This is a genomic window from Pseudomonas machongensis (assembly GCF_034961125.1).
Classification (GTDB): domain Bacteria; phylum Pseudomonadota; class Gammaproteobacteria; order Pseudomonadales; family Pseudomonadaceae; genus Aquipseudomonas; species Aquipseudomonas machongensis.
The window spans coordinates 57,672-115,342 of record NZ_JAYFUI010000190.1; the positions used below are offsets into that span (position 1 = coordinate 57,672).

The 57,671-nt window shown below is 63.3% G+C and carries 45 protein-coding genes and 1 tRNA gene (2 of these 46 cut by a window edge); 22 read left to right on the forward strand and 24 right to left on the reverse strand.

The features are described from left to right. A protein-coding gene (locus VA602_RS22565) for an alpha-1,4-glucan--maltose-1-phosphate maltosyltransferase (protein WP_323454403.1) crosses the window boundary here: on the reverse strand, positions 1-310 show its 5' end (the start). Its footprint begins 1,724 nt before the window's first position; the window shows 310 of its 2,034 coding nt (coding positions 1-310); it begins with the start codon at positions 308-310; its stop codon lies beyond the left edge, outside the window. 139 nt (positions 311-449) lie between these two features. On the opposite strand from VA602_RS22565, the gene VA602_RS22570 reads away from it, so the two are divergent. From VA602_RS22570 to VA602_RS22580, 3 genes are all read left to right on the forward strand, one after another. Further along, positions 450-611: a hypothetical protein gene (locus tag VA602_RS22570; RefSeq protein ID WP_323454404.1), complete on the forward strand. Its 162-nt coding sequence runs from the start codon at positions 450-452 to the stop codon at positions 609-611. 328 nt (positions 612-939) lie between these two features. Further along, positions 940-9,627 carry a Tc toxin subunit A-related protein gene (locus tag VA602_RS22575; protein WP_323454405.1) on the forward strand — a complete coding sequence of 2,896 codons (8,688 nt, stop codon included), beginning with the start codon at positions 940-942 and terminating at the stop codon, positions 9,625-9,627. 180 nt (positions 9,628-9,807) lie between these two features. Beyond that, entirely contained in the window at positions 9,808-10,017 is a 210-nt protein-coding gene (locus tag VA602_RS22580) for a hypothetical protein (protein WP_323454406.1), read from the forward strand. 40 nt (positions 10,018-10,057) lie between these two features. Here VA602_RS22580 and VA602_RS22585 read toward each other — a convergent pair whose 3' ends face one another. Beyond that, complete coding sequence (locus VA602_RS22585) at positions 10,058-11,722, reverse strand: AMP-binding protein (RefSeq protein WP_323454407.1); 1,665 nt, start codon at positions 11,720-11,722, stop codon at positions 10,058-10,060. Positions 11,723-12,001: 279 nt separating this feature from the next. Here VA602_RS22585 and VA602_RS22590 point away from each other — a divergent pair, with 279 nt between their 5' ends. Genes VA602_RS22590 through VA602_RS22605 form a run of 4 tightly spaced genes read left to right on the forward strand, consistent with a single transcriptional unit; the run spans position 12,002 to position 17,560 of the window. Further along, the gene (locus VA602_RS22590) at positions 12,002-13,165 is read left to right on the forward strand and encodes an isovaleryl-CoA dehydrogenase (protein ID WP_323454408.1); all 1,164 of its coding nucleotides are present in this window, start codon (positions 12,002-12,004) and stop codon (positions 13,163-13,165) included. A gap of 19 nt (positions 13,166-13,184) precedes the next feature. Next, on the forward strand, positions 13,185-14,792 hold the full coding sequence (locus VA602_RS22595) for a carboxyl transferase domain-containing protein (protein ID WP_323454409.1): 1,608 nt from the start codon (positions 13,185-13,187) through the stop codon (positions 14,790-14,792). Positions 14,793-14,795: 3 nt separating this feature from the next. After that, the gene (locus VA602_RS22600; protein ID WP_323454410.1) at positions 14,796-15,608 is read left to right on the forward strand and encodes a gamma-carboxygeranoyl-CoA hydratase; all 813 of its coding nucleotides are present in this window, start codon (positions 14,796-14,798) and stop codon (positions 15,606-15,608) included. Further along, a complete protein-coding gene (locus VA602_RS22605; RefSeq protein ID WP_323454411.1) occupies positions 15,605-17,560 on the forward strand; it encodes an acetyl/propionyl/methylcrotonyl-CoA carboxylase subunit alpha in 1,956 nt (651 codons plus the stop codon). The genes VA602_RS22600 and VA602_RS22605 overlap by 4 nt, the downstream gene beginning before the upstream one ends. A 388-nt stretch (positions 17,561-17,948) precedes the next feature. On the opposite strand, the gene VA602_RS22610 is transcribed toward VA602_RS22605, so the two are convergent. Continuing rightward, positions 17,949-18,608, reverse strand: a complete 660-nt coding sequence (locus VA602_RS22610) for a S24 family peptidase (RefSeq protein ID WP_234465131.1) — start codon at positions 18,606-18,608, stop codon at positions 17,949-17,951. A 130-nt stretch (positions 18,609-18,738) separates the two neighbouring features. On the opposite strand from VA602_RS22610, the gene VA602_RS22615 reads away from it, so the two are divergent. The 3 genes from VA602_RS22615 (at position 18,739) to VA602_RS22625 (ending at position 21,258) form a co-directional block, all read left to right on the forward strand. Continuing rightward, positions 18,739-19,047, forward strand: a complete 309-nt coding sequence (locus VA602_RS22615) for a DUF6124 family protein (protein ID WP_323454412.1) — start codon at positions 18,739-18,741, stop codon at positions 19,045-19,047. Between the two features lie 440 nt (positions 19,048-19,487). Beyond that, positions 19,488-20,003 carry a DUF4880 domain-containing protein gene (locus tag VA602_RS22620; protein ID WP_200603253.1) on the forward strand — a complete coding sequence of 172 codons (516 nt, stop codon included), beginning with the start codon at positions 19,488-19,490 and terminating at the stop codon, positions 20,001-20,003. A gap of 106 nt (positions 20,004-20,109) precedes the next feature. Further along, positions 20,110-21,258: a M14 family metallopeptidase gene (locus VA602_RS22625; protein ID WP_323454413.1), complete on the forward strand. Its 1,149-nt coding sequence runs from the start codon at positions 20,110-20,112 to the stop codon at positions 21,256-21,258. A gap of 35 nt (positions 21,259-21,293) precedes the next feature. Here the strand turns inward: VA602_RS22625 and VA602_RS22630 are convergent, their stop codons facing one another. The 7 genes from VA602_RS22630 to VA602_RS22660 all read right to left on the reverse strand — a co-directional run bounded on the left by VA602_RS22630 (position 21,294) and on the right by VA602_RS22660 (position 27,650). Then, positions 21,294-22,265 carry a Csu type fimbrial protein gene (locus VA602_RS22630; protein ID WP_323454414.1) on the reverse strand — a complete coding sequence of 324 codons (972 nt, stop codon included), beginning with the start codon at positions 22,263-22,265 and terminating at the stop codon, positions 21,294-21,296. Next, entirely contained in the window at positions 22,262-24,559 is a 2,298-nt protein-coding gene (locus VA602_RS22635; protein WP_323454521.1) for a fimbria/pilus outer membrane usher protein, read from the reverse strand. Before VA602_RS22635 ends, VA602_RS22630 begins: the two co-directional genes overlap by 4 nt. A 107-nt stretch (positions 24,560-24,666) precedes the next feature. Further along, positions 24,667-25,446, reverse strand: coding sequence for a fimbrial biogenesis chaperone (locus VA602_RS22640; RefSeq protein ID WP_054894733.1), 780 nt, complete (start codon positions 25,444-25,446; stop codon positions 24,667-24,669). Positions 25,447-25,497: 51 nt separating this feature from the next. Then, positions 25,498-26,001: a Csu type fimbrial protein gene (locus VA602_RS22645; RefSeq protein WP_054894732.1), complete on the reverse strand. Its 504-nt coding sequence runs from the start codon at positions 25,999-26,001 to the stop codon at positions 25,498-25,500. Positions 26,002-26,004: 3 nt separating this feature from the next. Continuing rightward, a complete protein-coding gene (locus tag VA602_RS22650; protein WP_054894731.1) occupies positions 26,005-26,538 on the reverse strand; it encodes a Csu type fimbrial protein in 534 nt (177 codons plus the stop codon). A 17-nt stretch (positions 26,539-26,555) separates the two neighbouring features. Then, positions 26,556-27,089: a Csu type fimbrial protein gene (locus tag VA602_RS22655; protein ID WP_063544175.1), complete on the reverse strand. Its 534-nt coding sequence runs from the start codon at positions 27,087-27,089 to the stop codon at positions 26,556-26,558. Between the two features lie 33 nt (positions 27,090-27,122). After that, positions 27,123-27,650: a Csu type fimbrial protein gene (locus VA602_RS22660; RefSeq protein WP_323454415.1), complete on the reverse strand. Its 528-nt coding sequence runs from the start codon at positions 27,648-27,650 to the stop codon at positions 27,123-27,125. A 305-nt stretch (positions 27,651-27,955) separates the two neighbouring features. On the opposite strand from VA602_RS22660, the gene VA602_RS22665 reads away from it, so the two are divergent. The 3 genes from VA602_RS22665 to VA602_RS22675 are packed head-to-tail and all read left to right on the forward strand — an operon-like array spanning position 27,956 to position 33,083. Continuing rightward, the gene (locus VA602_RS22665) at positions 27,956-30,199 is read left to right on the forward strand and encodes an ATP-binding protein (protein ID WP_323454416.1); all 2,244 of its coding nucleotides are present in this window, start codon (positions 27,956-27,958) and stop codon (positions 30,197-30,199) included. A gap of 23 nt (positions 30,200-30,222) precedes the next feature. Further along, complete coding sequence (locus VA602_RS22670; RefSeq protein WP_054894727.1) at positions 30,223-30,684, forward strand: response regulator; 462 nt, start codon at positions 30,223-30,225, stop codon at positions 30,682-30,684. 11 nt (positions 30,685-30,695) lie between these two features. Further along, positions 30,696-33,083, forward strand: a complete 2,388-nt coding sequence (locus VA602_RS22675; RefSeq protein ID WP_125930317.1) for a response regulator — start codon at positions 30,696-30,698, stop codon at positions 33,081-33,083. 98 nt (positions 33,084-33,181) lie between these two features. Here the strand turns inward: VA602_RS22675 and VA602_RS22680 are convergent. After that, positions 33,182-33,256, reverse strand: a tRNA-Gln gene (locus VA602_RS22680). 291 nt (positions 33,257-33,547) lie between these two features. Between VA602_RS22680 and VA602_RS22685 the strand changes: the two genes are divergently transcribed. Both VA602_RS22685 and zapE read left to right on the forward strand, forming a co-directional pair. After that, positions 33,548-33,790 (forward strand): hypothetical protein, encoded by a 243-nt coding sequence (locus VA602_RS22685; protein WP_054894725.1) that lies wholly within the window; start codon positions 33,548-33,550, stop codon positions 33,788-33,790. A 107-nt stretch (positions 33,791-33,897) separates the two neighbouring features. After that, on the forward strand, positions 33,898-34,974 hold the full coding sequence (gene zapE, locus VA602_RS22690; RefSeq protein ID WP_323454417.1) for a cell division protein ZapE: 1,077 nt from the start codon (positions 33,898-33,900) through the stop codon (positions 34,972-34,974). A gap of 30 nt (positions 34,975-35,004) precedes the next feature. Here zapE and VA602_RS22695 read toward each other — a convergent pair whose 3' ends face one another. Continuing rightward, complete coding sequence (locus VA602_RS22695; RefSeq protein WP_323454418.1) at positions 35,005-36,894, reverse strand: propionyl-CoA synthetase; 1,890 nt, start codon at positions 36,892-36,894, stop codon at positions 35,005-35,007. Positions 36,895-37,054: 160 nt separating this feature from the next. On the opposite strand from VA602_RS22695, the gene VA602_RS22700 reads away from it, so the two are divergent. Both VA602_RS22700 and VA602_RS22705 read left to right on the forward strand, forming a co-directional pair. Continuing rightward, positions 37,055-38,347, forward strand: coding sequence for a leucine-rich repeat-containing protein kinase family protein (locus VA602_RS22700; protein ID WP_323454419.1), 1,293 nt, complete (start codon positions 37,055-37,057; stop codon positions 38,345-38,347). An 84-nt stretch (positions 38,348-38,431) separates the two neighbouring features. Continuing rightward, positions 38,432-39,298, forward strand: coding sequence for a LysR family transcriptional regulator (locus VA602_RS22705; protein ID WP_323454420.1), 867 nt, complete (start codon positions 38,432-38,434; stop codon positions 39,296-39,298). On the opposite strand, the gene VA602_RS22710 is transcribed toward VA602_RS22705, so the two are convergent. From VA602_RS22710 to VA602_RS22730, 5 genes are all read right to left on the reverse strand, one after another. Continuing rightward, a complete protein-coding gene (locus tag VA602_RS22710) occupies positions 39,272-40,429 on the reverse strand; it encodes an HPP family protein (protein ID WP_323454421.1) in 1,158 nt (385 codons plus the stop codon). The genes VA602_RS22705 and VA602_RS22710 overlap by 27 nt on opposite strands. A 240-nt stretch (positions 40,430-40,669) precedes the next feature. Continuing rightward, the gene (locus tag VA602_RS22715) at positions 40,670-41,989 is read right to left on the reverse strand and encodes a sensor histidine kinase (RefSeq protein ID WP_323454422.1); all 1,320 of its coding nucleotides are present in this window, start codon (positions 41,987-41,989) and stop codon (positions 40,670-40,672) included. Beyond that, positions 41,986-42,657 (reverse strand): response regulator transcription factor, encoded by a 672-nt coding sequence (locus VA602_RS22720; RefSeq protein WP_323454423.1) that lies wholly within the window; start codon positions 42,655-42,657, stop codon positions 41,986-41,988. The genes VA602_RS22715 and VA602_RS22720 overlap by 4 nt, the downstream gene beginning before the upstream one ends. Next, a complete protein-coding gene (locus tag VA602_RS22725) occupies positions 42,658-42,972 on the reverse strand; it encodes a PepSY domain-containing protein (protein WP_323454424.1) in 315 nt (104 codons plus the stop codon). Next, on the reverse strand, positions 42,972-43,280 hold the full coding sequence (locus VA602_RS22730) for a PepSY domain-containing protein (protein ID WP_054894716.1): 309 nt from the start codon (positions 43,278-43,280) through the stop codon (positions 42,972-42,974). The genes VA602_RS22725 and VA602_RS22730 overlap by 1 nt, the downstream gene beginning before the upstream one ends. Before the next feature lie 167 nt (positions 43,281-43,447). Here VA602_RS22730 and VA602_RS22735 point away from each other — a divergent pair, with 167 nt between their 5' ends. Beyond that, positions 43,448-44,527 (forward strand): patatin-like phospholipase domain-containing protein, encoded by a 1,080-nt coding sequence (locus VA602_RS22735; protein ID WP_323454425.1) that lies wholly within the window; start codon positions 43,448-43,450, stop codon positions 44,525-44,527. 53 nt (positions 44,528-44,580) lie between these two features. After that, entirely contained in the window at positions 44,581-44,937 is a 357-nt protein-coding gene (gene queD, locus VA602_RS22740) for a 6-carboxytetrahydropterin synthase QueD (protein WP_028634508.1), read from the forward strand. An 11-nt stretch (positions 44,938-44,948) separates the two neighbouring features. Here the strand turns inward: queD and VA602_RS22745 are convergent, their stop codons facing one another. Further along, on the reverse strand, positions 44,949-45,701 hold the full coding sequence (locus VA602_RS22745) for a hypothetical protein (RefSeq protein ID WP_323454426.1): 753 nt from the start codon (positions 45,699-45,701) through the stop codon (positions 44,949-44,951). A gap of 68 nt (positions 45,702-45,769) precedes the next feature. Continuing rightward, on the reverse strand, positions 45,770-46,237 hold the full coding sequence (locus VA602_RS22750; protein WP_125930324.1) for a DUF1289 domain-containing protein: 468 nt from the start codon (positions 46,235-46,237) through the stop codon (positions 45,770-45,772). 407 nt (positions 46,238-46,644) lie between these two features. Here VA602_RS22750 and acnB point away from each other — a divergent pair, with 407 nt between their 5' ends. After that, on the forward strand, positions 46,645-49,254 hold the full coding sequence (gene acnB / locus VA602_RS22755; RefSeq protein WP_323454522.1) for a bifunctional aconitate hydratase 2/2-methylisocitrate dehydratase: 2,610 nt from the start codon (positions 46,645-46,647) through the stop codon (positions 49,252-49,254). Positions 49,255-49,359: 105 nt separating this feature from the next. Here acnB and prpF read toward each other — a convergent pair whose 3' ends face one another. From prpF to VA602_RS22780, 5 genes are all read right to left on the reverse strand, one after another. After that, positions 49,360-50,553, reverse strand: coding sequence for a 2-methylaconitate cis-trans isomerase PrpF (prpF, locus tag VA602_RS22760; protein ID WP_323454427.1), 1,194 nt, complete (start codon positions 50,551-50,553; stop codon positions 49,360-49,362). Between the two features lie 145 nt (positions 50,554-50,698). Next, positions 50,699-53,287: a Fe/S-dependent 2-methylisocitrate dehydratase AcnD gene (gene acnD / locus VA602_RS22765; RefSeq protein WP_125931744.1), complete on the reverse strand. Its 2,589-nt coding sequence runs from the start codon at positions 53,285-53,287 to the stop codon at positions 50,699-50,701. A 161-nt stretch (positions 53,288-53,448) separates the two neighbouring features. Then, entirely contained in the window at positions 53,449-54,576 is a 1,128-nt protein-coding gene (gene prpC, locus VA602_RS22770) for a bifunctional 2-methylcitrate synthase/citrate synthase (protein WP_323454428.1), read from the reverse strand. A 158-nt stretch (positions 54,577-54,734) separates the two neighbouring features. Continuing rightward, positions 54,735-55,625 (reverse strand): methylisocitrate lyase, encoded by an 891-nt coding sequence (gene prpB / locus VA602_RS22775; RefSeq protein ID WP_054895453.1) that lies wholly within the window; start codon positions 55,623-55,625, stop codon positions 54,735-54,737. After that, complete coding sequence (locus VA602_RS22780) at positions 55,622-56,338, reverse strand: GntR family transcriptional regulator (protein WP_054895452.1); 717 nt, start codon at positions 56,336-56,338, stop codon at positions 55,622-55,624. The genes prpB and VA602_RS22780 overlap by 4 nt, the downstream gene beginning before the upstream one ends. A gap of 276 nt (positions 56,339-56,614) precedes the next feature. On the opposite strand from VA602_RS22780, the gene rloA reads away from it, so the two are divergent. Together rloA and rloB are read left to right on the forward strand one after the other, a co-directional pair. Continuing rightward, entirely contained in the window at positions 56,615-57,151 is a 537-nt protein-coding gene (rloA, locus tag VA602_RS22785) for a retropepsin-like aspartic peptidase RloA (RefSeq protein ID WP_054895451.1), read from the forward strand. A 5-nt stretch (positions 57,152-57,156) separates the two neighbouring features. Further along, positions 57,157-57,671 carry the 5' portion of an osmotic stress tolerance membrane protein RloB gene (gene rloB, locus VA602_RS22790; protein WP_054895450.1) on the forward strand. The gene runs 1,021 nt beyond the window's last position, so only the first 515 of its 1,536 coding nucleotides appear in the window; it begins with the start codon at positions 57,157-57,159; its stop codon lies beyond the right edge, outside the window.

Consider the following 57,671-nt stretch of genomic DNA (forward strand, 5'->3'; position numbering starts at 1 on the left):
CAACCCACAGGTCGTTGCCTGCCGAAGTCATCGGCACGCCATGCCAGTGCCGGCTATGGGCCTGGCGCCAGTGCAAGACCACCGACAGGCGGTCATGGCCGTCGCTGTAGACCTTGCTGGTGACCTGCACCGCCTGCCCGCTTACCGCCTTGACCGCGAAGGTGCCGCCGTCGAGCACCGGCGTGGTGTCCTCGATCACGATGCGTGGCGCCAGCAAGGCCTGGGACAGGCTGATGGCCTGGTCGGGATGATCGTTGGCCTTGGGCACTTGCTCGAAAGGCGCTTTTGCGACGGGCTCATTACCGGACATCGAACCTTGCTCCCCTAAGCTGGTGGCGGTAAGGGTTCAGAGCCGTGGGTGCGCGGCGGGTTCAAAAAAATTGAGCGAATGGCTGGCACGGCAGGTCAAAGCCTGCAGAACCTCTTCATCCACCGCGCGAGGTCAGGCCATGAACATTCCCATTCCACCGGAGACGCCCGATCCGAACATCGACGACCCGGCGCTGCCGCCGCCAGTGCCCGAGGAAGATCCGGACGAACGGCCGATCAAGCCGACCGTGCCGCCGACGGTGGGTGATCCGCCGAGCCAGGAGCCGCCGGTGAAGGCCTGAGCATAGACCAGGCCGGGTCACACAGGGGCCCAATGACTCCGCCATATCGCTGGCCTGCCCGGCAGGCGGGCACTGCTTTATTCGACCAACAGCCGGGGCCGTTCAGTGCCCCTTGGCGGTGCAAGCCGCTGTCACAACACAGTTCAGGCAAACCACGGCGGGGCCACTTTGAGCGCATGCCTGGCCCTGCATGAGCCTGCGAAAACTCGACCTACCTAGTATTTCTGTCAGGTGTGCCCTGCGGCGTGCGCGTGTAGTTTGCCGCAGTGGGCCTGGCGCAGATTTACAGCCGCGTCAGCGCAACAGCATCTGCCGAGGACTGTCCGCGATGAATGACGCCACCAACCCTGCCAACCGCCCAGACGCCGCCAACTACATGAAGCTGTTCCCGGAAGACCGCACACGCTGCGCGCCCGGGGCGTTGATGAGCAACGACAGCAGGCTGGCCTACCTGGTGCACCTCAAGGAACTGATTCAAGCGTTCGAAGTACGCGCGGATGTCAACGCACCGATCACCCTGCTGACACGGCGCCCTGACCTGCTGACGTTGAAGCTCGACGACAGAAACGCCCGGCGTACCCTGCCCAAGATCAGGATTACGCTTGAACTGCTGGAAAACCGTGCTCAGCAAGCCCTGGCAAAGAATCAGACGCTACAAGCAGCGGTTGCGCAAGGCTCCGGCCAAGCCAGTGTGCCCTTCCATCGTGCCTGGGAGTCGGTCAAAGCGGCGCTGGCGGCCAAACAGGTACAGCTGTGGGACCTGCTGAGTGCAACCAGCCTCTGTTATCCACTGTTCACATTCGCCCATCTGCCCTCGGCCGCCCAGCGGACTGCCACCACACTGGCCAGCGGTTTCTCGCCGCAACTGCGGACCCTGTTGCTCGACGCTACGCCCAGCGAGCTGATGCTCAGTGCAACCGCGTACGATACGACGCGAAAGCTGGCCAAGGCGCTGGCACTGAGCCGTCGTGAACTGCGCCAGTTGCTGGCTGTAGAGGCTGTCGGCAAGGGCGGTACGGCGGTGACCCGCAGCCCCCACGTGCCCACAGCCGCCAAGCCATCCAGCCAGGTATATGGCGCCGTGTTCATCAATAACGGTGCAACGCCGTTGTATCTGCTCGAATCGGCGCCCGCGCAGCCTGCGACAAAAAAAATCGTGCGCATCGAAGGCCTCACCGATGCCCACCTGGACCGCCTCCAACGCATACTGCGCCTGCAGCGGGCCCTGGGCCTGAGCGCGGCCCAGACTGACACGCTGGTCATGGCTGCGCTGCGTGCCGAAGGCCAGACCGGCAACTATCGATTGACGGACAAGACCCTGCGCGCGCTCGGACTGTTCCGTCATCTGCAACAAAAATACAACGTCAGTGCCGAGCAGTATGCTGCGTTGATCGACACACTCTCACCCCACGCCACCGGGCGGCAGGCATCGTTCTACGACCAGCTGTTCGCCGCCGGGCATGATGAAGACGGTCAACCTGCACAACCCTCCCTGAAGCTGGACGACAAGGCGTTCGATCCTGCGTCCACCACAGGCGCCGACGGCCTGACCGTCAAGCAGCTGGCCCTTGGCCTGAAGGTGGATGACACCTTGCTGCGGGGCATTCTGGGTAGGGTGGTCGAAGCACAGAAACTGCAAAAACCGACACGCTCGCTGGCCGTGGTCTCGGCCTGCTACCGGATCGTTGCCCTGGCCCGGGTGTTCGGCACTTCGACCCTGCAGGGCCTGTCCCTGATCGACGTACTGATGAATCAGGACCCTGTCTACTGCCAACAATTGGCAGGCCGGCCAAGCCTTGCGGGCGAGACCGGCAAAGCCGACATCGTCGATGTGATCGCCGGCATGCTGCAGGCTGTGGAGTGGCTGCAGCAACAGGGCATGGACGCCTTGCAACTGGCCTCCCTGCTCAATCCCCGCACGCCTAGCTTCAACACGACGTGGAAAAATGCGTTCAACCTTCAAGCCAGCCAAAACGCCGATGCGCTTCACCTGGCACTGAAAACGGCACTGGAGCTCGAATCACCAAACCTTGTTGCACCCCTGCTGCGCTGGGCCGGGGTCGACGCCGACCTGTTGAGTGCCCGCATAGCGGCCATCGCTCAGCAGTGTACTGAACAGTCAACGACGCCAGAGAAGTGCTTTACCGAAAGTGACTTCACCCAGTGGTCAACCCTGCAACGCCACAGCGACGTGACAAAACTGTTCAAACTCAGCGCACACCTGCTGGATCAGCTGACGCGTACCCCAGACAGGTTCGACCTCAAGGACCAGCAATCGGACAAGTGCCGCCCACTGGACCTCAGCACCGTCTATCAACTTGGCCGTTACAAGGCAGTGCTGGCCAGGCTGGCCTTGGGCATGGGCGAACAGAACCTGCTGGATTATCTGGTCAGGTTCGAGACCGACAAAGATGAGTCCTCTGCAAATAGCAAGGCAAAGGAACCAAAAGAACATTGGGCCGCACTGGAACAGCTGCTGGGGTGCACCAGCGGCTCTTTATGTGCTTTAGCCGATATTGAGCCACCCGAGACTTTGGCGGGTATCGATCGCCTGCTTCGCACACAGGAGCTGGCAGACAAGCACGGTCTGGCGGTGGACACCTTGCTGCAACTGGGCAAACTGCCCAAGGCCGAAAGCTACGCGCCCTTCCAGCAGGCCGCCGTGGCCCTGCGCAAAGGCTGCAGCAACGAGCAGCGCCAGGTGGCCGATGACCAGCAAAACGTTGCCTGGCGTGATGCCCTGATGCAGTGGATGATCGCCAACTGGGCGCCGACCGACGATGCACACAGTTGGATCACCAGTACGCAGCACCTGGCCGACTACCTGCTGATCGACCTGCAAGTGTCCCACGAGCCCCTGACCACACGCACGCTTTCGGCCACCGCCAGCCTGCAACGCTACCTGCACCAGATCCACTCACACCTGGAAAACGGCTACCGCAGTACCGAGATCAGCAACGCCGAGCGCGAAGAGTGGGAAAACTTCAGCAGCAGTTACGAACGCTGGAGGCTGCGCCAGGATGCGTACAACGAGCCCCAGAACTTCATCGACCCCACCCGCCGCCAGCGCAAGACCCGCGCCTTCAAGGACCTGGAGACCCAGCTGGCGCAGGGCAAATGCCAGCCCGATGACATCCATGTGGCTATGCTTGGCTACCTTAGTACCTTCGAAACCCTGAGCAATATCCAACCAATCTCGGTCTATGCCGACGGCACCTCGCCGCTGACCGACACCTACCATTTCATCGGCAAGACCAACGTCGAGCCAACCGAGTTCTACTGGCGCACCCTGGACATGTCGCAGCGTGATCAGGAGGGCGTGCCGAGCATGTTGGCGTGGGGCGAGTGGGAGAAGATCACCCTGACGGTCAGCGCAACGATGGCCTTGACCTCACTGCCGGCAAAAGATCACGACACGCGTACCCATATCGAGCTGATCCGCCCGGTGATCGTTGCCGGTCGTCGTTATGTGGTGTGGGTAGAACGCGATACCACCGGCATTCCCATGGGGCCGGACAGCAAGCCCAGCGAGTACTTTGCGTTGCGGGTGTTCTTCGCCTTTCAGCAGACCGATGGCAACTGGAGCCCACCCAATGAGTTCATGACACTGGATGGGCATGACGAGAAGGGCGAGTTCGAGAGCAGTGAAGTACTGCAGCCGAACTCAGAACGGACCGCTGCAGGCTCCAACGTCTATTTGAAGACCCGGAAGTTCATGCCAGGGTTGATGGTCATGGTCAACATCCACGGGGATCGGTTGCATGACCCCTGGTTGACCACCGTGGTGTTCGATAGCTCACTGCCAGCGGAGGAAGGAAAAAAGCCGAAACGCAACGTTGATTATTTCATCAGCACCAAGGACTTGTTATTGCTCGAGGACAAAGCGCTCGATCTCGGTAACGTGACGGACCGCCCCATCGAGACAAACATGGTGGAGCGGTGGTTGAGCTTCTTCCGAGACCCGCGGACCGTACAACATCCCTATGTGGGTGCAGTTACTCGACTGAAGGAAGTCGCTGAAGATTCTAAGGCGTTCAACTGGAGCGATCTGGCCTCTACCGACCAAGTAAAAGACCGTTACGAAATCGCTACTCTCGGGCAGGCATTAATTAAAGAAACATTATCTTACGCTTCGAATCGAATTTCAGTCGATGTTACGCTAGATAGTCTATGGACCTTGAAAAAAGATTGCGTAAGCATCACCTTTGATCAAGACTTTGGATACTATATAAGAACAGTATCAATAAACATATATTCACTACCTTTCGCTTCGCACCACAAAGAAAAAATCTTAAGCAGCTCCAACCTTATCGCCCTAGCCAACTCACCCTTACTCGACGAGCAAGAACAAGAACACATATCCTCCCTGCTCAATAAGCTCGATACGTTAGCAGAAAAAATCAAAAATTTGGAGGCGCAAGCCGATAAAAAACATGACGAAGAAATAGTGAAGCTACAAAACGAAAAAGAGAAAAACACAAAATACCTAATCCAGCACCTCGATGAAAACTATAAACTTTTCACCCTCACAAGCAAAATAACAGAGCCCCTAGATGGCTTCAGTTTTTCACAACACAACTCAATAACCTTCAATGCATCCTTTACTAATAGCGATGGCGACGAAACCATAACTAAGCTACATTCAAACGTCAGCCCTTTGCTCGCGCCAAAACAAATATCCCTTTCAATCTTGAACACTGAAGCCCGCATAACCCTATACCGTAGCTCGTCCTTTGAAGAAGTGACCGAAGATTACCTAAGTGCATTACCGAAGGGAGAAACAAAACCCAACCCAAAGTCTGAATTCTCCGAACTCACTATAAAACTGACTAGCAAACCCAAAGAAAACTCAAACCCCAGCTGGACACTATCTGCGTTTGAACAGGCTTGCCTTGATGAACAACACCTGCAGGCATTCAAAACGTTACCCACTGATAACGCCGACGCCTTCAAGACACTCAAGAATTTCCTGCTCAAGGTACGCTACCTGCCCGCAGATCAGTATTCCAAAATGATCAGCGACACGGACATCAAGCAACCGCAGGAGCCCACCGCACTGCACACCGCCATCGACACTGCAAAAGCGCGGGGCAAGGCGGACGTGATCAACACGCTCATCGCACTTGAGCTCAAAGCACTGAAAGCAATCACGTCCCACCTGCCTGACGAATCGCTGCAGGCGATATTACGCCTTCGCTACTTGCACCCGAACACCTGCCGCAGAATCCTTTTTTACCTTGATTCCACACACGAAATGGTGTTTGAGGACACGCTGATCGCCAACGGTAAAGGCGCTGTCAATTTCACCCTCCCTATCAACAAGGACATTCGTGACTACACCGTCTCCCTGGACGTTTACGACGGAGAGATCAGTACAACCGACCCCATCGCAACGGCGACCTGCGCCTACACCCTGGAAGAGAAAGACGACGACGCGATCCCCAGTGTGCAGATCTGCCGCAATGAAACACAGGCTCTGTACCTGGATTTCAAGGAGGTCAATAACAAAGCCGAAGACCAGACCAGTGCCCCCCCTTTCCGTACCCTGCGGCTGAACACCCTGTTTGGCAAGCAACTGGTGGCACTGGCTACTCAATCGGTCGAACAATCGCTGTCATGGAAGGCCCAACACTTGCCGGAACCGCCCCTGGAACCTGCAAGTTCAGGCACCATCGTCGACCTGCGCAGCGCCAACGGTCTGTACTTCTGGGAATTGTTCTTCCACGTGCCGTTCCTGGTCACCTGGCTGCAACGCCAGAACCGCGAATACAGCCAAGCCTGGCGCTGGTGCACACGGTTCCTGTTCGACCCCTACCGCACCTGGGTGCCCGAGGGGAACCACCCGCCGCTGTTCTGGCTGACAAGACCTCTGCTGGCCCGTGCAGCCTTCACCGCCAGCGCCCAGACCAACGACCCGGACCTGCTGGCCTACGCCGAACCCGAGCGCTACCGCAAGGCGCTGCACCTGTTCGTGGTGGAAAATTGGCAACGCCAGGGTGATGACCAATACCGCATGCTGACGCTGGATTCGCTGGTCGAGGCCGCGTTGTGCTATGACAAGGCCCTGCGCCTGATCGGCGTGCTCCCCGAGGACCTCTCCAGCGCACCGGCCCAGCCACCGACGCTAGCCGAGGCCAGTTCCACGGCCTTTACCCCGCCGCTGAACAACAAGCTCGTCACACTGCGCAACCTGCTGCGTAACCGTCTGTTCAACCTGCGCCACGGCCTGACCCTCGATGGCAAGCCCGCTGCGATCATGCTCGACCCCGACACACTCGACCAGATCGCACTGGGCAACAGTGTTGCCGCCCAGGACCGGGGTGAGGCCGCGCCGGTTGCGCCCATCGTGCCCCCCTGCCGCTACGAGGAGGCACGCAAATGTGCTGCCGAGGCCGTGCAGCAACTGATCGCCTTGGGGCAAACCTTGCTGGGCTTCTACAACACCGAAGCCGCCCAGCAACTGGAGCTGCTCGGTAAACGCAACCTGATCAGGCTGCTGGACTTCCCCTGCCAGCTACAGGAGCAAGCGCTGGAACTGGCCAGGCGCGAGCGTGAGACCGTGGTGCGCTCCAGAGCCATGATTGAGCAACGTCAGGAGCATTATCAGCAGCTGCTGGTGGATGAAGATATCAGCAAGTACGAAAAGAGCATGCTAGAACTGGCAAAAGCTTCGGTTAGCACCCGCGGGGTATCAATACCTACTTACGCTCTGGCAGCGGGAGCCGCGGCCATACCGACCATTTTCGGTATGGCCGTGGGTGGGGCCAACCCTCAAGAAGCGTTCGAGTCGGCGGCCAATGCCACAGAGGCTTTGGCCGAGACGCTCGAAACCTTGAGCAATACGATCGACAAGCGGGCAGAGTACATCCTGCGTCGCCAGCAATGGCAGCATGAAGCCGACCAGGCCGCACATGAGCTCGGCATCATCGACGCTCAACTGCGCGAGCGGGACGTACAGATCAAGGCTGCCGGCATCGCTGTGAGCGAGGCCCGTGCAACCCGCCAGGCGCACCAGGCCGAATACGAGGTCATGCAATCGGTGTTCGCCAGCCACACCACTTATCTGTGGCTGATCGGTCGGCTGTCGGAGATCTACAGCACCGCTTACGACGCCACCCTGTCTTTATGCCTGATGGCCGAAAACTGCCTGCAATACGAACTCGGCGATTTTGCCAGTCGCTGGATCAGGACCGACGGCTGGCTCGACAACTGGCGTGGGATGCTTGCAGGCGAAGCGCTGGAGCGCGACCTGATGCAAATGGACGTGGCGGCGATCCGCGACAACCACAGGCCGCTGGATATCCGCAAGGATTTCTCCCTGCTGGAACTCACCGGCTGGAAGGTCACTCAATTGCACGAGCAACTGAAGAAGGATGAAATCCTGTTCGAGCTTTCGGCACGACTGTTCGACAGCGATTTCCCAGGCCACTACCTGCGCCGCCTGGAACGCATCACCCTAGCCTTCGAAATCCCGGGTTCGGGTTCTTCGAAAGCGATCTCGGCCATGCTCTACCAGACCTCGAACAAGCTGCTCCTGGAAGCGGATATCGAAGGCGCCCGCCACCTGTATTCGGCCAGTAAAGGCAGCCCCAGGCACGTGCTTCGCGACCTTCGGCCCAACCAGAGCATTGCCCTGTGGTCGGTCAAGGAAGTCTCGCGTAACTTCGATTTGCAGCCGTCGGTACCCGACAAAGCCCGCTATCAACCCTTCGAAGGCACCGGGCTGATCTCGAGCTGGCGGCTCGCGTTCCCAGGCGGCGCCAGGAACAACCCTGAGTTTTACAGGGACAATGAGTGCAGGCTCAAAGACATCACCATCACCGTCAGCTACAGCGCGGTTGATGGTCCTACGGCATTTCGCGACGAAGTCAAGCAGCTGCTGCAGGCCGAAAGTACAACCGGCTCTGCTGCTGGGGGCGACAGCGCAGCAGGCGAATCACCAAGCGGCAACGGCAGCAGTCAGCCAGCAAGTTCAGGTAACGCTGACAATGCCATCGTCACTGCACGAGAAGCGGAACAGGCCGCCAATGCGGCACTGGCAACCGCCCAGGCGCAGGCTGACAATCCGGCGCTGAAGGCGCCCGAGGCGGCCAAGCAGCTCAAGCAAGTGACTGAAGCGATCGCCAAAGCCGAGAAAGCTGCCGAAGCGGCCAGCACCGCCCGCAAGAACACCGAAGCCGCTGCAAAGAAAGGCCAGGTGGACAGCGCGCAAGCCAGCGCAGATGAGGCGCAGAAAAACGCCAAGTCGGCCCGGGAGGCCGCCGAGTCGGCTCAGAATGCCTGCAAGGATGCACAGGACGCGGCCAAGGCTCGCGAGGCGGCTGCGCGTGAAGCTGCTGAAAAGGCTGCTCAAGAAGCCGCCGAAAAGGCTGCTCAAGAAGCCGCCGAAAAGGCTGCTCAAGAAGCCGCTGAAAAGGCTGCTCAAGAAGCCGCTGAAAAGGCTGCTCAAGAAGCCGCTGAAAAGGCTGCTCAAGAAGCCGCCGACAAGCTCAAGGCTGAGATCGCCACAGCGGTTGCCTCTGCCAAGGCCGCAGCCGAGGCCGCCGAGGCCTCACAGAAGTCGGCGCAAGCCGACTATCAAGCCACGTCCATGAACATCCCCGAGGCAAGCGCAGAAAAAAAAGAGGCGACGGGTGCAATGGGCAAACTGCAAGCAGCCGTGGACGAGGCAAAAAAGGCGTATCAGGACGCCGAGGCAGCGGCCAGCGAAGGCGAGCTTGCAACCGCACAAGCCAAAGCCCGTTCAGCTCAGGAGGCTGCAAAACGCGCAGACTCCCATGCCAAAACCATTGCTGCCATACGCAAGAAGACCGACACCTTCCAAACGCTCGCTCAACTGCAAGCAGCGGCCAAAGACCTCGTGGGCAAGCAGGTCCAGTACGCCTACAAAACAGGAGAAACGTACACCGCGAAAGTGGTGTCTTGGGCGGAAGACCACGTCAAGTTCGAAGGTTGGGGAGGTGGGCCCGCGACAAAAATGATGTTCTCGTCCATTGCTTATCTGAAAGCCAATTGAGGCCATATGAACGTTCTGGGACGAAGCTCAGCCAGGGGACATTTCAGCGCACTTTGCCGAGCTATCAAGGGTTTTCGCGACCGTTATCACTACATGACACAGGAGTGCGCCCATGCCTGACCTATGAACCCTGAACCTCAATACACACTGACGCATGACTCAACCCAAGGATAAATGAACATGGCTACCGAACAGGAACTGAAAAAACTGCTTGCCGAAAAATTCGACAAGAAAGAGGCCGATATCAACGGCGCAACAAAAGTTTCCGACATCGTCAGCAGTACCTCAAAACTGGTTCGATACCTTAATGACGATTTAGGAATCGACCTGGCAGAAAGCGATATCCAAGACGCCGAAACCTTCGACGATTTGTTCAAGGCTGTTAAGTGACATGTCCTATCCGCCTGGCCTTCTCAGGCCAGGCGGCGCTTCAGTGCGGCGCAAGTTCCGCGATGCTGATCTCGCGCATCCGGAATTTCTGCACCTTGCCGGTCACCGTCATCGGATACTCGTCGACGAAGCGGAAATGCCGCGGCACCTTGAAATGCGCAATGTGCGCCTTGCACCAGGCCTGCAAGTCCTCGACCGTGGCGCTGTGCCCGGGGTGCAGCTTGATCCAGGCAACGATTTCCTCGCCGTAGCGGCTGCACGGAATACCGATCACCTGAGCATCGGCCACCGCCGGGTGGGTGTAGAAGAACTCCTCGAGCTCGCGCGGATAGATGTTTTCGCCCCCGCGAATGATCATGTCCTTGTTGCGCCCGACGATACGCACATAGCCCTGCTCGTCCATCACCGCCAAGTCGCCCGTGCGCATCCAGCGCGCCGGATCGATCGCCTGATGAGTGGCTTCAGGGTTATTCCAGTAGCCGAGCATCACGCTGTAGCCGCGGGTGCACAACTCGCCGATCTCGCCACGCGGGACGATCACGCCGTGCGCATCCACCAGCTTGGTCTCCAACTGTGGCTGGGTGCGCCCAACCGTCGTCACGCGCAGCTCCAGCTCGTCGCCAGGGCCGGTCTGCAGCGACACCGGGCTGGTCTCGGTCATGCCGTAGGCGATCTGCACTTCACCCATGTGCATCTGCTCGATCACCCGGCGCATCACCTCGATCGGGCAGGTAGCGCCGGCCATGATGCCGCTGCGCAGGGTCGAGAGGTCCAGGATACTGCGCGACGGGTGGTCGAGCATGGCGATGAACATGGTCGGCACGCCATAGAGGATGCTGGCACGCTCTTCGGCCACAGCCTGGAGCGTCAACTCGGGGTCGAAGGCATCGTTGGGGTAGATCATGGTGCTGCCGTGGGTGATGCAGCCCAGGTTGGCCATGACCATGCCAAAGCAGTGGTACAGCGGCACCGGGATCACCATGCGGTCTCGGTCGCTCAGGCCCAGGCTTTCACCGACCATGAAGCCGTTGTTGAGGATGTTGTAATGGCTGAGCGTGGCGCCTTTCGGCGCGCCGGTGGTGCCGGAGGTGTACTGGATGTTCACCGCCTGGTCGAACTGCAAGCCCTGCTGCCTAGCCTGCAGCGTCTGGGCATCGACCTGCCCTGCCCGTTCGGCCAGCGCATCCCAGGGCAGGAAACCGCTGGGCGGGGTGGACGACAGGCTGATGACGCCACGCAGGTCCGGCAGGCGCTCACTCGCCAGCGGTTGCGCACCCAGCTCGGGCACCAGCTCCTGGACCATCGCGTGATAGTCGGACGACTTGAAGGCATCGGCGCACACCAGCCAGCTGCAGCCGGATTGGCGCAGCACGTACTCCAGCTCACCCACCCGGTACGCCGGGTTGATGTTGACCAGGATCGCGCCCACCTTCGCCGTGGCGATCTGCAGGATGCACCATTGCGCGCAGTTCGGCGCCCAGATACCGACTCGATCGCCACTGGCCACGCCCAGGGCAATCAGCGCCCGGGCGTGCACCTCGACCTGCTCGGCCAGCGCCCGCCAGCTGTAGCGCAGGCCTTGGTGCCGCACCACCAGGGCCTCGTGCTCGGGCCAGCGGGTGACGGTGGCATCGAACGCCTGGCCGATGGTCTGGGTCAGCAGAGGCCGGTCCTGGCAGCCGCGGGTGTAGCTTGGTTGACTCATGAGTGTCCCTTCTTGTGGTTGTTCTGGGCATGACTGAAGCAAGCGAAGGGTACTGTGGCGCACATTTACGTTTACGTAAAGGTGATGATCCAATTGACAGCCCGAAAAGGCAGGTTTACGTTAACGTCAACCACGAGCACCGACCCTGTGGGAGCGGGCTTGCCCGCGATGAGGCCGGACCAGACAACATCGCTGGCCGTTCTGACGGGCATCGCGGGCAAGCCCGCTCCCACAGGGTCGGTGCAGTACCTCGAATTTCAAGAACAACAAGGTGCCCCCATGCATTACCCCAGCCTGAACTTCGCCCTGGGCGAGACCATCGACATGCTCCGCGACCAGGTGCGCACCTTCGCTGCCGCCGAACTCGCCCCGCGCGCGGCGCAGATCGACCACGACAACCTGTTCCCCGCCGACATGTGGCGCAAGTTCGGCGACATGGGCCTGCTGGGCATCACTGTTTCCGAGGAGTACGGCGGCGCGGGCCTGGGCTACCTGGCCCATGTGGTGTCGATGGAAGAGATCAGCCGAGCCTCGGCCTCGGTGGCACTCTCCTACGGCGCCCATTCCAACCTCTGCGTCAACCAGATCAACCGCAACGGCACCCATGAGCAGAAGCTCAAGTACCTGCCCAAGCTGATCAGCGGCGAGCACATCGGCGCCCTGGCCATGAGCGAGCCCAATGCCGGCTCCGACGTGGTGTCGATGAAACTGCGTGCCGAGAAACGCGGCGACCACTATGTACTCAACGGCAGCAAGACCTGGATCACCAACGGCCCCGACGCCAACACCTACGTGATCTACGCCAAGACCGACCTGGACAAGGGCCCGCACGGCATCAGCGCATTCATCGTCGAACGTGACTGGAAGGGCTTCTCGCGCAGCAACAAGTTCGACAAGCTGGGCATGCGTGGCTCCAACACTTGCGAGCTGTTCTTCGATGGCGTCGAAGTGCCGGAAGAAAACATCCTCGGCCAGCTCAACGGCGGTGTGCGCGTACTGATGAGCGGCCTGGACTACGAGCGCGTGGTGCTCTCGGGCGGACCGACCGGCATCATGCAGAGCTGCATGGACCTCGTGGTGCCCTACATCCACGATCGCAAGCAGTTCGGCCAGAGCATCGGCGAGTTCCAGCTGATCCAGGGCAAGATCGCCGACATGTACACCCAGCTCAACGCCAGCCGCGCCTACCTCTATGCCGTAGCCCAGGCCTGCGACCGTGGCGAGACCACACGCAAGGACGCCGCCGGGGTGATCCTCTACACCGCCGAGCGCGCCACGCAGATGGCCCTGGAAGCGATCCAGATCCTCGGCGGCAACGGCTACATCAATGAGTTCCCGGCCGGGCGCCTGCTGCGCGATGCCAAGCTCTACGAGATCGGCGCCGGCACCAGCGAAATCCGCCGGATGCTGATCGGCCGCGAATTGTTCAACGAAACCCGCTGAGCACAAGGAACTGGCGTCCATGGCTACCTTGCACACCCAGATCAACCCGCGCTCGGCGGAGTTCGCCAGCAACAGCGCGGCCATGCTCGAACAGGTCGATGCCCTGCGCACCCTGCTGGCCCAGGTCAGCCAGGGCGGCGGGCCCAAGGCCCAGCAGCGCCACACTTCGCGTGGCAAGTTGCTGCCGCGCGAGCGCATCGACCGCCTGCTCGACCCGGGCTCGGCGTTTCTCGAGATCGGCCAGCTCGCCGCCCATGAAGTGTATGGCGAAGACGTACCGGCAGCAGGCGTGATCGCGGGCATCGGCCGCGTCGAAGGGGTCGAGTGCATGATCGTGGCCAACGACGCCACGGTCAAAGGCGGCTCCTACTACCCGCTGACCGTGAAGAAACACCTGCGCGCGCAGACCATCGCCCTGCAGAACCGCCTGCCGTGCATCTACCTGGTCGACTCCGGCGGCGCCAACCTGCCGCGCCAGGACGAGGTGTTCCCCGACCGCGAGCACTTCGGGCGGATCTTCTTCAACCAGGCCAACATGAGCGCCCTGGGGATCCCGCAGATCGCCGGGGTGATGGGCTCGTGCACCGCAGGTGGCGCCTATGTGCCGGCCATGGCCGACGAGGCGATCATGGTGCGCCAGCAGGCGACTATCTTCCTCGCCGGCCCGCCGCTGGTGAAGGCCGCCACCGGCGAGGTGGTGAGCGCCGAAGAGCTGGGCGGCGCCGAGGTGCATTGCCGCACCAGCGGTGTGGCCGACCACTATGCCGACAACGATGAACACGCCCTGGCCATCGCCCGGCGCAGCGTCGCCAACCTCAACTGGCACAAGCAGGGCAAGCTGCAATGCCAGGCGCCGGTTGCTCCGTTGTATGGCGCGCAAGAGCTGTATGGCGTGGTCCCGGCTGACGCCAAGCATCCGTTCGACGTGCGCGAGGTGATCGCGCGGCTGGTCGACGGTTCGGTGTTCGATGAATTCAAGGCCCTGTTCGGCACCACCCTGGTGTGCGGTTTCGCTCACCTGCACGGCTATCCGGTGGCGATCCTGGCCAACAACGGCATCCTCTTCGCCGAAGCCGCGCAAAAAGGCGCGCACTTCATCGAACTGGCCTGCCAGCGCGGCATCCCGCTGCTGTTCCTGCAGAACATCACAGGGTTCATGGTCGGCAAGAAATACGAGGAAGGCGGCATCGCCAAGCACGGCGCCAAGCTGGTGACCGCAGTGGCCTGCGCCCAGGTGCCGAAGTTCACGGTGATCATCGGCGGCAGCTTCGGTGCTGGCAACTACGGCATGTGCGGGCGCGCCTACGATCCGCGCTTCTTGTGGATGTGGCCCAACGCGCGGATCGGCGTGATGGGCGCCGAACAGGCCGCCGGCGTGCTGGCCCAGGTCAAGCGCGAGCAGAGTGAACGCAGTGGCGAAGTGTTCAGCGCCGATGACGAGAAGAAGCTCAAGCAGCCGATCCTCGACCAGTACGAGCGCCAGGGCCACCCCTACTACTCCAGCGCCCGGCTGTGGGATGACGGCGTCATCGACCCGGCGCAAACCCGTGAAGTGCTGGGCCTTGCCTTGTCCGCCGCGCTGAACGCCCCGATCGAACAGAGCCGCTTCGGCATTTTCCGGATGTGACCCATGAGCGATTTTGCCACCCTCGAAGTGATAAAGGATCCTCGCGGCTTCGCCACCCTGTGGCTGAGCCGGGAAGACAAGAACAACGCCTTCAACGCCCAGATGATTCGCGAGCTGATCGTTGCCATCGACCGACTGGGTGAGGACCCCAGCCTGCGCGTCGTGCTGCTGCGTGGCCGTGGCCGGCACTTCAGCGCCGGAGCAGACCTGGCCTGGATGCGGCAGTCGGCGCAGCTGGATTTCAATACCAACCTGGACGACGCCCATGAACTGGGCGAGTTGATGTATGCGTTGCATCGCCTGAAGACGCCGACCCTGGCAGTGGTCCAGGGCGCCGCATTCGGTGGAGCGCTGGGCCTGATCAGTTGCTGCGACATGGCCATCGGCACCGAGGACGCACAGCTGTGTCTTTCGGAGGTACGCATCGGCCTGGCACCGGCGGTGATCAGTCCGTTCGTGGTCAAGGCCATCGGTGAACGCGCCGCACGCCGCTATGCCCTGACCGCCGAGCGCTTCAGCGGTGCGCGCGCCCGCGAACTGGGCCTGCTGGCCGAGGTGTACCCCGCCAGCGAACTGGACAGCCAGGTCCAGGCCTGGATCGACAACCTGCTGCTCAACAGCCCGCAGGCCCTGCGTGCCACCAAGGACCTGCTGCGCGAGGTGGACGACGGCGAGCTGAGCCCTGCCCTGCGTCGTTACACCGAGAACGCCATCGCCCGCATTCGCGTCAGCCCCGAAGGCCAGGAGGGCCTGAGCGCCTTCCTGGAAAAACGCCGCCCCGCCTGGCAGCCTGTCGACAAGGAACCTCGCCCATGAGCCACCCCACGCTGACCACCCTGCTGGTCGCCAACCGCGGCGAGATCGCCTGCCGGGTGATGCGCACCGCCAAGGCCATGGGCCTGACCACCGTCGCGGTGCACAGCGCCACCGACCGTGACGCCCGGCACAGCCGCGAGGCCGATATCCGCGTCGACCTGGGCGGCACCAAGGCCGCCGACAGCTACCTGGTGATCGACAAGCTCATCGCTGCAGCCAAGGCCAGTGGTGCACAGGCGATTCATCCCGGCTACGGTTTTCTTTCCGAGAACGCAGGCTTTGCCCGCGCCATCGAGCAGGCCGGGCTGATCTTCCTCGGCCCACCGGCCAGCGCCATCGATGCCATGGGCAGCAAGTCGGCGGCCAAGGCCCTGATGGAAGCTGCCGGGGTGCCGCTGGTGCCCGGCTACCATGGTGATGCCCAGGACCTGGAGACCTTCCGCGCCGCTGCCGAGCGCATTGGTTATCCGGTGCTGCTCAAGGCCAGTGCCGGCGGGGGTGGCAAGGGCATGAAGGTGGTCGAGCAAGAGAGCGAGCTGGCCGACGCTCTGGCCTCGGCACAGCGCGAGGCGCAGTCGTCGTTCGGCGATGCACGGATGTTGGTGGAAAAGTACGTGCTCAAGCCTCGGCACGTGGAAATCCAGGTGTTCGCCGACCAACATGGCCACTGCCTGTATCTCAACGAGCGCGACTGCTCGATCCAGCGTCGCCACCAGAAGGTTGTCGAAGAGGCACCGGCTCCAGGCTTGTCGGCGCAACTGCGCCAAGCCATGGGCGAGGCTGCGGTGCGCGCAGCCCAGGCGATCGGTTATGTCGGTGCAGGCACGGTAGAGTTCCTGCTCGATGCCCGCGGCGAGTTCTTCTTCATGGAAATGAACACCCGCCTGCAGGTCGAACACCCGGTCACCGAGGCGATCACCGGGCTGGACCTGGTGGCCTGGCAGATCCGTGTGGCTTGCGGCGAGGCATTGCCGATCACCCAGGAGCAGGTGCCGCTGGTCGGCCATGCCATCGAGGTGCGGCTGTATGCGGAAGATCCGGCCAATGACTTCCTGCCGGCCACCGGCACCCTGGCGCTGTACCGCGAATCGGCGCCAGGCGAAGGGCGTCGGGTCGACAGCGGGGTCAGCGAGGGCGATGTGATCTCGCCGTTCTACGACCCGATGCTGGGCAAGCTGATCGCCTGGGGGCAGGATCGCGAACAGGCGCGTTTGCGCCTGCTGGCCATGCTCGACGAGTTCGCCATCGGCGGCTTGAAAACCAATATTGCCTTCCTGCGGCGCATCCTCGCCCATCCGGCCTTCGCCGCCGCCGAACTGGACACCGGCTTCATTGGTCGTCATCACGAGGTGCTGCTGCCCGCCACGGGCGAGCGCCCGGCGATGTTCTGGCAAGCCGCTGCCGAAGCCTGGCTGCAGAGCGGCTCACCACGGCGGCGCGCAGACGACGGTGACTCGCCCTGGGCCCACAACAATGGCTTGCGCCTGGGCCTGCCGGCTCGCAGCAGCCTGCATCTTTCATGCGACGGTCAGGACCAGGCCGTGGCGCTGCAGAACAGCGCGCCCTCGGCATTCCAACTGCTCGGCGAGCACTTGGTGCAGGATCAGGATGGCCTGCGTCGGCGCTACCTGGCCATTCGTCGCGAAGGGGTGCTGTACCTGCAATGGGCGGGCGAACTGCACGCGGTCACGGCGTTCGACCCGATTGCCGCCGCCGAGGCCAGCCATAGCCATCAGGGCGGTCTGGGCGCGCCCATGAACGGCAGCATCGTGCGCGTGCTGGTCGAAGCGGGCCAGACGGTGGAAGCCGGAACAGCGCTGGTAGTGCTGGAGGCCATGAAGATGGAGCACAGTATTCGTGCGCCGCAGGCGGGGACAGTGAAGGCGCTGTTCTGCCAGGAGGGCGATATGGTCAGCGAAGGGAGGGTGCTGGTGGAACTGGAGGAGCGCTGAGGGCCCTGCGGGAGTAACTGTCTTGTTCAAAATCCAAAGGCCAGCCTAATCCCTTGTGAAAGCGGCGGTTCGCCGCGGCGACTTGTCCCTCGAAGCAGACGCCACGCTGCATGGCACCGGCTACGCCGGTGATCGCGGGACAAGCCCGCTCCCACAGGCAACACCGCAGTATTCAGAAGTTGCGGAGCTCTTGCAGGGGCGACTGTCTTATTCAAAATCCAAAGGTCAGCCCAATCCACTGTGGGAGCGGGTTTACCCGCGAACACGGGCGTAGCCCGTGCCAGGCAGCGCGGTGTCTTTTTCGCGGGTAAACCCGTTCCCACAGGAGACTGGCCGATTTTGAACCTTTGTAGGCCGTGTGCCGCCCCTGCAGGAACACCGGGCGGGATCAATGCCGCCCGTGCGACCTCACCACCACGCCCAGCACTTCGAAATCCTCGCCGCACAGCAGCTTCGGGTAGGTCGGGTTCAAAGGCTTGAGGTACCGCTGCCCGCCATCCTCGACCAGTTGCCGGAACATCGCCGAGGTGCCCTTCTGCCGGGCGATCACCAGCTTGCCTGGCGCCGCCGGCACGCCCGGATCCACCAGCACCAGCATCTGCTCGGGCACGCTGGGGCCAGTGGCTGCGCTCATCAGGTCGCCTTCGACCGGCAACCAGAAGGCCTTGCCCAGCGCCGCATAGTCGGTCTGCTCATAGACGATGCAACCCTCGGGCCACGGCCCGTCCAGCTCGGTCCAGGCCAGCACGGGGTAGCGGAAGCACATGATGTACTGCTGCAGGTCGTCGTCATCCCCGCCTGCCTCGGCCGCATAGGTGCCATTGCGTTCGGCCAGTTGGTCAATGCGTACCATGCGCAGCGAAACATGCAGGTGCGCCATGCCCAGGGCCTGCAGGACCTGGTTCATCATGCCCACCTTCGGCTGGCGAGTGCCGCGCAGCCAATGGCCAACACCGCCCTGGGTCACCCCAACGCGTTCGGCGAGTTGCTCCTGCGAAAGCCCCAGCTCTCGCATCCTTTGCTTGACCAGCGCGATCCATTTTTCCATCGCCCGCACGATACGGACTGCCCATCAGCGCTCAATACACATATTGTATTATTAATCTGATAGTCATGAGTACTTTTCGTATTAGTATTCGAGTGTACTGATTTCCCTATCACGCTCAACAGGTAACAGGATGAAACCGATGACACATCCAGAAAAGGATTTGGACGGCGAAGCCGCGCGTCGCGCGCTCGACTACTACCTCAACCCAACACCACCGCACACCAGCATCGACAGCATGCCCTGGCGGCTGCGCGACGAGGTCTCCCCCGAGCAGGCCAACGCGCACGCTTTGGCCTTGTTGCGCTGCGCAGCCGCCACGGCACAGCAAACCGGCAGCCACCAACAGGGCACGACCCGAGAGGTGCTGTTCGCACTGATGCATATGGTGAACATGGCCCGCGCGATGCTGGAGCAACGGCAAGCGCCACAGGGGCTATGAGAGACGGGAGTACGTGATGGCCGGGTAGTGAACATTGCCCGGTTGCCGGACAGAGGAAGCGCACAGGAAATTATTTTTCTGGAAGACAGAAAAATCATTTGACTTGCAAATGATAACGATTATTATTGCACTCAGCAGGTCGCGAGACCCGCTGGATAACCTGGAGCCCTCAGGTCGGGCGCTCAGATTATCTCCTCATCAGGCTAATCACGGTTTTTGACCCGGCTTTTTGCCGGGTCATTTTTTTTGGCTCTTCAGGCTAATGAAGAAGGGTTACCGCATTGAATGGCCGCGATGATAGCAAAGGTGTGTCAATTCGTGAATGCGTGTTACAGCGTTTTGCGCAAACAGCACTTGAGAATCAATCTCGTTAAGATTAAGCTGCCTGCGCATCAGGGAGGATGCCCCCTCTCCCCCTCTTCTCGCGCAAGGAGCCGTCCATGACCCGTCTGCTGCTGCCCCTCGAGCATGGCCCGCAAGTCGTCCATACGCCTACCGAAGACGCGCTGCTGCATGGCCTGAAGCGCTTGCCGCGCCGGGTTCAGCAGGTGTTTCTGCTCAGCCGCCTCGACCAGCTCGGCATCGCTGACATTGCTGCCCGTCTCGACCTGCCCCTGCTGACCGTCGAGCGCCATCTCTTCCAGGCCCTGCAAAGCGCATTACCGCGTGGCGAACCGCTGGCCAGCATTGCCGGGCAATGGTACGTACGCCTGCAAAGCCCGGAAGCGACCACTTGCGAACGCATCGACTTCCGTCGCTGGCTGGACGCCGCGCCAGAGCATCTGCAGGCCTTCGAGCAGACCGAATTGCGCTGGCGCAGCCTGCTGGCTCCAGCCCGCCAGTTGGGCCAGGATGGCGGATATCGCAATGGCCGCGCAGCACTCTCGATGGGTGGGTGTTCGATCGCCGTCGGCCTGGGCGTTGTCGCATTGATCGCCTTCGGCCTGCTCGGCTGATACGCCAGCGCTGCGCGCGAGGGTTTGTTGCGTGAGGGGCCAGCACAGACACCCCACCTGTCGTTGAGCTACAGTAGCGTCACAACAAAGCCACAGGAGTCTGGCAATGACCGTGACGCTGTCCCCACTGCAGATCGACTGCGATTTCGATTCCGGCAATATCCAGGTACTGGATGCCAATGACCCGCGCCTGGTGCGCCTGGCCATCCGTCCCGACACCAATAGCGGCCACTTCCAGTGGTTCCATTTCAAGGTGAGCGGCCTGACGCTGGGGCAGACCCACCGCTTCAGCCTCGACAACGCCCATGAGTCCTCCTACAAGAACGCTTGGGACGGCTACCACGCCGTGGCGTCGTACGACCAGCAGAACTGGTTCCGCGTCCCCAGCAGCTTCGACGGCAAAGCCCTGGCGTTCGATTTCACGGCCGAGCAGCCAGAGGCCTGGTTCGCCTACTTCGAGCCCTATCCGCGCGCACGCCACAATCAGTTGATCGAGCGCGCGCTGAAGATTCCCGGCGTCGAGTTGCTGGCCAGTGGACGTAGCGTCCAGGGCCGCGACATTCCTCTGCTGCGCGCCAGCAAAGGCGCGGGCGCAAAGCGCAAGCTGTGGCTGATCGCCCAGCAGCACCCCGGCGAGCACATGGCCGAGTGGTTCATGGAAGGCGTGATCGATTGTCTCGAAGGCAACGATGCGACGCTCCAGCGCCTGCTTGCCGAAGCTGACCTGTACCTGATTCCCAACATGAACCCTGATGGCGCCTTTCTCGGCCACCTGCGCACCAACTTCAAGGGCAAGGACCTCAACCGCGCCTGGCAGGATGCGAGCGTCGAGCTGAGCCCGGAAGTGTTCTTCGCCCAGAGCCAGATGAAACTGCACGGCGTCGATGCCTTCATCGATGTGCACGGCGACGAGGAAATACCCCATGTGTTCACCGCAGCCTGCGAAGGCAACCCCGGCTACACACCGCGCATCGCCAGGCTGGAGGAGCAGTTTCGCAGCACCCTGTGCAGCGTGACCAAGGACTTCCAGACCGTGCACGGCTACACCCGCGACCAGCCTGGCCAAGCGAACATGACGCTGGCCTGCAATGCGGTCGGGCAGACCTACGACTGCCTGTCGCTGACCTTGGAAATGCCGTTCAAGGACCACGACGACAACCCCGATGCCCGCTGCGGCTGGTCTGGCGCACGCTCCAAGGCCCTGGCAGGCGCCGTGCTGGAAACGCTGGAAAGCATGGTCAAGGACCTGCGCTGATCACCTGCACCGCGCAGGCTTGCCCGCCGGGCACCTCAGAACTGCACATCGAGAATCACGCTGTCTGTGTAGGTCGCCGCAGGCGGCGTCGCCTGGTCGGTGTAGACCTTGGCGTTGTAGTTGAACACCTGGCTGCCGGTCCCTGTGCCGGCGCCAGGGTTGACGTTGGCGTCGCTGCTCGCGCGCCGGGCCGCGCCCACCGAACCCCAGCGCACGGTGCCGGCGCTCTTGAAGATGTCGTACGCCAGGTAGTTGTTCGCCGTGGACTTCATCCGCCGACGCCCGGCCGACACATTCTGCCCATCGTCCAGACCGACCGTATAGTTGCTGCCTTTGGTACAGGCGATGTTGATGCTCTGGTTCACCGTCGCGAACCCGGCCACCACCGGCGCACTGGCGAAACTGATGTTGGGGGTGGTGATCTGGCAGTCGTTGCTGACGGTCAGTGTCACTGTCAGGGTCTGCGTGCCGCTGCCGATGTCCCGCCCCAGGCAGATATTGCCCAGACCGATGCCTGAGCAATAGTTCCAGTCCCAGAAGATCGACAGGGTCTCGGTGTAGACGCCAGCCGCAACGTTGGCACCGACCACGGTGCGCAGGTACAGCGGCACCGACTTGGGCGATGTCCCGTTGAGCAGCCCCAGGGCGTCGATGATGCCGTTGGGGGCGAAATCGAAACGCGTGCCGCGGCTGATCGGAAAGTTGGTGGTGTTGTTGGCGTAGATCGTATAGGGGATGACATCGCCCGTCGGCCCGACCAAGCCCGTGCGGGTGGAGGTGATGGTGGCGTAGAAATGGTCGTTGCTGGTCAACAGCGACAACAACGAACCGGTGCACGACAGCCCGGCATTGGTAGTCGAAGCCGGCTGCACCGTGGTGCGCACCAGCGTCGAATTGATCGTGCCGAAGGACGCCGGTACAGTGGCCCCCAGCGAACAGGCCGACCACGCCTGAGCGCAAACGGCAGACAGGCCGACCCCCAGCACAACCCTGCCCAGGGCGTTCATCGGCACACCAGTGGGCCGATCAGCGGAATCGGCCCCTCCCCTTCAGGCAAGTCGAATTCGACCTGGCACTGCCCGCCATCGGCAACGTCCACCTGCAAGCGATTGTGCGCCGAGAGGTTCTCCAGGTAGACCAGGCCATCCCAGCCCACCACGGCCTCGCCGCCGCTCTGGGTGTCCCTGACCCGACTGCCCAGCTTGAGCTCATGCTGGTTGGCATCGACCAGCACGATGCTCGCTGCCAGCACCCGCTTGAGCGGGAATTCCAACAGATAGCCACTGCCCCGACGCACCGCGACGCGTTGCTCGACCGTCGATGCCAGCACATCGGCGGGCAGCTCCATGGGGTCGATCTCGTACTTGCCGCGGTAGTAGCCGCTGCTGTAAGGCACCAATAGGCGGCCATTGCGGTCGGTGCGACCGACCACCTGGTTTTCGTAGCGCACCGGCACATCGGCGTAGCCACTGGTGCTGACCACCACGAAAGCATCATCGATACGGTTGGCGGCGAACATGCCCGAGTCCATCAGCACCAGCGAGCCGCTGGCATCGGCCCAGCGCGTCATCTCGTCGCTGCTGCCGTAGACCCCCGCCTGCAGCTGCACGGATTGCAGGCGCCAGGTGACATCGGCCTGCCGATAGGCGCCGCGATCACCACCATTGGCATAGCCAAGGTTGTACCCCACACCGCCACCCACCGGCACTGCGCGGCTGTAGTTGACCCGCTGCAGGTCTTGGCCGTCCTTGCTGCGCTCGGCGCTGAAGGCCAGGGTGCCATGGGTGTCGAACGGGACCACCAGCTGTGCCTGCACCGCCCACTGGCTGTCACCGACATCGCGGTTGGCCGACAGGTACAGGCTGCTGTTGCGCCACAACGGCTTGCTCCAGCTCAGGTTGATCAGCCGCGTGCGCGAGCCATCCCCTGCGCGTACGTCGAAATAGCCAGCACCGACGCTGCCGTAGCGATCCAGGTTCAGGCTTACGGTCGCCTGCTCGCTACGGGTGCTCAGGCGGGTGTAGGGGTTGTCGACCAACGTCAGGTCGGCGTAGTCGCCATGCCGCTCGATCCGCTGGTAATTGAAGCCGATACGCCGGCTGTTGTACTGGTAACCCAAGGCCACCTGCTGCCCGGTGTCGCCCTCGAAACGACTCTGCGCCACGGCGGCGTTGAGCACACCGAAGGTTCCCAGGCGCAGGTTGCCCCCCAGGCCACCGAGCATCATCGACTCGGCCGTTTCGGCATGGGTCTCGAGGGTGAAGTAGTCGGACACACCATGGCGCAGGCTCGCCGAGGCAACCGCCGGCCCGTAGCCGAAATCCTTCACGGCATAGTCGCGACGCAGGCTGCCGGCAGCCACCGAAAAGTCCGACAGCCCCTCGGCCAGCAAGCTGCTGGTCACGTAGAACGGCAAGGTCGTCGAGACCTGGCGCCCGAGCGCATCGGTGGTCACCACCACGGCTTCGCCAGCACCGTTGATGAACGGCACGTTGGTGAGGGTGTAGGGCCCAGGTTGCAGATCGGTGGTGCTGGTCTTGTAGCCGTTGATGAACAGGTCCAGCGAAGTGGGTACCGCCGCCTCGCCCGCAAAGGCCGGCAGCGGATAGGTGACCAGATCCGGGCGGGCGGCGAAGTCGCGGGACACCTGCAAGCCGCCGACCCGCACCGAGCTGCTCCAGGGCAAGGCGCTGGTGACCAGATCGCCTGCCTCGTAGGTCAACAGGCGCTGCTCGTCGGTGAAACGCCAGGTGGTGTCGTAGCGCAGGAAACCTTCGCGGCTCTGATTGTTAGGCGCGCCGTTGAACGATTCACGCCACTGCCCGGTGGTGGAGAAGGTGCCCCAACTGTCGAACACCCGCAGCTCGTTCCAGGCGGCAAGATAGGTGCCAGCATCATCGGTGTCGTTCAGGTACAGATCGTAGTTGAGCAAGGCACCGAAACTGCTGCGCGCATCGCTGGCCGGGTACAGGTTGCGCCCGCCGAACTGCTGGTCGGGCAGCCAGGCCGGCGGCACCTGCAGCAGCAGGCGCTGGTTTTGGCTGTCGTAGTCCACATGCAGGCCGGCGATACCCTCCAGCGCCACCTCGCCTTGAGGATCGCCCGGCACCAGGATGCCCGCCGCACGCAGCGCATCGCTGGCCACATACAGTCGCCCAGCGCGCTGCTGTACCGGCACCAGCTCAGCCTTGGGCACCTGGTTCACCAACAGATCCAGGTACAGGGAGGCATCGGCAATCGCCGTGCTCTCTGCCGGGGGTGGCGGCAGATCGCCCGCCACGCCAAACACCGGCCCGAACATCGCCAGGCCCAGCCACCACCGGCGCGCCGCTCGCCGCCAGCCACTCACACACGGTTTCCAACCATCGGCGGGTCCTCCCTGGCCCCTCCACTACCCGCATTTGCAGGTCACTGCCCTTGGCTGATGGCCTGAGCCACCTCCTGGCCATTGACCCGTCCCTTCAGCACGCTGCTTGCGCCCAGTGCGGCCGGTGCCGGCCAGCGCATGCTGGCCCCCGGCAGCACATAACCCAGCAAACCCTCGACCAGCGGTTTCTGCTGGCCCCCTTGCTGCAGCACCACATCGGTGAGGCGCGCATGCACCGGCCCGGTGTTGCGCAGCTCGACATACGGCTTGCCCTGTACCGTCACTGCACGCCAGCTCAATTGAGGCTTGCCGACACCTTCGGCGCTACGCTTGCCCTCGGGGTCGGGCTTGCCCCACAGGCCTTCGCCATACACGAACAGCGGGACCGAATAGCGCATCTGCAGGCGAATGGCTGCCTTCGGCCCTTCGGTATTGCTATCGGGCGGAGTTGGCGAGGGGATCTCGTCGATGATGATCCGGTAGGCTTGCTCCTGGCCCACCGGCGAGGTACCCGTGCGGGTCAGCCGGATCAGTTGCTTCTGACCTGGCGGAATATTGGCCACAGGGGGACTGCCGATGATCTCGCGCTGCGCCTGGAACTGCTCCTGATAATCGCCCTGACGCCAGGCGAACACCCGCACTTGCAGGCTGGCAGGCGCGCTACCGCGGTTCTCCAGCCATAGCGCGCCGGCCTTCTGGTCGGCCTCGAGCACCGGATCGATCGGCCAGATCAGCACCGACGTCGCTGCTGCCACCGGCAGGCTCGCCAGCAGCAATGCCCCGATGATGATGTTCCGCGCCGTGTTCGCCCCTGCCCCCATGCCGCTCTCCTCTGTCTTGTCGATAGCCGTGCCTGAACGTGCGGATCACCGTCACCAGGTCACTGTCACTTGCACTACATCGGTGTAGGTCCCCGCCGGCACATTGCCGGGCAACTGGATGCGGCCATACACCGGCAACTTGATCGCCGTCGGATCGCTATAGCTCACCGGCACGCTGGTACCGATGGTCAGGGCCTGGCTCAACGCCGCATCGCGAAACAGCTGGTAGGCCACCAACTGCGTGCCGCCACTGCGCTTGAGATTGCGCGTGCCGCTGGCACTGTTCTGCCCGCCATCGAGGCTCATGCTCAGTGTCACGCCCGGCGTACATTGAAAGGTCACCGTGGTGCCGCCCAGCGCGGTGCTCAGGGTGGCGGTAGACAGCGCCGACTGGGTGCCGAAATCGAGTACGCCGTAGGCGCTCACGCCGCCGACCACCAGGCAGCCTGCGGTGATCTGCGCGCTGACCTGGAAGGTACTGGTGGTCGCTGCCGTCGAGGGCAGCGTCCACACCAGCCACAGGCCCGCCAGCAGTGCGTGGGGCCAACCGCGCATGGGTCAGAAGGTCAGCTCGACCGCGACCGTGTCGGTGTACACCCCGGCCGGCAGGCCCGCCTTGCCGCGCGCCTGGCCGTACAGATTGACGGTCTGGGCGACACCCGTGCTGGTCGGCAGGGTGATGGTGCCGTCGATGGCCAGCAGTTGCGTACGACCGGTGTCGGTGTAGAAGTCGTACGGCACGAAGTTGCCAGCCCCATCGGCCAACGCGCGCGTCCCGCCGCTGGAGGCTCCGTCGTGGGCACCGGCCCGCACACGTATCGCCGGCACGGTGCCAGCCGAGCAGAGAATGCTCATGGCCCCGCCGCCGCCACCGAGCACCTGGCCATTGGCAGTGGTGAACAGAGCATCCTGGGTGCCGAAGTTCAGGCTACCGAAATTGAGTCCGGAGGTGCCGGCGCTGCCATTGACCTGACAGGCCGAGATCAACGTCAGGGTCGAGTTGATCGTCCCGGTCACGGTGGCCGCCTGGGCCTGGGCCGCCAGGGCAAGACCCAGGGCGGTGAGGATGCAGCGGATCGATGTGCTTGCCATAGGGATCTCCTTGCGTGTTACCAGTCCAGGGTTACTCGAAGGGTGTCGCGGTACAGCCCGGCCGGCAGCGCGCGCGGCTGCGCGACCACCACACCGTAGATCGGGACGGGCACCTGCTCGGTGCCTTGGATGGTGAAAGTACGGGCCTGGCCGATGCCATAGCGGCTGTTGCCACCAGGGTCGACGGCCAGTTGATAAGGGATCAGCTCACGGCCATTGCTCAGTTGGCGTACGCCGCCACCGCCATTGAGGCCTTCGTCGATGCGTACGCTGAACGCACGCACCTGAGGCGTGCAACTGATCTGCAGGCTGCCCTGCCCGCCCGCCTCGTCGACACGGGTGCGCAACGGCCCGTCCCAGGTCGGCCCCTGTGCGCCGAAGTCCATCAGTCCGGGATTGCCAAGGGTGGCCGGTTGCTGGTCGCTGCTGATCTGGCAGGCGCTGCTGATCACCAGCCGTGCCTGGATGAACCCGGTGGTGCTGCCATGCGCCGAGGTGCCGGGCAGCAACAAAGGCCCGAGGGTCAGCAGCAGCAATGAGGTACGGTTCATGTCGGCGCGTCCTTGTGCATGTGGATCCGCTCCCTACCAGGTGACCGTGACTTTGAGCAGGTCGGTATACAGACCGGCTTTCGGTACCCAGACCAGACGGTCGATGCGGGCATACAGCGGGAGTTCCACCGAGCCGCTGTCCGGCACCCGCGCCGATTGTGCGACGTCCACGGCCAGCGGCTCACGCCAGGCAGCGTCGCGATAGAGACGATAAGGGATTGGGCGCAGTTGCCGATCATTGCCGCCCAGATAACGCACCTCGCCTACCCCACCATGCTGGCCGCCATCGACCCTGACCTGATACGGCGTATCGGGATTGCATTCCAGGCGTGGCGGGCGTTGGGCAAGCAGTACGCCGCTCAGTGGCGCATCAGGACCGTCCAGGCGCGCGGCACTGCCCAGGTCGATTCGACCCAGGGCCTGCGCACCCGCGTCGCGCGGTTGGTTAACCAGCATGCAGCCTCGCTGCACCTGGACCCGCACTTCGACGAGAAAATCCGCCGCTACGGCACTACCACTCAACAACAGGCCCAACAGCGAGGCCAGCAAGCGCTCCGTCACCGAATATCCCTTCCAGTGTTCCCTGTGCTGTTCTGAGCGTAGCAGTAGGATTGGATCCTGCTAGCGCGTGGGAAATTTCTCGACCCCTCAGCCCTCGGCTAAGCTCAGCCCTCGGCTAAGCCTCGCCCTAGGGCTGAGGTGGGGAACTTATACAAATTTCAATCTCACGTAGAACCTCCCCGAGCAATAGCCCTCAAATGGCCATAACCCCGGCGAAAACGCTGACTTTCTGATACCTTGCACAGTGCACGACCTGTGCCAGACGCTTATGGCCACCGCTTGCGGCCACGACGGGAGAGCTTTTCTTGACCACCGCCCAGAACGCCTTCGATCAAGCCGTGGAACGCTGCGCCCAGGAGCCTATCCAGATTCCAGGCAGCATCCGGCCCCACGGCTTTCTGCTGGTACTCGACGAACAGGACCTGCGTATCCTGCAGGCCAGCGAGAACGCCCAGCGCTGGCTTGGCATCCCCACCCCGGCGCTGATCGGCTGCACCCTGCCCGAGCTGATGGACCAGGGTTTCGATGCCCGTCGCAAGTTCGCGCGCCTGCCCGAAGACGAAATCTTTCCCTTCCACATCGGCGACGTGAAACTGCGTGAAGGTGCGCCCTGTACCGATAATCTGCGCCTGCTGGCCCACCGCCACGACCAGGTACTGATTGCCGAGTTCGAGCCCTGTCGCCCGGCCGCCGCCCTGGGTGAGCACGACGACTACTATCCGCTGGTGCGCGCCTTCGTCAGCAGCCTGCACCAGGCCACGAGCATCGAGGAACTGCTCCAGCAGTCGGTGCTGCAGATCAAGCGCATCACCGGTTTCGGTCGGGTCAAGGCCTACCGCTTCGATACCGAGGGCAACGGCCAGGTGCTGGCCGAAGAGGCCGACCCCGGCTACCCGAGCTACCTGGGCCTGTGCTTCCCTGCCTCGGACATTCCGCGCCAGGCTCGCGAACTGTACAAGATCAACCGTATCCGCCTGATCGAAGATGCCAACTACCAGGCCTCGCCCTTGATCCCCAGCCACAACCCTCGCACCGGCAAGCCTCTGGACATGAGCTTCGCGGCCCTGCGCAGCGTCTCGCCCGTGCACCTGCAGTACATGCGCAACATGGGCACGCTGGCGTCGATGTCGGTGTCGATCATGGTCGATGGCAAGCTCTGGGGGCTGGTGTCCTGCCACCACCAACAGCCGCGCGCCCTGGATTTCCGCACCCGCGCCGCCTGCGAACTGCTGGGCAGTGTACTGTCGCTGCAGATCGAGGCCCACGAGGCACACTGCGCGACCCGCACCCTGCTCGACTTGCGCCAACGTATCGTGCACATGCTTTCGGCCATGGCCGACTACGACAGCGTCAGCGACGGGCTGCTCAGCCTGCCCGATGTGCTGCTGGATTTCGTCGGCGCCAGCGGTGCCGCAATCATCAGCGCCGAACGTTGCGACCTGATCGGCCACGCGCCGCCCGAAGCACTGGTCAATGAACTGGTGCAATGGCTGTCCAGACGCGGTGACGATGGCGTGTTCAGCAGCGACAACCTGGGCCGCGACATCCCCGAGCTGCCCGCCCTGGCCGAACACGCTGGCGGCGTGCTGGCGGTGGCCATCTCCCAGATTCATTCGCACTATTTGCTGTGGTTCCGTCCCGAGCAGGTGCGCACGGTCAACTGGGCCGGCCAACCGCTCAAGGAGGTCAGCGCCCAGGGCAACCTCAGCCCACGGCACAGCTTCGACAGCTGGCAGGAAGAGGTCAGCGGCTTCTGCGCCGCCTGGGACCCGTTGGTCATCGATGGCGTGGCTGAACTGCGCACCGCTGTGCTGGGCATCGTGCTGCGCAAGGCCGAGGAACTGGCGCAACTGAGCGGTGAACTGCAGCGCTCGAACAAAGAGCTCGAGGCCTTCTCCTACAGCGTCTCCCACGATCTGCGCGCCCCACTGCGGCACATCGCCGGCTACTCCGAACTGCTCAGCGAAGTCGAGGGCGAAGGTCTGTCCGAACGCGGCCAGCGTTTCCTCAAGCACATCGGCGAGGCCGCCCATTTCGCCGGCACACTGGTGGACAACCTGCTCAATTTCTCGCAGATGGGCCGCTCGGCCCTGCGTCTTTCGGATGTCGACCTCAATGCGCTGGTCGACAACATCCGCCTGGAATTCGCCCCGGATTACAGCGGCCGCGAGATTGTCTGGGAGATCGCGCGCTTGCCCAAGGTGATCGCCGATCCTGCCTTCATCAATCTGGTGCTGCAGAACCTGATCGCCAACGCGATCAAATACACCCGCGGGCGCGAGCCTGCACGCATCGAGATCGGTGCACACGAGCACGCAGACCGAATCGAGATCTTCGTGCGCGACAATGGCGTGGGCTTCGACATGACCTACGCCAGCAAGCTCTTCGGCGTCTTCCAGCGTCTGCACCGCATGGAAGACTTCGAAGGCACCGGCATCGGACTTGCCAGCGTGCGCCGCATCATCGAGCGGCACGATGGTGAAGTCTGGGCCGAGGGGGAGGTCGACAAGGGTGCCACCTTCCATTTCGCCCTGCCTGTCATCCGTTAACACCTGAGGTAACCGTACTCATCATGCTCAAACCGATCCTGCTGGTCGAAGACAACCCCCGGGACCTGGAGCTGACGCTCCTGGCCCTGGAACGCAGCCAGTTGGCCAACGAAGTCATTGTCCTGCGCGATGGCGCCGATGCCCTCGACTACCTGCTGCGGCGTAACGCCTACGCGACACGCGACGACGGCAATCCGGCGGTGCTGCTGCTCGACCTCAAATTGCCAAAAGTCGACGGCCTGGAAGTGCTCAAGGAGGTGCGCGCCACGCCAGAACTGCGCAGCATTCCCACCGTCATGCTGACCTCCTCGCGTGAAGAACCCGACTTGCTGCGCGCCTATGAGCTGGGAGTCAACGCGTACGTGGTCAAGCCGGTGGAGTTCAAGGAGTTCGTCGCCGCCATTTCCGAGCTCGGGGTGTTCTGGGCCGTGCTCAACGAACCACCGCCCGGCTCGCTGCGCCTGAACCGGCGTGGCAGCAACTGAAGGCGCCGACGATGCAAGCCACTTCGCTGAAACTGCTGATGGTCGAAGACAGTTCGATGGACGCCGAGCTGAGCCTGTTGCGCCTGGAGCGCAGTGGTTTTCAGGTCCAGTCGCACCTGGTGTTCGACCATGCCGGGGTGGAGCACGCGCTGCTTGAAGGCAGCTACGACCTGATTCTTTGCGACTGCGTCCTGCCCGGCTCCTCCGGCACCGATGTGCTGGCCATCGCCCAGCGCCTGGCACCGGACGTGCCCTTCATCTTCCTGTCCGGCATCTACGGTGAAGAGCACGCGGTGGAGATGATCCGCCTGGGCGCCACCGACTATGTACTGAAGAAAAACCTGCCGCTGCTGCCCAAGGCCGTGCGCCGAGCCCTGACCGAGGTGCAGGAGCGCCAGCGGCGGCGCCGTGCCGAGGAAGCGCTGGCCGATGTCGAGGCACGTGCGCGCATCGCCATCGACGCCGCCGGCATGGGCACCTGGGACTACCGCCCGCAGGAAGACCTGCTGCTGTGGGACAACCGTTGCAAGGCCCTGTTCGGTCTGCCAGCCGACGCCGAGATGAGTCTGGAGGTGTTCTACGCCGGCATTCACCCCGAAGATCGGCCCCATGTCAGCCAAGCCGTGGAACTGGCGATGCAGCCAGACAGCGACGGCCACTACCGTGCCGAATTCCGCATCGCCGCTCCCGGCAACCTGGAACCGCATTGGCTGCTGTCCACCGGGCAGGCACAGTTTGTCGATGGCCGCTGCGTGCGTTTTTCTGGTGTGCTGCAGGACATCCACCAGCAACGCCTGGCCACCCAGGCGCTCAAGCAGCTCAATGAAATGCTCGGCGAACGGGTCGAGCGCCGCACCCGCGAGCGCGACCGTGCCTGGGAGCTGTCGCAGGACCTGCTTGCGGTGCTGAACAAGGACCTGACGCCAGTGGCACTGAACCCGGCATGGGAGGCGGTACTGGGCATCAGCCGCGAACGCCTGAGCCAGACGTCGCTGCTGCACCTGTTGCCCGAAGCCGAGCAGGAGGCCTTTCTCGAAGAGCTGGCCGCCCTCGCCCATGGCCGCACCAGCGCCCGTTTCATCGGCCGTATCCAGCATGCCGGCGGGCAGCAGCGCTGGCTGTCCTGGGTGGTGGTGCCGGAAGACACGCTGTTATACGTGGTCGCCCGTGACATCAGCAGCGAGCGCGAATCGGCGCTGGGGTTGGCCGAGGCCAACCGCCGACTGCGTGACCAGATCATCGAGCGCGAACGCATCGAAGCGGCCCTGCAGCAGATGCAACGCCTGGAAGCGGTGGGCCAACTCACTGCGGGGGTGGCCCATGACTTCAATAACCTGTTGACCGTGATCCTCACCGGCACCAGCTTCGTCGAGCGCGACCTCGACAAAGGCGACCTGGCCAAGGCGCGCAGCCGCCTGAAGCATGTGCGCGAAGCCGGCGAGCGCGGGGCCAAGCTTACCTCGCAGTTACTGGCGTTCTCGCGCCGCCAGCGCCTGGAACCCGTGCCGCTGCACCTCAACCACACCCTGGCCGGCCTCGAGGAACTGCTGCGGCGCACCCTGGGCGGCAATATCTCGGTGCGCCTGGATCTGGACAGCAGCCTGTGGCAGGCCCTGACCGACCCGACCCAGACCGAGATGATCATCCTCAACCTGGCGATCAACGCCCGCGACGCCATGCCAACCGGCGGCCAGTTGACCCTGTCGACCCGCAACATACGCATCGAGGCCCTCGCCCAGCGCCCGGAAGACCCCGAGCCTGGCGAGTACGTGATGCTGTCGATCCGCGACACCGGGTGCGGCATGAGTGAAGAAGTGGTGGCTCGGGTCTTCGAACCGTTCTTCACCACCAAGGATATCGGCAAGGGCTCGGGCCTGGGCCTGGCTCAGGTGTTCGGCTTCGCCAAGCAGTCAGGCGGCGGCGTGCACATCGACACGGCACCCGGGCTCGGTACCCAGGTCAGCGTCTACCTGCCGGCGGTGAAGCAAGTCGACCTTGATGAGCCGCAGACGCTCGCAGTGCCGCAAGGTGCATCGCTCAACGGTCACGACCGAGTGGTGCTGCTGGTGGATGACGATCACCTGGTCCGCGACATGATCGGTGACGTGCTGCGCCTGCACGGCTACCAGGTACGCCAGGCCCACAGTGGCGAGCAGGCCTTGGCCTTGCTCGACGAACGCATCGATCTGCTGCTCACCGACTTCGCCATGCCCGAGTTCAATGGCGCCCAGTTGGCCCATGCTGCACGCGAGCGCTACCCTCGCCTGCCCGTGGTGTTTCTCACTGGCTACGCCGAACTGGAAGGGCTGGAGTTGCCCGGCAGCCTGGTCATGCAGAAGCCCGTGCAAGCCGAAGACCTGACCCGGGCACTGAACGATTTGCTGGGGGGAGCGGAGTAAGCCAGGATGGCGCGCCATGGGCGCGCCACCTGACGAGCAGACACAAAAAATCGCCAGGCTGACTTGCAGGCTGGACGCTTGAGAATGCTTGGAAATAATGGCAGGGGCGGCTGGATTCGAACCAACGCATGGCAGGATCAAAACCTGCTGCCTTACCGCTTGGCGACGCCCCTGTATCGAATTCGCTGACAGCTACGTGTGTTGCTGTGCTGGAATGGGCCGCACTTTACCAACATTCTTTTCGGCTGGGAACCCCCGAGTTGAAAAAAATTGCCGGAAAACAGCAAGTTAGTGTCCTCTACTCGAAGGTGATCCAACCACACCCGTTGCCTTGGGCGCCACTCGCCCTTGAAAGGGTTGGCACAGGCAACCGTCTGTCGGTTTTTTTCCGCCTCGCTTCAACGCATGCGCCTTTACCCATTCCAAGCAAGTAACCACCGCTTGCGCATCACAAGGAGGGCGCCATGCCAGTTTCACACGACCTGTATCAGGACCTGCACTACCCACGCGAAATCGTTCAACAGCGACGTCAGCAGGACAAGACACTGGATCGCCTGCTGGACGACTACATGGACCTCGACAACCAGGTGCTGGCTGCCGAGTCGATTTCAGCGGGCAACTTTGTGGACGAAGACCTGCGCCACCTCAAGGAAAAGCGCCTGGCCGTCAAGTTCATGATCGAACGGCAGCTGGAGCGCAAGGCCTGATCGGCGACCTATCGCGCCATGCGATCACTGTGGCGCACATTCTCGACTGGTCAAACGACGCAGGCTCGCGCAAGCTGCGTCTGCCCTCGTCATTCGGAGCCGTCGCCTTGTCCGCCTGGATTCAAAACCCCCTGCGCCACCTCGGCCAGCGCCTGCGTACCTGCCCCCCAATCGACACTACGCTGCTGACGCACTTCCAGGGCAAGGCCCGCGAATGCGGCTATACCCTGAGCGAAGGCCAACACCGGGTGATCGAGGCCATGGCCACGCAACTGGCCGCCCTCGAACAGGGCCAGGCACGCAGCCTGTACCTGCATGGCTCGGTCGGCCGAGGCAAGAGCTGGCTGCTCGACGGGTTCTTCCAGGCCGTGCCGACCACAGCGAAACGCCGCCTGCACTTTCATGATTTCTTCGCCCGCCTGCACGAAGGCATGCACCGCCACCGCGCCCTGGACGATGCGCTGGGGGCCACCCTGGATGCGTTGCTCGGCGATTGCCAGGTGCTGTGCTTCGACGAGTTCCACGTTCACGACATTGGCGATGCAATGCTGCTCACCCGCTTGTTCGGTGCACTGTTCGAGCGGGGTGTGTTCTTGCTGGTAACGTCCAACTACGCCCCGGAAGGGCTGCTGCCCAACCCGCTGTATCACGAGCGCTTCCTGCCGGTGATACGCCTGATCAACAGCCGCATGCAGGTGCTGGAGGTCGGCGGCGACACCGATTTTCGCAGCCTGCCGGCCAACCGCGAGCAACAGCGCTTCACCCAGGGCCACTATGTCTGGCCAGCCGATGCCACGCAGCGCCAGATCCTTGCCGTGCCCGCCGCGCAGGCACTCACGCTGGAGGTGAATCGCCGTCCGCTGCGCGCGCTGCACAGCCATGAGCGACAGGTGATGTTCGCCTTCGACGACTTGTGCGAACAGCCCACCGCGGTCATCGACTACCTGGCCCTGGCCGAACGTTTCGACCACTGGATCATCGATGGCCTGGATGATCTGTCGACCTGTTCACTGGCGGCGCAGCAGCGCTTCGTCAACCTGATCGATGTGCTGTACGACCAGGACAAATCGCTGCTGGTGCTGGGCAAGCGCAGCCTGGAGCAAAGCCTGGGCGGGGCGATCAACGACCTGATGCGCACCCGCAGCCGGCTGGGGCAACTTCAGCAGATGGGGCCTGCGGCCTGATGGGCCGCGCCTGCCGGTGACACCGCGGCCTTATCCCGCCCGCGGCAGGTCCGCCAGCACACCCTCTATCTCAGCCAGTACCGCCGGGTCATCCAGCGTGGACGGCGGCAGGTAGTCCATGCCATCGGCGATCTTGCGCAGCACCGCACGCAGGATCTTGCCCGACCGAGTCTTGGGCAGGCGCTTGACCAGACGCACTCGATTGAAACAAGCCAGCGCCCCGATGTGCTCGCGCACCTTGGCCACCAGTTCGGCCTGCAACTGTTGTTCGGCAATGCCCTGCCCGTCCTTGAGCACCACCAGCGCCAGCGGTACCTGGCCCTTGATCTCGTCGTGCACGCCGATCACCGCGCACTCGGCCACCGCGGGATGCTGCGCCACCAGGTCCTCCATCTCGCCGGTGGACAGCCGATGCCCGGAGACGTTGATCACATCATCGGTGCGCCCCATGATGTAGACGAAGCCGTCATCGTCCAGGTAGCCGCCGTCACCGGTGTGGTAATAGCCCGGATAGCTGTGCAGGTAGGCTTGCAGGTAGCGTGGGTGGTCGCCCCAGAGTGTCTGGCTGCAACCTGGCGGCAACGGCAAGGCGATCACGATGGCGCCCTGCTCGTTCGGCCCCAGTGGGCGCCCCTCATCGTCCAGCACCTGGACGTGATAGCCCGGCACCGCGCGATTGCTCGATCCCGGGCGCGCAGCGCTGCCCTCGAGCCCCACGCACGGCGCGGTGACCGGCCAGCCGGTCTCGGTCTGCCACCAATGATCGTGGACAGGTTTGCCACTGACCCGCTCCAGCCACTGGTGCGTGCTGGAGTCGAGTTTCTCGCCGGCAAGGAACAACTGACGCAGCGAACCCAGATCATGACGGCGGATCAGTTCGCCATCCGGATCTTCCTTGCGGATCGCACGCATGGCGGTCGGTGCGCAGAACAGTGCATTGACCTTGTACTGCTCGACCACCCGCCAGTACGCCGAGGCATCCGGGGTGCGAATCGGCTTGCCTTCGTAGAACACCGTGGTGCAGCCGCTCATCAGCGGCCCGTAGACGATCAGCGAATGGCCGACCACCCAGCCCACGTCGGAAATCCCCCACCACACATCGCCCGCCTGCATACCGTAGACGTGACGCATGGCGTAGCACAGCGCGACCGCATTGCCGCCATTCTCACGCACGATGCCCTTGGGTTTTCCGGTGGTGCCGGAGGTGTACATGATGTACAGCGGGTCGCCTGCGTCCAGTTCGACCGGCGCCACCGGCTCGGCATCGGCCACCGCCGCCTGCCAGTCCAGGTCGCGCCCAGGCTGCAGCTGCGCGCGGGCCTGGGGACGTTGCAGCACCAGCACATGCCCAGGCTGGTGCCGGGCCAGTTGCAGGGCGCGATCGACCAACGGCTTGTATTCGATCACCCTGTCGAACTCCAGGCCACAGGACGCGGTGAGCAGTAGGGTCGGACGCGCATCGTCGATACGTAGGGCCAATTCGTTGGCGGCAAAACCGCCGAACACCACCGAGTGCACCGCGCCGATCCGCGCGCAGGCCAGCATGGCCATGGCTGCCTGCGGCACCATGGGCATGTAGATGATCACGCCATCCCCCTTGCCCACGCCGAGCGCGCGCAGCAGGCCGGCCAGGCGCGCGACCTCGTCGCGCAGTTGAAGGTAGGTGAAGGTCAGCGCAGCGCCCGTCACAGGCGAGTCGTAGATCAGCGCCAACTGTTCACCGCGGCCTTGCTCGATCTGATGGTCCAGGGCCAGGTAACTGCTGTTCAGGCGCCCGTCAGCAAACCAGCGGTGAGTGCCGTCCGGGTTGTCCTGCAGGGTGAGCGAGGGTTTGCGGTGCCAGGCAAGCTGCTCGGCCTGGGCTTGCCAGAAGCTGGCGGGATCGGTGATGGAATGCGCGTAGCTGTGCTGATAGGTCATTGGTTCGCAACCCGGTACTTGTTGTTATTGAAGGGCGAGCCTTGAGTATGGACCGGCATTGCACCCCTGCCATCGGACTTAAGTCGCAACCCTTGTGCAGATTTGCAATGGCCTGGCGCAGCTCTAGAATGGCGGCCTTTCCAAGCCATGGGCACGCACCATGCACAGCCTCGAAGACCTCAAAGCCGGCCGACTCCAAGGCATCACCCGCCTTGACCTGTGCGAAGGCCTGACCTGCTTCCCGCCAGAGATCTTCACACTCGCAGACACACTCGAGGTACTGAATCTGACCGGCAATGCCCTCTGCGCATTGCCCGACGACCTGCACCGACTGACCCGGCTGAAAGTGCTGTTCTGCTCGGAAAACCGCTTCACCCACCTGCCCCACGGCATCGGCCGCTGCACGCGTCTGGAAACCGTGGGCTTCAAGAGCAATCGCATCAGCCAGGTCGATGCGCAGGCGCTGCCAGCCAGCCTGCGCTCGCTGGTACTGACCGACAACCTGCTCGAAACCCTGCCGCAACAGATTGGCGAGTGCACCCACCTGCAGAAGCTGATGCTCGCAGGCAACCGCCTGACCGACCTGCCCGAGAGCCTCGCCCGTTGCGAACGCCTGGAACTGCTGCGCGTCGCCAGCAATCGCCTGACGGCCCTGCCCGACTGGCTGCTGCACATGCCGCGCCTGGCGTGGCTGGCTTATGCCGACAACCCGCTGCCCCAGGCGCTGCGGGCGCCCACGGCAGAGACCGCCGCCCAGCCTATCGACTGGGCGGATCTCACACTGGGCGAAGAGCTCGGCCGTGGTGCCTCGGGGGTGATTCACCTGGCGCATTGGCGCGCACAGCAGGCACCAGTAGCGGTCAAGCTGTACAAGGGCGAGATCACCAGCGATGGCTCGCCCCTGGCAGAGATGAGCGCCTGCGTGGCAGCGGGCGACCACCCGCAACTGGTGCGGCTGCTCGGGCGCATCGACAACCATCCCCAGCGTCGTCCTGCGCTGGTGATGCAACTGATCGATCCGAGCTGGTTCAACCTTGCAGGCCCACCGAGCCTGGACAGTTGCACCCGCGATCGCTACCCCGCAGAGCGACACTTCAGCCTGGACGCTGTGCAGCACCTGCTGGCGGATGTCGCTTCGGTGGCTGCGCACCTGCATGCACGGGGCGTGAACCATGGCGACTTGTATGCCCACAACATCCTCTGTGCAGCAGCCGGTGACTGCCTGCTCGGGGACTTCGGCGCGGCGTCGTTCCACTCGCCGGCAGCAGGCGCGGCTAGCGAGGCCATCGAGCGCCTGGAGGTTCGCGCCTTCGGTATTCTCATCGACGAACTGCTGGACTGCTGCGCAGAAGACGACACCAGGCTGCGCGCCCTGGCCAAGCACTGCCAGCAAGCGAATGTGCTGCGACGCCCAGCGTTCGCCCAAGTGATCGAGGCGCTGCACAGCCATTGAGAGCACCGGGCCTTGGATCATTTACCTGCCCCAATCCGGTGCAAAGCCCCTAGAATGACGCACTGACTAACAGCCGAGCACCCAATGGACATCGATCAGGCCCGAACCTTTCTGGAAATCGTGCGCTGCGGCAGCCTGGTAGCCGCAGCCGAGCGCCTGTTCGTCTCACAGACTGCCATTTCGGCTCGGGTGCAGCGCCTGGAGCAACAACTCGGCTGTCAGCTGTTCGTGCGCAGCCGCAACGGCGCCAGCTTGACCGGCGACGGCGAGGCCTTCGTGACCTACGCCAACCAACTGGTACAGACCTGGGAAGCAGCACGCCGTGACCTGCCGCTGCCACAGGGCTGCCAGAAGATCCTGCACCTGGGGGGCGAGGTGAGCCTGGGCAATCCGCTGATGCTCGATTGGGTCAGCGCACTGCATAGGGCCCTGCCCGACCAGGCGATCCGCAGCGAAGTGAGCGACGGCGAAGCGTTGTTGCGCAAAGTGGAAATGGGCTTGCTGGATGCGGCGCTGGTCTATCAACCGACCTATGTCCCGGGGCTGCAAGTCGAACAGTTGATGGAAGAAAAACTGATCCGTATCCGCCGCGTCGACCTGCCCGAACCTTACATCTATATCGACTGGGGCGAAGCCTTCCGACGCCAGCACGATGCGGCCCTGCCCCACTGCGCGCGGCCGGCGCTGAGCTTCAACCTCGGCCCCCTGGCGCTGCAGTTCATCCTCGACCAGGGCGGCAGCGGCTATTTCCGTACCCGTGTGGTGCAGGCCTATCTGGATAGCGGCGTGCTGGAGCGCGTGCCACAGGCGCCGGAATTCACCTATCCGACGTTCCTGGTCTATGCCCGTGAACGTGACAGCGAGGCGCTGCAACAGGCGCTCGCGCTGCTGCGCCGTCAGGTGGCCGACGGCGCCAGCGACTGGTCACAACGCTGGGACCCCCTGGTCTGAGCGCAGCGTTGCAGCGTTGAGCAGGTGACGCTTGAGGCCGGCGATAAGGTCGGTCTGGGTGATCACTCCGACCAGCTGCTCGCCGTCCAGCACCGGCAAGCAATGCAAGCCGTGCTCGCTGAGCAGCGGCAGCAGACGCTCCAATGGATGCTCGCTACCCACGCTGACCACTTGGCGGCTCATGACCTGCGCCATGCGTGTCGACGGGCGACGGAACAGGCCTCGCCAACTGAAGCGCCCCCGGGCCATCGCAGGGCCAACCAGGTCGCTAAGGCTGACGATACCGACCAAACGCCCGTGTTCCAGCACCGGAAGCGTCTTCAGGTGATGGCTGGCGAGCATCTTCCAGGCCTGGTCCAGGGTCGTGTCCGGCGAGGCGAACTGTACGTCGCGGGACATCACCGCGGCCGCCGTGATCCCGCCCAGGCTGCGCTGCAGGGCGTGCTGCTCGGTGGCCAGGATGATACGTTCGAGCTCATCGCGGGTGACATCGACGAACTCCCCCAGCTCCTCCAGCGCCAGATCCAGGTCTTCTGCGCTGATGCCGACGCGTGCACCGGGCAGTGGGTCATGGGTGTGATGCGGGTCTTTGCGCGGTACGGCGCCCTTGGGATAACGCACCCCGGTCAGGCGGTTGTAGAGCACCGCCACGGCCACCAGAATCAATGCGTTGAGCAGCACTGGCTCGAGCAAATGGTCGCCCATCGCTACCAGCCCTGGGTCAGCCAGCACCACGCTGGCCGCCACACCGCCGCCCGGAGGGTGCAGGCAACGCAACCCGCACATCAGCAGCAGCGAGCCCCCCAGGGCCGCTGCGGCAACCCAGAGCTCGCTGCCCAGGCCCTGGCGCATCGCCAACCCGAGGATCCCGGCCAGGGCATAGCTGCCGAGCACCGGCCAGGGCTGCGCCAGCGGGCCGGAATGCACGGCGAACACCAGTACCGCCGAGGCGGCCAACGGGCCAAGCAGGTGCAAGGCGACGGAGGGGCCATACGCCATGCTGCATAGCCATCCGGCAAGGAACAGACCCAGCAGCGCGCCGACAGCGGCACGCAGCCATTCCCGCGGGGGAATATTCAAAGGCGCCGGTAACAGGCGCTGCAGACGGTTTTCAGGACGCGAGGCAGGCATCGAATCAAATGCAATCGTATTGGAATAGTTAAAAAGAAAGCCCAGCCGAGAGGGTCTGGGCCCTGCATTACCAAGGCAATGACAATGGGCTCCGTCCGTGGAGAGATGGAAACCGGAGGGTTTCGTGGCGGGGATTGTGCCGAACGCACCGTTTTGGGGCCAATTCAAAAAAATGCGCCTGGACTGCAATTTTTTTGCTGGATCTGCCCTTGATCGATCACTCAAGGGCCTAGAGGCGTGTCAGCGTCCCTTGCGTGGCAACTCGATGCTGACGCGCAGCCCTCCCAGCGGGCTCTCGAGCAAGGTGATCCGTCCCTCCCAGGCCTCGACGATGTCCCGCACGATGCCCAGCCCCAGGCCATGCCCGTCCACCTGCTCGTCGAGCCGCGAACCGCGCTCCAGCACCTGCTCCCGTGCCTCACCGGGAATTCCAGGCCCGTCGTCGTCGACCCAGAGCTGGTAACCCTCGGCGGTTTCCTTGATACCCAGGCGCACCTCGCTGTCAGCCCATTTGCAGGCGTTGTCCAGCAGGTTGCCCAGCAGCTCCAGCAGGTCCTCGCGGTCCCAGGGCAGCAGCAACCCCGGTGGTACATCACGCGCCAGCTGCAGCCCCTCGCCATGGATCATGCCAAGCGTGGAGAGCAGCCCAGGGAGCTCCGCATCGCAGTCGAACTGCGCGCCTGGCAAGGCATCGCCCGCCAGCCGCGCGCGGTTCAGTTCACGGGCCAGGCGTTGCTGGATCTGCTCCAGTTGCTCGCGCAGTTGCGCCTGCACCTCAGGCAGATCGCGCAGGCGCTCGCTCGACGCCAGGCTCAGTAGCACCGCCAAAGGGGTCTTCAGGGCATGGCCGAGGTTACCCAGCGCATTGCGTGAGCGACGCAAGCTGTCTTCGGTGTGCGCCAGCAGGTGGTTGACCTGGTCCACCAGCGGTTGCAGTTCGCTGGGCACTTGGGCATCGAGTTGGGAGCGCTGCCCCTGTTGCAACTGGGCGATCTGCTGACGGGCGCGCTCCAACGGACGTAACGAGCGGGTCACGGTGATGCGCTGCAGGACCAGGATCAACAGCAGCGCCAGCACACCCATGCCCAGGCCGATCTGCTGCAAGCGCCTGAAACCCTCGCGTACGGGTGAATAATCCTGAGCGACGCTGATCGAGATATCCTGCCCCAGGCGCCGGTAATCTCCGCGATAGGCCAATAGTTGCTGGCCTTCCGGGCCCAGCTCATGGCCATCCTCCAGCCCCGGGCGCGCGAGCTTGGGCATGTCCAGGTCCCATAGCGAACGGGAGCGCCAGGTGCCCTGCTCGAAATCGATGCGAAAGTAATAGCCTGAAAACGGCCGTTGGTAGGCCGCCGAGATACGCCGCTCGTCCAGTTGCAGGCCGTTGGGGCCACGGACCAGCGCCACCAGCAGGTTCTCGCTCTCCTTGCGCAACCCGGCTTCGAGATAGCGCTGCAACCCGGCCTCGAACAACCACAGGGTCACCTGCGCCACCGCCACGCCGACCACCACCAGCACGGCCACCAGGCCGAGGCTCAGGCGTGCCTGGATCGACTTCACCCGTTGCTGCTCCCGGCGTAGACATAGCCCTGGCCGCGACGGGTCTCGATCACGCTGCGCCCCAGCTTGCGCCGCAGGTGATTGACGTGCACCTCGAGCACGTTGGAGTCACGCTCGGTTTCCCCGTCGTAGAGATGCTCGGCCAAGTGGCTTTTGGACAGGACCTGCTGCGGGTGCAGCATGAAATAGCGCAGCAGGCGAAACTCGGCGGCGGTCAGTTGCACATCCACACCCTCGCGCACGACGCACTGGCGGCCTTCGTCCAGGTGCAGGCCCGCCGCTTCCAGGCGCGGCTGGTTGGCCAGGCCACGGGCACGGCGCAGCAGGGCCTGGATGCGCAGTTGCAGTTCTTCGGGGTGGAAGGGTTTGGTGAGGTAGTCGTCGGCTCCGGCCTTCAGCCCTTCGATGCGTTCGGCCCAGGAGCCGCGGGCGGTGAGGATGAGCACGGGGATGGCCAGCGCAGCGGCACGCCACTGCGTCAGTACCTCCAACCCCGGCAAACCGGGCAGGCCGAGGTCAAGGATGATCAGGTCATAGGGCTCGCTCTGCCCCTGGTAGACCGCGTCACGACCGTCGGCCAGCCAGTCCACGGCATAGCCCTGACGTTGCAGGCTGGCGAGCAATTCGTCGGCCAGAGGCACATTGTCCTCGACAAGCAACAGGCGCATTCAGTCGTCTTCCTCGTCCTTGATCAACGCGCCGGTACGGGCGTCGTACTTGATTTCACGCACCACACCGGCCGGGGTCAGCAGTTCGACCTCGTACTCGTAACGGCCGTGTTTCTCTTCCAGCTCGGCCTCCAGCAAGCGCGCCCCGGGGTAGCGCCCCAGGGCTGCGTCGAGCAGTTGCTCAAGCGGGAGGATGATGCCCTGCTGTCGCAGTTCCAGGGCTTCGTCCTGGTCCAGGTCGCGGGCGGTCGCCGGCGAGCAGGCGACCCATAATGCCAGTGCCAGACAGGGCACCGCTCGCGGCAGGGTGTTCATCAGTTGTCTCGTTCGTCCTTCAGCACTTCACCGGTCTTGGCGTCCAGGGCCACGTCCCATTCGACGTTCTGCGCATCGCGCAGTTCGACCTTGTAGACATAGCGGCCGTATTCGTCTTCGAGCTCGGAGTCGGTCACGGTCGAGCCGGGATGCTTGGCCACGGCAGCGGCCTTGAGCTCATCCAGCGACTTGATGGTCTTAGCATTCACCAGTTTGACCACTTCGTCGGGCTGCACGTCCTTGGCGAAGGCGGCAGTGGCACCGAAGGTCAGGGCAGCGGCGGTGAACAGGGCAGTCAACGTTTTCATAGGGTCTCTCCATCGAGGTGCGTATGTTGTCTACGGGGTTAAGATTAACCACCGGTCCTTAACTCAACCTGAAAACAGCTGGCGACATGATAGCGCCGTTCGCAGCCTCCGAGCGCCCGTCGAACCCCATTTGCCTATAATGCGTCCTTGCCCTTCAAGAGACAGCCATGAGCGCCATCCATATCAAGTATCCCGCCCTGACCTTCAAGGCCGGCCGACGCGCCCTGGCGCAGATCCGCGAGCGCGGCCTGCGGGCTGTCGATGTCGGGGTGCTGCCGGGGGCGGCCGGCGGCCCCAAGCCGCTGGGTATACAAGGCCTGGACCTGGCATTGTTCGGCCAGTTGCTGCCGTCGGCACCGCGGCAGCGCTCGCTGATCGGCGCCTCGATCGGCTCCTGGCGCTTTGCCAGCGCCTGCCTGGACGACCCCGTGGCCGGCCTGCGGCGCCTGGGCGAACTGTACACCGAGCAGGATTTCGCCAAGGGCGTGACCCCTGCGCAGATCAGCCAGAGCTGCCAGCGCATGCTCGACGATCTGCTACAGGGTCGTGATGGCCAGATCCTGACCAATCCGAACTATCGCCTGAATATCCTGGTGGTGAAGAGCCATGGCCAGCTTGCCCATGATCACCCCGCGCGGCTGGGCATGGGCCTGTCTTCGGTGATTGCCAGCAACCTGCTCGGGCGTTCGCGCCTGGCCCGTCACTTCGAGCGCATCATCCTGCATGATGGCCGTAGCGCACCACCGCTGGACGCACTGACCGACTTCCCCTCACGCTGCCTGCCCCTGGACCTGGGCAACCTGCGCCAGGCGCTGCTCGCGTCGGGCTCGATCCCGATGGTGATGGAGGGCGTGCGCGATATTCCCGGCGCAGGCAACGGCACCTACCGTGACGGCGGCCTGCTGGACTACCACCTCGACCTGCCCTATCGAGGCGACGACCTGGTGCTCTATCCGCACTTCACCGACAAGGTCGTGCCCGGCTGGTTCGACAAGGCCCTGCCCTGGCGTCGCGGCGATGCCACACGCCTGCACAATGTGCTGCTGATGACGCCATCGCCGCAGTACCTGGCCGCCCTGCCCTATGGCAAGCTGCCGGACCGCAACGACTTCAAGCGTTTCATGGGGGATGCGCCGACACGCAAGCGCTACTGGTACAAGTCTATCGCCGAAAGCCAGCGCCTGGGCGACGAGCTGCTGGAACTGGTCGCCACCGGGCGGCTGCACGAACGGTTGCAAGCCTTGTAGCAAGCATGCTGGTAGACTGCGCGCATTCTTGATTCACACAGAGTTCTGCCAGCGTGGAAATTTTCAAAGAGTTCACCTTCGAGTCCGCTCACCGCCTGCCCCACGTCCCCGAAGGACACAAATGCGGTCGCCTGCACGGCCATTCGTTCAAGGTCGCCCTGCACCTGACTGGCCCGCTCGACCCGCACACCGGCTGGATCCGCGACTTCGCAGAGGTCAAGGCGATCTTCAAGCCGATCTACGATCGCCTCGACCACAACTACCTGAACGACATTCCCGGCCTGGAAAACCCGACCAGCGAAGTGATCGCCAAGTGGATCTGGGAACAGGTGAAGCCACTGCTGCCGGAGCTGTCGAAAGTGCGCATCCACGAGACCTGCACCAGTGGCTGCGAATACACCGGCGACTGACCACTCGGCCGTCAGGGCTGTGGGTTGCTATGAGGTGGAACGCCAGACTGACTGACAATCAGCGTAAAGCCGCCGCGCTTGCCGATCTGGTCATTGAGGTAGGCGACATTCTCCACCTGACGCCTGACCTGGCGTCCCTTCGGGCTGTAGAGCATCAGGTTCGGCAACACATCACCGTCACGCAGTGCTGCGGGGTTCAGGCCCGGAATATGCCACAGGGGCGTTCGCTGTGTAGACGTAAGGGTGTATAGCGGAGTGGTCAACTGAATCGGTGGGTCAATAGGCAGCTCGAACGAAGCCCCGATAGGGTCGTTGATCTGGACCCTGGCCGGCTCGTCCACGTTCACGCCCGCCGGCGATCCGGCGCTGTAGAACCTCAGGTAGCCATTGCGACTGGTGTCGAGCCAGTAGTCGAGTTCGGGCCAGGCATGCTCGTTGCGCCCTTCGTAGGCGGGACGGATCTCGTACACATAGCCGTCGGCATGGCGGTAGACACCGAACCAGAAGCAGTCACTCACATAGCGTTTGTGCGCGTCCTTGCCGAACAAGCCTTCGAGCAGAAACGACTGGATCATCTCCTCGCCGTAGTCCCAACTGGTGATCAGCCAGCCATCGTCTCCATTCCAGTCATCGAACTCGACCCAGAACGGCCGGAACATGTCACTGTTCTCTTTCCATTGGCCGACGGTAACAGGGCGATCATGAAGCTGCCATTGGCAACGCGCGTTGAAACTCAGCAGGGGTTGAAACTCGAAACTGGACATACGGCGCTCCTGGAAGTGAGGGAGCGTCAACGCTAAATAGTGCGAGCGCGGCGCAGCAGCTTGAAGCCTTACCCCAGCGACTGCTGCAGGAAAGCAGGCGCGATGTAGCGCTGGTAATGGGCCTCGGAAAGCAGGAAGAACTCGCGGTCGATGGCGTCGCGCAACTGCGGCAACTCCCAATCGCGGAACTCCGGCAACAGGGCCATGCCGTAGGCTTCCAGGTCTCGGATCATGCGGGCACCGCGGGCGATCAACTGGTAGGCCCAGCAATATTCGGACTGGTGTGCCAGAAAGCGGATCGAGCGCTGTTCGAGTTGTTCGCGCAAACGGTCTTTGTCGAACACTTCAAGCTTGGCCATCATCACCTGCACCAGCAACTGCTCCAGGCGCAGCCAGACGGCACGCTTCTGCTCCTCGTCATAACCGTTCCAATTGATCACTTCATGGTGAAAGCGCTTGCAGCCACGGCAGACGGTGTCTCCGTAGACAGTTGAGCAAAGGCCGACGCAAGGGGTCTTGATGGACTGGTTGGACATGGAAAAACAACGGCTTGGCGGTGGAACACGGCGTCATGTTAGCCCTTTGTCTAACCGGGGTCACTCGTTAAAGTCATCGTCGGCAACTTACCTTCCGTGTTTTTTTGCCGTAGAATCATCCCGCCTTTTCAAGGCAACAATGTCCGTTGGAAGCTGTTTTCAAAGCGTCACGAGCACAGTTCATCCGGTAGAACGGTGTTGGCCCAGGCCATGCTCCCCGCATGGCCCGCGCCAACCCCTCATCAACGCTCCGTTCTACAGGCGTAAAACTTTGAAAGCAGCTTCTGTAAGGATTCTCTGGGACCCTGGCTGGACGGCTCAAAAAGCCGTGATCCGCGCATGGGTGCAGGGAATGCTGGATGAGCGTCCCGGACTCCCTTTAGGGACCACTGATGAGGGTAATAACTGTGCTTGAAGCCTACCGCAAACACATCGAAGAGCGTGCCGCCCTGGGTATCGTGCCCCAGCCGCTGAACGCCGAACAAACTGCAGGCCTGGTCGAGCTGCTGAAAAACCCGCCGGCCGGCGAAGAAGCCTTCCTCGTAGACCTGATCACCAATCGCGTTCCGCCAGGAGTCGACGAAGCTGCCTACGTCAAGGCCGCGTTCCTCTCCGCTGTCGCCAAGGGCGAAGCCAAGTCGCCACTGATCGACCGCAAGCACGCCACCGAGCTGCTGGGCACCATGCAGGGTGGCTACAACATCGAGACGCTGGTCGCGCTGCTGGACGACGCCGAACTGGGCGCCGTCGCGGGCGAACAGCTCAAGCACACTCTGCTGATGTTCGACGCCTTCCACGACGTGGCCGAAAAAGCCAAGGCCGGCAACGTGCACGCCAAGGCCGTCCTGGAGTCCTGGGCTGCCGGCGAGTGGTTCACCTCGCGCCCAGCCATCGCCGACAAGTACACCCTGACCGTATTCAAGGTGCCAGGCGAAACCAACACCGATGACCTGTCCCCTGCCCCGGACGCCTGGTCGCGCCCTGACATCCCACTGCACGCCCTGGCCATGCTGAAGATGGCCCGCGACGGCATCGAGCCTTCGCAGCCAGGTTCGGTCGGCCCACTGGCTCAGATCGAAGCGGTCAAGGCCAAGGGCTTCCCGGTTGCCTACGTCGGTGACGTGGTCGGTACCGGCTCCTCGCGTAAATCCGCCACCAACTCGGTGCTGTGGTTCTTCGGCGACGACATCCCGTACGTGCCGAACAAGCGCGCCGGTGGTTTCTGCTTCGGCACCAAGATCGCCCCGATCTTCTACAACACCATGGAAGACGCCGGCGCCCTGCCAATCGAATTCGACTGCACCAACCTGGCCATGGGCGATGTCATCGACGTCTACCCGTTCAAAGGTGAAGTCAAGCGTCACGACAGCGACGAGCTGGTCACCACCTTCGAACTGAAAACCGAAGTGCTGCTGGACGAAGTCCGCGCTGGCGGCCGTATCCCGCTGATCGTCGGCCGTGGCCTGACCGAAAAAGCCCGTGCCGAACTGGGCCTGGGTGCTTCGGACCTGTTCAAGAAGCCAGAACAGCCTGCCGACACCGGCAAGGGCTTCACCCTGGCACAGAAGATGGTCGGTCGCGCCTGCGGCCTGCCGGAAGGCCAAGGCGTACGCCCGGGTGCCTACTGCGAACCGAAAATGACCACCGTCGGTTCCCAGGACACCACCGGCCCGATGACCCGTGACGAGCTGAAGGACCTGGCATGCCTGGGCTTCTCTGCCGACCTGGTCATGCAGTCGTTCTGCCACACCGCCGCCTACCCGAAACCGATCGACGTCAACACCCACCACACCCTGCCGGATTTCATCCGCACCCGTGGCGGCGTGTCCCTGCGTCCAGGCGACGGCATCATCCACAGCTGGCTGAACCGCATGCTGCTGCCTGACACCGTCGGCACCGGTGGCGACTCGCACACCCGCTTCCCGATCGGCATCTCGTTCCCGGCCGGTTCCGGCCTGGTCGCCTTCGCCGCTGCCACCGGCGTCATGCCGCTGGACATGCCGGAGTCGGTACTGGTGCGCTTCAAGGGCAAGCTGCAACCTGGCATCACCCTGCGTGACCTGGTCCACGCCATCCCTTACTACGCCATCCAGAAGGGCCTGCTGACCGTCGAGAAGAAAGGCAAGAAGAACGCCTTCTCCGGCCGCATCCTGGAAATCGAAGGCCTGGACGAGCTGACCGTCGAGCAGGCGTTCGAGCTGTCCGACGCTTCGGCCGAGCGTTCGGCTGCCGGTTGCACCATCAAGCTGCCGGAAAAGGCCATCGCCGAGTACCTGCAGTCGAACATCACCCTGCTGCGCTGGATGATCAGCGAAGGCTACGGCGACGCTCGCACCATGGAGCGCCGTGCCCAAGCGATGGAAGCCTGGCTGGCCAACCCTGAGCTGCTGTCGGCCGACGCCGATGCCGAATACGCCGAGATCATCGAAATCGACCTGGCCGACGTCAAGGAGCCTGTGCTCTGCGCGCCGAACGACCCGGACGACGCCCGCCTGCTGTCGCAGGTACAAGGCGAGAAGATCGACGAAGTGTTCATCGGTTCGTGCATGACCAACATCGGTCACTTCCGCGCTGCCGGCAAGCTGCTGGACAAGGTCAAGGGCGGTATCCCGACCCGTCTGTGGCTGGCGCCGCCCACCAAGATGGACGCCCACCAGCTGACCGAGGAAGGCTACTACGGCATCTACGGCAAGGCTGGCGCGCGCATGGAAATGCCAGGCTGCTCGCTGTGCATGGGTAACCAGGCACGTGTGCAGACCGGTTCGACCGTGGTCTCCACCTCGACCCGTAACTTCCCGAACCGTCTGGGCGATGCCACCAACGTCTACCTGGCGTCGGCGGAGCTGGCTGCAGTCGCGTCGATCCTCGGCAAGCTGCCGACCGTCGAAGAGTACCTGCAGTACGCCAAAGATATCGACAGCATGGCTGCCGACGTCTACCGCTACCTGAGCTTCGATCAAATCGCCGAGTTCCGTGAAGCGGCGGCCAACGCCAAGATCCCGGTGGTTCAGGCGTAAGCTGAGCAGTCGGTTGTAAATGAAAAGCCCCGGTAGAAATACCGGGGCTTTTTCGTGGCTGGGGCGATTGTGGAGTGAGTTGAAGCCCTATCGCTGAACCCAGAGTTAAAAGGCGTCGCCAGGCACCCTCACCCACCCTTCCATCAACACCCGCGCACTGCGGCTCATGATGGCCTTGGTCACCGTCCACTCACCCTCCGCCTTCCGCGCCTCGGCGCCCACCCGCAACGTCCCGGACGGGTGACCGAAACGCACAGCGCTACGCTCTCCTCCACCGGCCGCCAGGTTCACCAGAGTGCCGGGAATCGCCGCCGCCGTGCCAATGGCCACCGCCGCCGTCCCCATCATCGCGTGATGCAACTTGCCCATGGATAGCGCCCGCACCACCAGATCGATATCGCTCGCCGCCACAGCCTTGCCGCTGGAAGCGGTATACGACGTAGCAGGCGCGACGAAAGCGACCTTCGGCGTGTGCTGGCGGCCGGCGGCCTGGTCGATGTGTTCGATCAGGCCCATACGTACCGCGCCATGGGCACGGATGGTCTCGAAACGCGCCAGCGCGGCGGCATCGCCATTGATCGCATCCTGAAGCTCGGTTCCGGTGTAACCGATGTCGGCGGCATTGACGAAGATGGTCGGGATACCCGCATTGATCAGGGTCGCCTTGAACGTGCCGACACCTGGCACCTCGAGGTCGTCAACCAGGTTGCCGGTTGGGAACATCGCCCCGCCGCCCTCGCCGTCTTCATCGGCTGCAGGGTCGAGGAACTCCAGTTGCACTTCGGCCGCCGGGAAGGTCACGCCATCGAGCTCGAAGTCGCCGGTTTCCTGCACCTCACCCTCGGTGATCGGTACATGAGCAATGATGGTCTTGCCGATATTGGCCTGCCAGATGCGCACGGTCGCCATGCCGTTGCGCGGGATGCGTGCCGGGTCCACCAGGCCACTGGCGATGGCGAACGAACCTACGGCCGCCGAGAGGTTGCCGCAGTTGCCACTCCAGTCGACGAACGCCTTGTCGATGGCGACCTGGCCGAACAGGTAGTCGACATCGTGATCGGCCTTGCTGCTTGGCGAAAGAATCACGGTCTTGCTGGTGCTGGAGGTCGCACCGCCCATGCCGTCGATCTGCTTGGCGTAGGGGTCGGGACTGCCGATCACCCGCAACAGCAAGGCATCGCGCGCAGGGCCTGGCACCTGGGCGCGCTCGGGAAGGTCTTGCAGGCGAAAGAACACGCCCTTGCTGGTGCCACCACGGATGTAGGTGGCGGGGATTTTCACTTGCGCTATAGATGCCATGAGCACTCATCCTTCAAGGCCCCACACGCCCCCGTGGGAGCGGGCTTGCCCCGCGATGGCGTCAGAACAGACAGCGTTATTGCTCCTGCTGACGCAATCGCGGGACTAGCCCGCTCCTACAGGGTAAAGGCGGGGGTTCAGGTCATTAGGCCGTCGCTTCGAGGAAGTCCTGGGCAAAGCGCTGCAGCACCCCGCCCGCCTCGTAGATCGACACTTCTTCAGCGGTGTCCAGACGGCAGGTCACCGGCACTTCGACACGCTCGCCATCGCGGCGGGTCACCACCAGCGTCAGGGTTGCGCGCGGCGTGCGCGCACCGACCACATCGTAGGTCTCGCTGCCGTCCAGGCCCAGGGTCACGCGCGTTGTTCCCGGCTGAAACTCCAGCGGCAACACACCCATGCCGATCAGGTTGGTGCGGTGGATGCGCTCGAAGCCTTCGGCGACGATCGCCTCGACGCCCGCCAGACGCACGCCCTTGGCCGCCCAGTCCCGCGACGAGCCCTGCCCGTAGTCGGCACCGGCGACAATGATCAGCGGCTGCTTGCGCGCCATGTAGGTCTCGATCGCCTCCCACATGCGCGTCACCTTGCCCTCCGGCTCGATACGCGCGAGCGAGCCCTGCTTCACGCTGCCGTCTTCCTTGCGCACCATCTCGTTGAACAGCTTGGGGTTGGCGAAGGTTGCGCGCTGCGCGGTGAGGTGGTCGCCGCGGTGGGTGGCGTAGGAGTTGAAGTCCTCCTCCGGCAGGCCCATCTTCGCCAGGTACTCGCCCGCCGCGCTGTCGAGCATGATGGCGTTCGACGGCGACAGGTGGTCGGTGGTGATGTTGTCGGGCAGCACCGCCAGCGGACGCATGCCGCGCAGGGTGCGCTCACCGGCCAGGGCGCCTTCCCAGTAAGGGGGACGCCGAATATAGGTGCTCATCGGGCGCCATTCGTACAACGGCGCAACCTTCGGCCCCTTGTCTTCCTCGATGGTGAACATCGGGATGTACACCTGGCGGAACTGCTCGGGCTTGACCGAAGCACGTACCACCGCGTCGATCTCTTCATCGCTCGGCCAGATATCCTTCAGGCGGATTTCCTTGCCGTCGACCACGCCCAGCACATCCTTCTCGATATCGAAGCGGATGGTGCCGGCGATGGCGTAGGCCACCACCAGCGGCGGCGACGCCAGGAATGCCTGCTTAGCGTAGGGATGGATACGCCCGTCGAAGTTGCGGTTACCCGAGAGCACTGCCGTGGCATAGAGATCACGGTCAATGATCTCCTGCTGGATCACCGGGTCCAGTGCGCCGGACATGCCGTTGCAGGTGGTGCAGGCGAAGGCGACGATACCGAAGCCCAACTGCTCGAGCTCCTGTTCCAGGCCGGCCTCTTTCAGATACAGCTGTACCGCCTTGGAGCCCGGCGCCAGCGAGGACTTGACCCAGGGTTTGCGCACCAGGCCGAGCCGGTTGGCATTGCGCGCCAGCAGGCCGGCGGCGATGACATTGCGCGGGTTGCTGGTGTTGGTGCAACTGGTGATGGCGGCGATGATTACCGCACCATCGGGCATCTGCCCCGGCACTTCTTCCCAAGCCCCGGCAATGCCCTTTGCCGCCAGGTCGCTGGTGGCCACGCGGGCGTGCGGGTTGGACGGGCCGGCCATGTTGCGCACCACACTCGACAGGTCGAAGGTCAGCGTGCGCTCGTATTCGGCCTTGGCCAGGCTGTCGGCCCACAGGCCGGCGACCTTGGCGTAGGTCTCGACCAGTTGCACCTGCTGGTCGTCACGACCGGTCAGGCGCAGGTAGTCGATGGTCTGCTGGTCGATGGCGAACATCGCCGCAGTGGCGCCGTATTCAGGTGCCATGTTGGAAATGGTGGCACGGTCGCCCAGGGTCAGCGCCCGGGCACCCTCACCATGGAATTCGAGGTAGGCACCAACCACTTTCTGCTTGCGCAGGAACTCGGTCAGAGCCAGTACCAGGTCGGTAGCGGTGATGTTCGGTGCCAGTCGACCGGTCAGCTCGACGCCGACGATTTCCGGCAGGCGCATCCACGAGGCGCGACCGAGCATGACGTTCTCGGCCTCAAGGCCACCCACGCCGATGGCGATCACGCCCAGGGCGTCCACATGCGGTGTGTGACTGTCGGTGCCGACGCAAGTATCCGGGTAGGCCACGCCGTGATCGCTGTGGATCACTGGCGACATCTTCTCCAGGTTGATCTGGTGCATGATGCCGTTGCCCGGCTGGATCACGTCGACGTTCTTGAACGCCTGCTTGGTCCAGTTGATGAAGTGGAAACGGTCTTCGTTGCGACGGTCTTCGATGGCGCGGTTCTTCTCGAATGCTTGCGGATCGAAACCGCCGCACTCCACGGCCAGCGAGTGGTCGACGATCAATTGCACCGGCACCACTGGATTGACCTGCGCTGGATCGCCACCCTTGTCGGCGATGGCATCGCGTAGGCCCGCCAGGTCGACCAGGGCGGTCTGGCCGAGAATGTCGTGGCACACCACGCGCGCCGGGAACCAAGGGAAGTCGAGGTCGCGCTTGCGCTCGATCAATTGTCCGAGCGAGGCGTCGAGGGTGGCCGGATCGCAGCGGCGTACCAGGTTTTCGGCGAGCACGCGGGAGGTATAGGGAAGGCCGTCGTAGGCGCCGGGCTTGATCGCCTCGACCGCCGCGCGGGTGTCGAAGTAGTCCAGGGCGGTGCCTGGCAGGTTCTTGCGGTATGCGGTGTTCATCATGGAATCAGGCTCGTTCACAGGATTCGGAAGGTTTCACCGCCCCTGTGGGAGCGGGCTTGCCCGCGAATGCGTCAGCAGGTGCGCAGCGGTTGCCCGAACGGACGCATTCGCGGGCAAGCCCGCTCCCACAGGGAAACGGGTTGCCTCTCTATATCTACTCAGCGCTTGTCGATCGGCACGAACTGGCGCTGCTCGACGCCGGTGTACTCGGCGCTCGGACGAATGATGCGGTTGTTGGCGCGCTGCTCGAACACGTGCGCCGCCCAGCCGGTCAGGCGCGAGCAGACGAAGATCGGGGTGAACAGCTTGGTCGGGATGCCCATGAAATGGTACGCCGAGGCATGGTAGAAATCGGCGTTGGGGAACAAGCGCTTCTGCTCCCACATCGTCTTGTCGATGGCCTCGGATACCGGGTACAGCACCGTGTCGCCCACCTCGTCGGCCAACTGCTTCGACCAGCCCTTGATCACCTCGTTGCGCGGGTCGGACTCTTTGTAGATGGCGTGGCCGAAGCCCATGATCTTGTCCTTGCGCTCGAGCATGCGCAGCAGTTCGGCGGTCGCCTCCTGCGGACTCTGGAAGCGCTCGATCAGCTCCATCGCCGCCTCGTTGGCACCACCGTGCAACGGCCCGCGCAGCGAGCCGATGGCGGCCGTGACGCAGGAGTACAGGTCCGACAGGGTCGAGGCACAGACCCGTGCAGTGAAGGTCGAGGCGTTGAATTCGTGCTCGGCGTAAAGGATCAGCGAGACGTTCATCACCTTCACGTACAGCTCGCTCGGCTTCTTGCCGTGCAGCAGGTGCAGGAAGTGGCCACCGAGGGTGTCCTCGTCGCTGCTGCAGTCGATGCGCACGCCGTGGTGGGTGAAGCGGTACCAGTAGCACATCACCGCCGGGAACAGTGCCAGCAGGCGATCGGTCTTGTCGCGCTGGGCCTCGAAGGTCAGCTCCGGCTCCAGGGTTCCGAGCACCGAGCAGCCTGTGCGCATCACGTCCATCGGATGGGCGTCGCGCGGGATGCGCTCGAGCACTTCCTTGAGCGCTTGCGGCAGGTCGCGCAGGCCCTTGAGCTTGTGCTTGTAGTCATCCAGCTCGGCCTTGCTCGGCAGCTCACCATAGAGCAGCAGGTAGGCGACTTCCTCGAACTCGGCGCCAGCGGCCAGGTCGCGCACGTCGTAGCCACGATAGGTCAGGCCGGCACCGACCTGGCCCACGGTCGACAGCGCGGTCTGCCCGGCCACCTGGCCACGCAGGCCGGCACCACTGAGTACTTTTGCTTCGGCCATGGTGTTTCTCCTTTCTTGAATTTGTTATGAAGTCTTTCTGGCTAATCTGCAGCGATCGCACCGGCCCCATCGCGGGACAAGCCCGCTCCCACAGAGGAGTGCCTGACCCCTGTGGGAGCGGGCTTGCCCCGCGATGGGGCCGATACCGCCGGCATGGCTTACCCTTTCTTCTGCGCAAACAGCGCATCGAGGCTCTGCTCGAACGCGTGATAACCAATGGCATCGTAGAGCTCCATGCGGGTCTGCATGGTGTCGATCACATTCTTCTGCGTGCCGTCGCGGCGCAGGGCGGCGTAGACGTTCTCGGCAGCCTTGTTCATGGCGCGGAACGCCGACAGTGGGTACAGCACCAGCGACACATCGACCGACGCCAGCTCGTCGGTGGTGTACAGCGGCGTGGCACCGAACTCGGTGATATTGGCCAGGATCGGCGCCTTCACCCGGTCGGCGAAGGTCTTGTACATCTGCAGCTCGGTGATGGCTTCGGGGAAGATCATGTCGGCGCCGGCCTCGATGCACGCCTCGGCACGGTCCAATGCCGCATTCAAGCCTTCCACCGCCAGGGCGTCGGTACGTGCCATGATCACGAAGCTGTCGTCAGTGCGCGCATCCACCGCTGCCTTGATCCGGTCGACCATCTCCTGCTGCGAGACGATCTCCTTGTTCGGCCGATGACCACAGCGCTTGGCGCCGACCTGGTCCTCGATGTGAATGGCCGCGGCGCCGAACTTGCACATCGAGCGCACCGTGCGGGCGACGTTGAACGCCGAGGCACCAAAGCCGGTGTCGACATCCACCAGCAGCGGCAAGTCGCATACATCGGTGATCCGGCGAACATCGGTCAGCACGTCGTCCAGCCCGCTGATGCCCAGGTCCGGCAGCCCCAGGGAGCCGGCAGCGACCCCGCCACCGGACAGGTAGATGGCCTTGAACCCGGCGCGCTTGGCCAGCAGCGCATGGTTGGCGTTGATGGCTCCGACTACCTGCAGCGGATGCTCGGCGGCTACGGCGTCGCGAAAACGCTGACCGGGGGTGCTCTTCACAGTCATGACTCACCTCGTGGGCTGTTGTTGTGGGCGTCCTGGTAGTGACGCTCGATATTGCGCTTGGACGCACCGATATGGCGGCGCATCAGGAGTTCGGCCAGCTCGCCGTCACGGTCGGCGATGGCATCGAGTATGCGGTGGTGTTCGGCGAAAGCCTGGCGCGGACGGTTGGGGGTGGCCGAGAACTGGATGCGGTACATGCGCACCAGCTGGTACAGCTCGCCGCACAGCATCTTGACCAGGGTCTGGTTGCCGCTGCCCTGGATGATCCGATAGTGGAAGTCGAAATCGCCTTCCTGTTGGTAGTAGCCAAGCCCGGCCTGGAATGCCGCATCGCGCTCGTGGGTATCGAGCACTTGGCGCAGTTCGTCGATCTGGGCCACGCTCATGCGTTCAGCGGCGAGCCTGCAGGCCATGCCTTCGAGCGATTCGCGGATTTCGTACAGCTCGATCAGCTCGGCGTGGTTGAGCGATACCACCCGTGCACCGACATGCGGCACACGCACCAGCAGGCGCTGGCCCTCCAGTCGATGAATGGCCTCGCGCAACGGACCGCGACTGATGCCGTAGGTGCGGGCCAGCTCCGGCTCGGAAATCTTGCTGCCCGGGGCGATATCCCCCTTCACGATGGCCGCCTGGATGCGCCGAAAGACATTCTCTGAAAGCGTTTCGGAATCATCTGCAACCGGTGCGAGGGCCTGAGGGGCTTCCAGCATGATTGTCGACACCTTGTAAGTTGATAGCGCCAAAACTAGCCAAATAAAGGTGCGCAGTCAAAGACAAAAACAACATTGTCGACAATTGTCTAATAACGAACTTACCCCACGCTGCCGCGGTCAGATCGCAGCGCGCTGGCGTCAAGACGTCGGCGTGATAGAATGCCGCGCTTCCCAAGGATTACGGATAGTGTGCCTGTCATCATTTCATGCTGTTGACAGATGAACGAGGCGCTTGCGCCCTGCCCCGAACACAGACAGCACCGCGCCAGGACTATGAGACCCACGTTTTATTCACTGTTGTTCAGCCTCGCCTTGCTGCCGGCGCTTGGCCATGCGGCCGAAAAGACCGTGTACGGCCTGAACGAGTACGCCCGCCTGGGCGATCTTGACCTTGAAGTGGCCGCCAAGCTCGACACCGGCGCCAAGACCGCGTCGCTCAGCGCGCGCGACATCAAGCGCTTCAAGCGCGACGGCGAAAGCTGGGTGCGTTTCTACCTGGCCATCGACGCCGCCCACAAGCACCCCATCGAACGCCCACTGGCCCGCGTGAGCAAGATCAAGCGGCGCGCCGGTGACTACAATCCGGACGAAGGCAAGGCCTACACCGCCCGCCCGGTGATCGAACTGAACATCTGCATGGGCCAGGCCCTGCGCACCATCGAAGTCAACCTCACCGACCGCAGCGCCTTCCAGTTCCCGCTGCTGATCGGCTCCGAGGCACTCAAGCACTTCGACGCGCTGGTCGACCCCAGCCTCAAATACGCGGCCGGCAAACCTGCCTGTGCCACCGAAGCTCCCAAAGTAGAGTAATTCCGATGCGCTCTCTTACCCTGCACCTGAAAGTCCTGATCACCATCCTGGTGCTGCTGGGCGTGACGGTCACCTGCTACCAGATCTTCATCCTGGGCATCCCGGTAACCGAAGACGAGACCGACGACCTGTGGAACATCGACGCCAAGGTCGAGTTCGTTGCCAGTCCCAAGGACCCGGTGAAGATCCAGATGTTCGTGCCGCCGCTGAACCGCGACTACGTGAGCCTCAACGAGAGCTTCATCTCCAACAACTACGGCGTCAGCGTCAATCGCACCGACGGCAATCGCAAGGTCACCTGGTCGGCTCGCCGCGCCAGTGGCAATCAGACCCTCTACTACCGCCTGGTCCTGACCAAGCGCTACAGCACCGAAAAAGCCAAGATCAAGGGCCCGACCTTCCGTGACAGCCTGGCGGTCGAAGGCCCCGAGAAAATTGCCGCCGAAGCGCTGATGGCACCGATCCGCCAGCACTCTGCCGACGTCGAGACCTTCGTCAGCGAGACCATCAAGCGCGTCAA

What these genes read in the sequence shown, in the direction of transcription:
- VA602_RS22570 (WP_323454404.1), top strand. Translation starts at nt 450, where the DNA reads ATGAACATTCCCATTCCACCGGAGACGCCCGATCCGAACATCGACGAC.
- VA602_RS22575 (WP_323454405.1), top strand. Translation starts at nt 940, where the DNA reads ATGAATGACGCCACCAACCCTGCCAACCGCCCAGACGCCGCCAACTAC.
- VA602_RS22580 (WP_323454406.1), top strand. Translation starts at nt 9,808, where the DNA reads ATGGCTACCGAACAGGAACTGAAAAAACTGCTTGCCGAAAAATTCGAC.
- VA602_RS22585 (WP_323454407.1), bottom strand. Translation starts at nt 11,722, where the DNA reads ATGAGTCAACCAAGCTACACCCGCGGCTGCCAGGACCGGCCTCTGCTG.
- VA602_RS22590 (WP_323454408.1), top strand. Translation starts at nt 12,002, where the DNA reads ATGCATTACCCCAGCCTGAACTTCGCCCTGGGCGAGACCATCGACATG.
- VA602_RS22595 (WP_323454409.1), top strand. Translation starts at nt 13,185, where the DNA reads ATGGCTACCTTGCACACCCAGATCAACCCGCGCTCGGCGGAGTTCGCC.
- VA602_RS22600 (WP_323454410.1), top strand. Translation starts at nt 14,796, where the DNA reads ATGAGCGATTTTGCCACCCTCGAAGTGATAAAGGATCCTCGCGGCTTC.
- VA602_RS22605 (WP_323454411.1), top strand. Translation starts at nt 15,605, where the DNA reads ATGAGCCACCCCACGCTGACCACCCTGCTGGTCGCCAACCGCGGCGAG.
- VA602_RS22610 (WP_234465131.1), bottom strand. Translation starts at nt 18,608, where the DNA reads ATGGAAAAATGGATCGCGCTGGTCAAGCAAAGGATGCGAGAGCTGGGG.
- VA602_RS22615 (WP_323454412.1), top strand. Translation starts at nt 18,739, where the DNA reads ATGAAACCGATGACACATCCAGAAAAGGATTTGGACGGCGAAGCCGCG.
- VA602_RS22620 (WP_200603253.1), top strand. Translation starts at nt 19,488, where the DNA reads ATGACCCGTCTGCTGCTGCCCCTCGAGCATGGCCCGCAAGTCGTCCAT.
- VA602_RS22625 (WP_323454413.1), top strand. Translation starts at nt 20,110, where the DNA reads ATGACCGTGACGCTGTCCCCACTGCAGATCGACTGCGATTTCGATTCC.
- VA602_RS22630 (WP_323454414.1), bottom strand. Translation starts at nt 22,265, where the DNA reads ATGAACGCCCTGGGCAGGGTTGTGCTGGGGGTCGGCCTGTCTGCCGTT.
- VA602_RS22635 (WP_323454521.1), bottom strand. Translation starts at nt 24,559, where the DNA reads ATGTTCGGGCCGGTGTTTGGCGTGGCGGGCGATCTGCCGCCACCCCCG.
- VA602_RS22640 (WP_054894733.1), bottom strand. Translation starts at nt 25,446, where the DNA reads ATGGGGGCAGGGGCGAACACGGCGCGGAACATCATCATCGGGGCATTG.
- VA602_RS22645 (WP_054894732.1), bottom strand. Translation starts at nt 26,001, where the DNA reads ATGCGCGGTTGGCCCCACGCACTGCTGGCGGGCCTGTGGCTGGTGTGG.
- VA602_RS22650 (WP_054894731.1), bottom strand. Translation starts at nt 26,538, where the DNA reads ATGGCAAGCACATCGATCCGCTGCATCCTCACCGCCCTGGGTCTTGCC.
- VA602_RS22655 (WP_063544175.1), bottom strand. Translation starts at nt 27,089, where the DNA reads ATGAACCGTACCTCATTGCTGCTGCTGACCCTCGGGCCTTTGTTGCTG.
- VA602_RS22670 (WP_054894727.1), top strand. Translation starts at nt 30,223, where the DNA reads ATGCTCAAACCGATCCTGCTGGTCGAAGACAACCCCCGGGACCTGGAG.
- VA602_RS22675 (WP_125930317.1), top strand. Translation starts at nt 30,696, where the DNA reads ATGCAAGCCACTTCGCTGAAACTGCTGATGGTCGAAGACAGTTCGATG.
- VA602_RS22685 (WP_054894725.1), top strand. Translation starts at nt 33,548, where the DNA reads ATGCCAGTTTCACACGACCTGTATCAGGACCTGCACTACCCACGCGAA.
- VA602_RS22695 (WP_323454418.1), bottom strand. Translation starts at nt 36,894, where the DNA reads ATGACCTATCAGCACAGCTACGCGCATTCCATCACCGATCCCGCCAGC.
- VA602_RS22700 (WP_323454419.1), top strand. Translation starts at nt 37,055, where the DNA reads ATGCACAGCCTCGAAGACCTCAAAGCCGGCCGACTCCAAGGCATCACC.
- VA602_RS22705 (WP_323454420.1), top strand. Translation starts at nt 38,432, where the DNA reads ATGGACATCGATCAGGCCCGAACCTTTCTGGAAATCGTGCGCTGCGGC.
- VA602_RS22710 (WP_323454421.1), bottom strand. Translation starts at nt 40,429, where the DNA reads ATGCCTGCCTCGCGTCCTGAAAACCGTCTGCAGCGCCTGTTACCGGCG.
- VA602_RS22720 (WP_323454423.1), bottom strand. Translation starts at nt 42,657, where the DNA reads ATGCGCCTGTTGCTTGTCGAGGACAATGTGCCTCTGGCCGACGAATTG.
- VA602_RS22725 (WP_323454424.1), bottom strand. Translation starts at nt 42,972, where the DNA reads ATGAACACCCTGCCGCGAGCGGTGCCCTGTCTGGCACTGGCATTATGG.
- VA602_RS22730 (WP_054894716.1), bottom strand. Translation starts at nt 43,280, where the DNA reads ATGAAAACGTTGACTGCCCTGTTCACCGCCGCTGCCCTGACCTTCGGT.
- VA602_RS22735 (WP_323454425.1), top strand. Translation starts at nt 43,448, where the DNA reads ATGAGCGCCATCCATATCAAGTATCCCGCCCTGACCTTCAAGGCCGGC.
- VA602_RS22745 (WP_323454426.1), bottom strand. Translation starts at nt 45,701, where the DNA reads ATGTCCAGTTTCGAGTTTCAACCCCTGCTGAGTTTCAACGCGCGTTGC.
- VA602_RS22750 (WP_125930324.1), bottom strand. Translation starts at nt 46,237, where the DNA reads ATGTCCAACCAGTCCATCAAGACCCCTTGCGTCGGCCTTTGCTCAACT.
- prpF (WP_323454427.1), bottom strand. Translation starts at nt 50,553, where the DNA reads ATGGCATCTATAGCGCAAGTGAAAATCCCCGCCACCTACATCCGTGGT.
- acnD (WP_125931744.1), bottom strand. Translation starts at nt 53,287, where the DNA reads ATGAACACCGCATACCGCAAGAACCTGCCAGGCACCGCCCTGGACTAC.
- prpC (WP_323454428.1), bottom strand. Translation starts at nt 54,576, where the DNA reads ATGGCCGAAGCAAAAGTACTCAGTGGTGCCGGCCTGCGTGGCCAGGTG.
- prpB (WP_054895453.1), bottom strand. Translation starts at nt 55,625, where the DNA reads ATGACTGTGAAGAGCACCCCCGGTCAGCGTTTTCGCGACGCCGTAGCC.
- VA602_RS22780 (WP_054895452.1), bottom strand. Translation starts at nt 56,338, where the DNA reads ATGCTGGAAGCCCCTCAGGCCCTCGCACCGGTTGCAGATGATTCCGAA.
- rloA (WP_054895451.1), top strand. Translation starts at nt 56,615, where the DNA reads ATGAGACCCACGTTTTATTCACTGTTGTTCAGCCTCGCCTTGCTGCCG.